General features: G+C 44.4%; 46 protein-coding genes and 1 other RNA gene. 12 read left to right on the forward strand and 35 right to left on the reverse strand.

What is annotated here, in order from left to right; genetic code table 11:
- Positions 1-235: 235 nt before the first annotated feature.
- Together ZYMOP_RS02055 and ZYMOP_RS02060 are read right to left on the reverse strand one after the other, a co-directional pair.
- Positions 236-1,186 carry a cation diffusion facilitator family transporter gene (locus tag ZYMOP_RS02055; protein WP_371851884.1) on the reverse strand — a complete coding sequence of 317 codons (951 nt, stop codon included), beginning with the start codon at positions 1,184-1,186 and terminating at the stop codon, positions 236-238.
- 90 nt (positions 1,187-1,276) lie between these two features.
- Entirely contained in the window at positions 1,277-2,800 is a 1,524-nt protein-coding gene (locus ZYMOP_RS02060; RefSeq protein WP_013933702.1) for a replicative DNA helicase, read from the reverse strand.
- 89 nt (positions 2,801-2,889) lie between these two features.
- On the opposite strand from ZYMOP_RS02060, the gene ZYMOP_RS02065 reads away from it, so the two are divergent.
- Entirely contained in the window at positions 2,890-3,381 is a 492-nt protein-coding gene (locus ZYMOP_RS02065) for a cytidine deaminase (RefSeq protein ID WP_013933703.1), read from the forward strand.
- A 48-nt stretch (positions 3,382-3,429) separates the two neighbouring features.
- On the forward strand, positions 3,430-3,984 hold the full coding sequence (gene dcd, locus ZYMOP_RS02070) for a dCTP deaminase (RefSeq protein WP_013933704.1): 555 nt from the start codon (positions 3,430-3,432) through the stop codon (positions 3,982-3,984).
- Between the two features lie 44 nt (positions 3,985-4,028).
- Here dcd and ZYMOP_RS02075 read toward each other — a convergent pair whose 3' ends face one another.
- The 5 genes from ZYMOP_RS02075 to ZYMOP_RS09190 form a co-directional block, all read right to left on the reverse strand.
- Positions 4,029-4,361, reverse strand: a complete 333-nt coding sequence (locus ZYMOP_RS02075) for a YbaB/EbfC family nucleoid-associated protein (RefSeq protein ID WP_013933705.1) — start codon at positions 4,359-4,361, stop codon at positions 4,029-4,031.
- Between the two features lie 78 nt (positions 4,362-4,439).
- Positions 4,440-6,323, reverse strand: coding sequence for a DNA polymerase III subunit gamma/tau (locus tag ZYMOP_RS02080; protein ID WP_013933706.1), 1,884 nt, complete (start codon positions 6,321-6,323; stop codon positions 4,440-4,442).
- 153 nt (positions 6,324-6,476) lie between these two features.
- Positions 6,477-6,574, reverse strand: an RNA gene (ffs, locus tag ZYMOP_RS09250) — signal recognition particle sRNA small type.
- 440 nt (positions 6,575-7,014) lie between these two features.
- Positions 7,015-8,136: a cysteine desulfurase family protein gene (locus ZYMOP_RS02090; protein WP_013933708.1), complete on the reverse strand. Its 1,122-nt coding sequence runs from the start codon at positions 8,134-8,136 to the stop codon at positions 7,015-7,017.
- A 103-nt stretch (positions 8,137-8,239) separates the two neighbouring features.
- Positions 8,240-8,716 carry a YbjN domain-containing protein gene (locus ZYMOP_RS09190; RefSeq protein WP_013933709.1) on the reverse strand — a complete coding sequence of 159 codons (477 nt, stop codon included), beginning with the start codon at positions 8,714-8,716 and terminating at the stop codon, positions 8,240-8,242.
- 329 nt (positions 8,717-9,045) lie between these two features.
- Here ZYMOP_RS09190 and ZYMOP_RS02100 point away from each other — a divergent pair, with 329 nt between their 5' ends.
- From ZYMOP_RS02100 to pdxH, 7 genes are all read left to right on the forward strand, one after another.
- Positions 9,046-9,735: a DUF1013 domain-containing protein gene (locus ZYMOP_RS02100; protein WP_013933710.1), complete on the forward strand. Its 690-nt coding sequence runs from the start codon at positions 9,046-9,048 to the stop codon at positions 9,733-9,735.
- 56 nt (positions 9,736-9,791) lie between these two features.
- The gene (locus ZYMOP_RS02105; RefSeq protein ID WP_013933711.1) at positions 9,792-10,037 is read left to right on the forward strand and encodes an exodeoxyribonuclease VII small subunit; all 246 of its coding nucleotides are present in this window, start codon (positions 9,792-9,794) and stop codon (positions 10,035-10,037) included.
- A 3-nt stretch (positions 10,038-10,040) separates the two neighbouring features.
- The gene (locus ZYMOP_RS02110) at positions 10,041-10,943 is read left to right on the forward strand and encodes a polyprenyl synthetase family protein (RefSeq protein WP_013933712.1); all 903 of its coding nucleotides are present in this window, start codon (positions 10,041-10,043) and stop codon (positions 10,941-10,943) included.
- A gap of 81 nt (positions 10,944-11,024) precedes the next feature.
- Complete coding sequence (gene coaD, locus ZYMOP_RS02115) at positions 11,025-11,573, forward strand: pantetheine-phosphate adenylyltransferase (protein WP_013933713.1); 549 nt, start codon at positions 11,025-11,027, stop codon at positions 11,571-11,573.
- A gap of 178 nt (positions 11,574-11,751) precedes the next feature.
- Positions 11,752-12,582 carry a peptidylprolyl isomerase gene (locus ZYMOP_RS02120; protein WP_013933714.1) on the forward strand — a complete coding sequence of 277 codons (831 nt, stop codon included), beginning with the start codon at positions 11,752-11,754 and terminating at the stop codon, positions 12,580-12,582.
- 63 nt (positions 12,583-12,645) lie between these two features.
- On the forward strand, positions 12,646-13,677 hold the full coding sequence (gene queA / locus ZYMOP_RS02125) for a tRNA preQ1(34) S-adenosylmethionine ribosyltransferase-isomerase QueA (protein WP_013933715.1): 1,032 nt from the start codon (positions 12,646-12,648) through the stop codon (positions 13,675-13,677).
- Between the two features lie 62 nt (positions 13,678-13,739).
- Positions 13,740-14,318 (forward strand): pyridoxamine 5'-phosphate oxidase, encoded by a 579-nt coding sequence (gene pdxH, locus ZYMOP_RS02130; RefSeq protein ID WP_013933716.1) that lies wholly within the window; start codon positions 13,740-13,742, stop codon positions 14,316-14,318.
- A 67-nt stretch (positions 14,319-14,385) separates the two neighbouring features.
- Here the strand turns inward: pdxH and ZYMOP_RS02135 are convergent, their stop codons facing one another.
- Positions 14,386-15,516: a sigma-54 interaction domain-containing protein gene (locus ZYMOP_RS02135; RefSeq protein ID WP_013933717.1), complete on the reverse strand. Its 1,131-nt coding sequence runs from the start codon at positions 15,514-15,516 to the stop codon at positions 14,386-14,388.
- Between the two features lie 398 nt (positions 15,517-15,914).
- Positions 15,915-16,514, reverse strand: coding sequence for an NAD(P)H:quinone oxidoreductase (wrbA, locus tag ZYMOP_RS02140; protein WP_013933718.1), 600 nt, complete (start codon positions 16,512-16,514; stop codon positions 15,915-15,917).
- Positions 16,515-16,751: 237 nt separating this feature from the next.
- Here wrbA and ZYMOP_RS02145 point away from each other — a divergent pair, with 237 nt between their 5' ends.
- Positions 16,752-18,269, forward strand: a complete 1,518-nt coding sequence (locus ZYMOP_RS02145) for a glycosyltransferase family protein (protein WP_013933719.1) — start codon at positions 16,752-16,754, stop codon at positions 18,267-18,269.
- Positions 18,270-18,369: 100 nt separating this feature from the next.
- Here the strand turns inward: ZYMOP_RS02145 and ZYMOP_RS02150 are convergent, their stop codons facing one another.
- Positions 18,370-20,184: a carbohydrate porin gene (locus ZYMOP_RS02150; protein ID WP_013933720.1), complete on the reverse strand. Its 1,815-nt coding sequence runs from the start codon at positions 20,182-20,184 to the stop codon at positions 18,370-18,372.
- Between the two features lie 706 nt (positions 20,185-20,890).
- Between ZYMOP_RS02150 and ZYMOP_RS02155 the strand changes: the two genes are divergently transcribed.
- On the forward strand, positions 20,891-22,669 hold the full coding sequence (locus ZYMOP_RS02155) for a cation:proton antiporter domain-containing protein (protein WP_013933721.1): 1,779 nt from the start codon (positions 20,891-20,893) through the stop codon (positions 22,667-22,669).
- 75 nt (positions 22,670-22,744) lie between these two features.
- Here ZYMOP_RS02155 and alaS read toward each other — a convergent pair whose 3' ends face one another.
- The 24 genes from alaS to ZYMOP_RS02275 all read right to left on the reverse strand — a co-directional run bounded on the left by alaS (position 22,745) and on the right by ZYMOP_RS02275 (position 53,777).
- Positions 22,745-25,417 (reverse strand): alanine--tRNA ligase, encoded by a 2,673-nt coding sequence (gene alaS / locus ZYMOP_RS02160; RefSeq protein ID WP_013933722.1) that lies wholly within the window; start codon positions 25,415-25,417, stop codon positions 22,745-22,747.
- 133 nt (positions 25,418-25,550) lie between these two features.
- The gene (locus ZYMOP_RS02165) at positions 25,551-26,711 is read right to left on the reverse strand and encodes an SPOR domain-containing protein (protein ID WP_013933723.1); all 1,161 of its coding nucleotides are present in this window, start codon (positions 26,709-26,711) and stop codon (positions 25,551-25,553) included.
- A gap of 3 nt (positions 26,712-26,714) precedes the next feature.
- Positions 26,715-28,439, reverse strand: coding sequence for an arginine--tRNA ligase (gene argS / locus ZYMOP_RS02170; RefSeq protein ID WP_013933724.1), 1,725 nt, complete (start codon positions 28,437-28,439; stop codon positions 26,715-26,717).
- 141 nt (positions 28,440-28,580) lie between these two features.
- Positions 28,581-29,753: a deoxyguanosinetriphosphate triphosphohydrolase gene (locus ZYMOP_RS02175; RefSeq protein ID WP_013933725.1), complete on the reverse strand. Its 1,173-nt coding sequence runs from the start codon at positions 29,751-29,753 to the stop codon at positions 28,581-28,583.
- Positions 29,754-29,796: 43 nt separating this feature from the next.
- A complete protein-coding gene (locus ZYMOP_RS02180; RefSeq protein ID WP_013933726.1) occupies positions 29,797-31,068 on the reverse strand; it encodes a chloride channel protein in 1,272 nt (423 codons plus the stop codon).
- On the reverse strand, positions 31,065-32,822 hold the full coding sequence (locus ZYMOP_RS02185) for an SPOR domain-containing protein (protein ID WP_252507433.1): 1,758 nt from the start codon (positions 32,820-32,822) through the stop codon (positions 31,065-31,067). Before ZYMOP_RS02185 ends, ZYMOP_RS02180 begins: the two co-directional genes overlap by 4 nt.
- Before the next feature lie 321 nt (positions 32,823-33,143).
- Complete coding sequence (ftsZ, locus tag ZYMOP_RS02190; protein ID WP_013933728.1) at positions 33,144-34,550, reverse strand: cell division protein FtsZ; 1,407 nt, start codon at positions 34,548-34,550, stop codon at positions 33,144-33,146.
- 233 nt (positions 34,551-34,783) lie between these two features.
- Positions 34,784-36,067 carry a cell division protein FtsA gene (gene ftsA / locus ZYMOP_RS02195; RefSeq protein ID WP_013933729.1) on the reverse strand — a complete coding sequence of 428 codons (1,284 nt, stop codon included), beginning with the start codon at positions 36,065-36,067 and terminating at the stop codon, positions 34,784-34,786.
- Positions 36,064-37,038, reverse strand: coding sequence for a cell division protein FtsQ/DivIB (locus ZYMOP_RS02200; RefSeq protein ID WP_252507434.1), 975 nt, complete (start codon positions 37,036-37,038; stop codon positions 36,064-36,066). The genes ftsA and ZYMOP_RS02200 overlap by 4 nt, the downstream gene beginning before the upstream one ends.
- Complete coding sequence (locus ZYMOP_RS02205; RefSeq protein ID WP_013933731.1) at positions 37,007-37,981, reverse strand: D-alanine--D-alanine ligase; 975 nt, start codon at positions 37,979-37,981, stop codon at positions 37,007-37,009. The genes ZYMOP_RS02200 and ZYMOP_RS02205 overlap by 32 nt, the downstream gene beginning before the upstream one ends.
- Entirely contained in the window at positions 37,978-38,904 is a 927-nt protein-coding gene (murB, locus tag ZYMOP_RS02210) for a UDP-N-acetylmuramate dehydrogenase (RefSeq protein ID WP_013933732.1), read from the reverse strand. Before murB ends, ZYMOP_RS02205 begins: the two co-directional genes overlap by 4 nt.
- Entirely contained in the window at positions 38,901-40,331 is a 1,431-nt protein-coding gene (murC, locus tag ZYMOP_RS02215) for a UDP-N-acetylmuramate--L-alanine ligase (protein WP_013933733.1), read from the reverse strand. Before murC ends, murB begins: the two co-directional genes overlap by 4 nt.
- The gene (murG, locus tag ZYMOP_RS02220) at positions 40,328-41,503 is read right to left on the reverse strand and encodes an undecaprenyldiphospho-muramoylpentapeptide beta-N-acetylglucosaminyltransferase (RefSeq protein ID WP_013933734.1); all 1,176 of its coding nucleotides are present in this window, start codon (positions 41,501-41,503) and stop codon (positions 40,328-40,330) included. Before murG ends, murC begins: the two co-directional genes overlap by 4 nt.
- Positions 41,500-42,735 (reverse strand): putative lipid II flippase FtsW, encoded by a 1,236-nt coding sequence (gene ftsW / locus ZYMOP_RS02225; protein WP_013933735.1) that lies wholly within the window; start codon positions 42,733-42,735, stop codon positions 41,500-41,502. The genes murG and ftsW overlap by 4 nt, the downstream gene beginning before the upstream one ends.
- Positions 42,735-44,060, reverse strand: coding sequence for a UDP-N-acetylmuramoyl-L-alanine--D-glutamate ligase (gene murD / locus ZYMOP_RS02230; RefSeq protein ID WP_013933736.1), 1,326 nt, complete (start codon positions 44,058-44,060; stop codon positions 42,735-42,737). The genes ftsW and murD overlap by 1 nt, the downstream gene beginning before the upstream one ends.
- Complete coding sequence (mraY, locus tag ZYMOP_RS02235) at positions 44,057-45,127, reverse strand: phospho-N-acetylmuramoyl-pentapeptide-transferase (RefSeq protein ID WP_013933737.1); 1,071 nt, start codon at positions 45,125-45,127, stop codon at positions 44,057-44,059. The genes murD and mraY overlap by 4 nt, the downstream gene beginning before the upstream one ends.
- Positions 45,115-46,506 carry a UDP-N-acetylmuramoyl-tripeptide--D-alanyl-D-alanine ligase gene (locus ZYMOP_RS02240; protein ID WP_013933738.1) on the reverse strand — a complete coding sequence of 464 codons (1,392 nt, stop codon included), beginning with the start codon at positions 46,504-46,506 and terminating at the stop codon, positions 45,115-45,117. Before ZYMOP_RS02240 ends, mraY begins: the two co-directional genes overlap by 13 nt.
- A complete protein-coding gene (locus ZYMOP_RS02245) occupies positions 46,503-47,963 on the reverse strand; it encodes a UDP-N-acetylmuramoyl-L-alanyl-D-glutamate--2,6-diaminopimelate ligase (protein ID WP_013933739.1) in 1,461 nt (486 codons plus the stop codon). The genes ZYMOP_RS02240 and ZYMOP_RS02245 overlap by 4 nt, the downstream gene beginning before the upstream one ends.
- Positions 47,960-49,663 (reverse strand): peptidoglycan D,D-transpeptidase FtsI family protein, encoded by a 1,704-nt coding sequence (locus tag ZYMOP_RS02250; RefSeq protein ID WP_013933740.1) that lies wholly within the window; start codon positions 49,661-49,663, stop codon positions 47,960-47,962. The genes ZYMOP_RS02245 and ZYMOP_RS02250 overlap by 4 nt, the downstream gene beginning before the upstream one ends.
- Entirely contained in the window at positions 49,664-50,314 is a 651-nt protein-coding gene (locus ZYMOP_RS02255) for a hypothetical protein (protein WP_013933741.1), read from the reverse strand.
- Positions 50,311-51,318 carry a 16S rRNA (cytosine(1402)-N(4))-methyltransferase RsmH gene (rsmH, locus tag ZYMOP_RS02260; protein WP_013933742.1) on the reverse strand — a complete coding sequence of 336 codons (1,008 nt, stop codon included), beginning with the start codon at positions 51,316-51,318 and terminating at the stop codon, positions 50,311-50,313. Before rsmH ends, ZYMOP_RS02255 begins: the two co-directional genes overlap by 4 nt.
- The gene (locus tag ZYMOP_RS02265) at positions 51,315-51,686 is read right to left on the reverse strand and encodes a hypothetical protein (RefSeq protein ID WP_041581638.1); all 372 of its coding nucleotides are present in this window, start codon (positions 51,684-51,686) and stop codon (positions 51,315-51,317) included. Before ZYMOP_RS02265 ends, rsmH begins: the two co-directional genes overlap by 4 nt.
- Before the next feature lie 602 nt (positions 51,687-52,288).
- Positions 52,289-52,660 carry a hypothetical protein gene (locus ZYMOP_RS02270; protein WP_013933744.1) on the reverse strand — a complete coding sequence of 124 codons (372 nt, stop codon included), beginning with the start codon at positions 52,658-52,660 and terminating at the stop codon, positions 52,289-52,291.
- Positions 52,661-52,754: 94 nt separating this feature from the next.
- Complete coding sequence (locus ZYMOP_RS02275; protein WP_013933745.1) at positions 52,755-53,777, reverse strand: cysteine synthase A; 1,023 nt, start codon at positions 53,775-53,777, stop codon at positions 52,755-52,757.
- A 146-nt stretch (positions 53,778-53,923) separates the two neighbouring features.
- Between ZYMOP_RS02275 and purL the strand changes: the two genes are divergently transcribed.
- Entirely contained in the window at positions 53,924-56,128 is a 2,205-nt protein-coding gene (gene purL, locus ZYMOP_RS02280; RefSeq protein ID WP_013933746.1) for a phosphoribosylformylglycinamidine synthase subunit PurL, read from the forward strand.
- Between the two features lie 68 nt (positions 56,129-56,196).
- Here purL and ZYMOP_RS02285 read toward each other — a convergent pair whose 3' ends face one another.
- Complete coding sequence (locus ZYMOP_RS02285; protein WP_013933747.1) at positions 56,197-57,528, reverse strand: UDP-glucose dehydrogenase family protein; 1,332 nt, start codon at positions 57,526-57,528, stop codon at positions 56,197-56,199.
- Between the last annotated feature and the right edge of the window lie 143 nt (positions 57,529-57,671).

Raw genomic sequence — 57,671 nt, forward strand, 5'->3', positions numbered from 1 at the left:
TACTGATTGGCTCAAAATACACAATCTTACAGTATCAGATCGCGTATACAGCCCTTCGGAGTATAAATTGCCGGACATTATGTCCGGTAAAGATAAGAGACCTTTATCACAACCGGAATAAATCCTACAAAGAGCATAGTTGCCTTATCTGTGACAAATTAGACACTAAAAAACAGTACCTTTTTTAATAAAAAGGCACTTTAAAATGTAGCTATCAAATTTGTCCGATCAAATATCAGACAGGCATACATAACGGTTCATGGTGACGGCTACCATGTTCAATTTGTAAGGTTACATGTCCGATATTGAATTCTTTTTTCAAGATGTCACTGACTTGATCGATAAAACCATCGTTATTCTCGATCTGGGATTTAACGATGTGCGCCGTCATGGCTGTCTCACTCGTACTTACCGGCCATACATGGATATGATGGACATCTGTAACATCTGGCAAGCTGCGCAAACGTGCAATAACAGCGTCGAGGTCTATCGACGGGGGAACCCCATTAAGGGCAAGAGAAAAAGACCGAACAACAAGCCCCCAACTACTCCACAGCAAGACGACAACAATCCCCAAGCTTAAGGTCGGATCTATCCAGTGCCATCCTGTTAATTTGATGATTAAGCCTGAAAGCACAACAACCGCTGAGACCAAGGCATCTAAGAGCATATGCAGAAAAGCTGCATGACGATTAAGCTCCTCCTGCCCATCTTTGAACAATAAAGCCGTAGCAAAATTGATAATAATACCGATCCCGGCAACTATCATAATAGTGCCACCTGGAACGGCGACAGGATCAGAAAAACGCCGAATAGCTTCCCATCCAATAGCCCCACAGGCAACAAATAAAAATAAGGCGTTAAAAAGAGCGGCTAAAATAGAAGAGGATCGGTAACCATAGGTAAATCGAGCTGTGGGACGTAATTTTTCAGCCAGAAGCGCCGCTAAAGATAAGGCTAATCCCAGTACATCAGAAAGATTATGCCCTGCATCAGCAATAAGGGACAAGGAACCCGAGGCAAGCCCATAACCTATTTCTACAAAGATAAAGGCTAAATTGATAATAATACCAATGCTAAAGCTACGGCTATTATGGGCATTGATTTCATGGTGGTGGTGATGCCCTGTTCCGTGACTGTGGTGATGGCTATGATCATGGTCATGATCGTGGTCTTTATCAGACATTGTACTAATAGCCTTATTCCCCATACATCTTACCCTATTCAGCTTGTAGTTTAGAAAGGACCTTTTAGAATTCGATATAAGTAAGTATCCTTACACTCTCTCTTCGGAAGGCATATAATTATCATCAACGGGATCTGAAAAACGGGTGATACGGCTTTCAAATCTTAAACGTACTTTACCTGTTGCCCCATGTCGCTGTTTGGCGACAATCAGTTCGGCCATATTATAGACTTGTTCCATCGACTGTTGCCATATTCGGTGTTCTTCATCAACACGGGCATCAATCGGACTATCGCTCTTTTCGGCTGCTCTTTTCGGTTCACGCGATTGGAGATAATATTCTTCACGATAGACGAACAAGACAATATCTGCATCCTGCTCAATAGAACCGGATTCTCGTAAATCAGAAAGCTGGGGGCGTTTATCCTCACGCTGTTCCACAGCACGGGACAGCTGGGACAAGGCTAGCACAGGAATATCGAGTTCTTTTGCTAAAGTTTTTAGTCCACGGCTGATTTCTGAAATTTCATTTACCCGATTATCATTTGCTTTACCCGAGCCATGCAAAAGTTGAAGATAGTCAACAACCAATAAACCAATATTATGTCGGCGTTTTAACCTTCTAGCACGGGTACGCAAACTGGCGATAGTCAAACCGGGGGTATCGTCAATATAAAGCGGTAACTCTTCCAATTCAGTGGCCGCGCGTGCAAGATTACGGAATTCTTCCTTGCGAATTTTCCCCATACGCAGGTCTTCAGAAGATAATTGCGATTGTTCCGCCAAAAGACGAGTTGCCAACTGATCAGCAGACATTTCTAGACTAAAAAATGCAACAGGCGCCCCTGCACTTTCTTCTGGCTTGAGGCCATTACGGATATCATACATATAACGCTGTGCCGCATTAAAGGCGACATTGGTTGCAAAGGCCGTTTTACCCATGCCAGGGCGACCCGCTAGAATCAGAAGATCAGAACGATGCAACCCGCCAATCTTGGCATTAACCGTATCCAGTCCTGTTGTAATACCAGAAAGATTGGCCCCTGAATAAAGCGCCATTTCGGCTGCTTTAACAGCAATATTGGCCGCCTGTGCAAAACTTTTAACGCCCCCTTCGGTAACACCGGATTCGGCAACACGATAAAGAGAAGCCTCCGCTTCTTCAATTTGAGATAGAGGATCAATGATGCCTTGAGTATCCATAGCATTATCGACCATCTCTCGCCCGACACTGATTAGTTCCCGTAAAAGGGCAAGATCATAAATCTGGGCAGCGAAATCCCGAACCCCCAACAAAGCAGCATGGTGTTGTGCAAGCTCTACAACATATTTTATGCCGCCCTTGGCCTGTAAACCGGGGTCTTTTTCAAGAAGAGGTTGCAGAATAACGGGTGTAACATGCTGATTACGATCAATCTGGCGCATAATAGTCTGATAAATCAGACCATGGGTAGGGTCGAAAAAATGTTCGGCACGAAGTTTAACCTGAACATCTTCTGCAAGGCGATTATCAATTAAAAGGGCACCTAGAAGCGCCGCTTCTGCTTGAATATTCGCAGGTACCCCGATGTCTTTTTCTTGCAAATTAGATGCCAATGTTAATACTTCTGCCATGCAGAATCTGTCCTTCGTCTTTTTTCTTCTAGGAGGGGTTTTGCGGGCTTTTGATAGGCTATCTTCAGGTTAAGCGGAGGATAACATGTATGACCGAATCCAATTATAAATATGAAGGACCTAAGGATAAAGCGCAATCACTTGTAGATAAAGCCCGTCAGGCTATGAAGCAATCTTATTCCCCTTATTCAGGTTTTTCTGTGGGTGCTGCAGTTTTATTACAAGATGGATCGATCATAACCGGTACTAATTTTGAAAATGCGAGCTATGGCCTTACCTTATGTGCTGAGACGGTTGCCGTAGCGATAGCTAATAATACGGGTAACCTTAAAAATATTGTTGCAATCGCCATTATAGGTGGGAAACGTCAAAAAGATGGTTTCCTTATCGGAAAAAATCCTGTTTATCCCTGTGGTCGATGCCGTCAGATATTGAACGAAGCTGCTCAGGTGAGCCAATGTGATTTAACTGTCTATTGTGCATCTGCCGAAGGTGACTTGATCAAAGAGCATAAATTATCAGAATTAATCCCTTTTAATTTTGGCCCCGATGATCTTGGCATTACGGCTACGGAATCCTGAATATCCAAAAATTAAATCCACAAAAGCTAATTAAAAAAGGAATTAAGAATGTCGATCATGTCTGACCGCTGGATTCGCGAGCAGGCCCAACAGCAAGCAATGATCGAACCATTTGTTGAAAGTCAACGGCGTGATGGCTGTATCAGCTATGGATTGTCTTCTTATGGGTATGATGCACGGGTAGCTGATGAATTTAAAATTTTTACAAATGTTGATTCCGCTACTGTTGATCCAAAGAATTTCGCCTCCAACAGTTTTGTTGATCGTAAAACAGAGGTTTGTATCATCCCGCCAAACAGCTTTGCCTTGGCCCGCACCGTTGAATATTTTCGTATCCCCAAAGATGTTCTGGTAATTTGTCTTGGCAAATCAACCTATGCCCGTTGCGGCATTATCGTCAATGTGACGCCTTTGGAGCCGGGTTGGGAAGGTCATGTGACCCTAGAATTTTCTAATACAACACCATTACCAGCTAAAATTTATGCAGGCGAAGGTGCGTGCCAGTTTTTGTTTTTGCAAGGCAATGAACCCTGTGAAATCAGTTATTCAGATCGTTCTGGAAAATATATGGGACAAAAAGGCGTCACCCTACCGCGTTTGTAAAACAGCCTTTATTCGGAAGGGGATATCCCCTTCCGAAAGTCGCTTTAAAGCGGTAAATTAAGACCGGGTGGTAAGGGCATACCTTGTGTCATCTTTGACATCTCACCGTTACTTGCTTCTTCCGCTTTGGCGCGAACATCATTGACAGCGGCAACAATTAAATCTTCTAACATTTGCTTTTCGGCAGGTACCAACAAACTGTCATCAATTTCAACGCCAGTAACACGGCCTTTTGCTGTGGCTTTAATTTTCACCAGTCCACCACCTGACGCGCCTTCAACGGGGATAGTATCCAGTTTAGCTTGAGCTTCACCCATCTGTGCCTGTAATTGTTGAGCAGCTTCTTGCGCTGCCTTCATCATTTTTTCGAGATCCATCACGAAACCTTTATACTATGAAGATTCATTTTAGCTTGGCGACAAAGCTTTAGAAAGAGCCTTATTCAAAAACAAAAGTTATTCTACTAACTGCGCATTTGGAAAAATTTCAAACACTGTTTTAATGATAGGCATATTAAGAAGCGCTTCTTTTTCAGCTTTCTTCTGTGCTAAATCCTGTTCTCTGAAACTTAAATTTCCTGTTTGTTCTTTTGAAAAAATAACTTCCCAAATCTCTCCTGTTAGATTTTTCAGGGCCTGCATTAATTTTTGATGGAATTCTCGGGTAAGACGAGGGTGCGCTTCGAGAACCAATTTAGGCGGATTATACGTAATCAATCGTCCATAATCTTCTAACCAATGACCAATAAGGGCATTACCAGAACCAAAAAGTGTTTCTGTTAAACTCTGGAAATCAGACGGAAAAGAGCTATTATTAATATCTATATCTTGATCAAAATTTTCTTTTGAGGAAGCGCATGATGAAGCTACGCTTTCTATCGGCTGAGATGTAGTTGGAGGTAAAATAACGGGTCCATCAGAGCTGTTATTATCCCATTCTTCTATAGGCGCAGAGGGGCTGTTCGCCCTACTGTCTTGGGATACTGTATGAGTAGGCTCCCGCTCATGAGGTAAAGATGGAGTGCTTTTGCTAGCTACCGCTTCAGTACCGTCTTCAAAAGTGTTTTTTTTTGAGATTTCAGATCCATCGCCCAAATTCTGATCAGATATTATAGGGTCCATTCCCCGTCTTTCATCAGAAGAAGGGGGTGAAACTACCGCTGATTGTTGTCCCGAGATCTTAAGATGATTGATAATGGCCACAGGATCAGGAAGTTGACTGGCATGAACGACCCGTAAAAGGGCCATTTCTGCCGCCTCTAAAGGTAACGTTGCCGTTTGCACTTCCTGATGGCCTTTTAATAAAAGTTGCCACAGCCGATGAAGAACAGGAAAGGACAACTTTTGTCCTAAATCAGAAAGCCATCTTTGTTCTTCAGTACTTCTTATAGATTGTTGTTCTGGTCGACCCATTTTACTACGCGTGACAGCATGGACAATCTGCAATAATCCTTGAATTAAAGCCTCTGGTTCTATTCCTAAATCATACTGGGCTTTAATATGATCGAGAACCTCTGCACCTTGCCCCTGCAGTAAGGCCGAAAACAAAGATCGGATAACGCTTCCATCCGATAAACCCAGCATATCGCGGACATCAGCAGCGATAACTTGCCCTGCACTATGAGCAATAGCTTGATCTAAAATAGAAAGACCATCACGAACGGAGCCCTCTGCGGCTTTGGCGATCAAGGCTAAAGCTTCATCTTCCGCTACGACCTGTTCTTGGTGGGCAATTTTCGTGAAGTATTCCGCTAGTAAAGAAGAAGATATTCGCCGTAGGTCAAAACGTTGACAACGGGATAAAACTGTAATTGGCACTTTATTTACTTCGGTCGTGGCAAAGATAAACTTCACATGTACAGGGGGTTCTTCTAATGTTTTTAACAAAGCGTTAAAAGCATTTTTGGAAAGCATATGTACTTCATCTATAATATAGACTTTAAATCGCGCTGAAACCGAAGCATATCTGACAGATTCAACAATTTCCCGAATATCATCGACCCCGGTGTGCGATGCGGCATCCATCTCAATGACATCAATATGTCGCCCTTCGGCAATAGCTCGACAGGGCTCACAGTTACCACAAGGATCTATGGTCATGCCCCCCTTTCCATCGGGGCCAATGCAGTTCAATGCTTTTGCAATCAATCGGGCAGTAGAGGTTTTACCGACACCGCGAACGCCCGTTAATAAAAAAGCATGGGCCAATCGATCCCGCGCGATCGCATTACCGAGCGTCCGCACCATAGCATCTTGACCAATAAGATCAGAAAAATGCTGTGGACGATATTTACGGGCTAAAACCCGATAAGGGGTAATCGAAGAGGAAGAATCAACCATAGAATAAAACTAATGCATGACACGTTGTAAGGGAACGACGGAAATCGAGGAAGAATGAAAACCAATTTTCAAAAACAAATTGAATACAAATTATTCAGAAAAAAGCTGAGAGAAAAATCTCAATCAGAAGGGAAAAAGCAGATTCATTGATAAAAGAGTGGAAGCCGAAACGACCCGACGCAAATTCGTTACGGCTGCTTCCTTCCGGATCTGACCGGGTTGGCGACAGCATCGTCCGCTCGACTTCCGTTGGTGCATATGTAGCATTCACCACCAATTATCAAGTCCATAGTGAAAAGAAAAATATCAAGATAATTCAGAAATCTGAGCAGGGTATTTTGTCATTTTTGGGTCAAATTGTAATTTTTATTGTTCAGGGAAGATAAACAGTGAAATTCTGACATTTCGGCAAGTGTTCCTGACAATCCACGCGTGAATTGGGTTCAAGATTGAAGGCAAGGTCTAGCATATTCTCTTCCATTTCGGTTACAGAAGGCACCTGACCAAAATTTTCGGGGCAATAATCACATGACAGGTCGCACAGGTTAAATCATTATCACAGGTGCCTTTAAATAGGTAAGCCCACCTTCAATGCCACATCTAGCACTCTGTCGCCTTGTGCGGCTATTACCATAATATTTTTTTCCATGGCGAAATGCACATGAATAGACATATTCTGCATCCCGCTCTTTTAAAGAGCTGACCAGCCTTGTTGTTGCTCAGCCGCCGCTTCCTGTATGGAATCCAAAGCAGTCATGAGCTCTGTGACTGTGGTGTAGCGCCCGAAACCAAGGCGAATACTGCCTCGCAGTGCCTTTTGAGAAAGGCCAATCGCTTTTAAAACATGGCTAGGACGGGCTGCGCCGCTAGAACAAGCGGAACCTGCAGAAAAAGCTACATTACGAGTAGTGGCAATCAGACGAGCAGAATCAATCCCTTCCTGATAAAGATTAAGATTACCTTTCCATCGCGGATTAACAGGGCCATTAAGAGTCCAATTGGCCATTTTTTCGCGTGCCAGCATAAATAACGCTGTTACATGCTTTAAATCATGGGATTGTTGCTTAGCGGCTACGACAGCGGCGGCCCCAAAACCGGCACAAAGCGCGGGGCTAAGCGTACCGGATCGTAGCCCTCCCTGTTGATGGCCCCCATGTAAAAGAGGCGTAAGTTTAAGGCCTTTTTTAATCCATAAAGCCCCGACACCTATCGGGCCATGGATTTTATGCGCAGAAAGCGCAATCATATCACAATTTTGAGGCACCGAAATGCGCCCATATCCTTGGACAGCATCTAATAAAAAAGGGGCACCTACTTTATGAGCTAAAATAATTAATTCGGAAATAGGCTGAATTACCCCGATTTCATTATTGACGAGCATAGCCGTAACAAGCGCAGTATCTTCATCAATAGCCGACGCTGCCGCTTCTAAATCGACAATACCATCAGCATCTACGGGAAGGGTTACGATTTCAGCACCCTGTCTTTTTAGGTATTGTACGCTATCTAAGGTCGCTGCATGTTCGGTTTCTAACGTAACAATTTTACGTTTATGGTTCGTTTCAGAAAACCACAAACCTTTTATAGCCAAATTAAGGGCTTCAGTTGCCCCTGATGTAAAAACAAGCTGACCGCTTCCAGCGTCTGGCAATAAGGTCAAGATTTGTTCTTCGGCAATAGCAATAGCGGCTGCCGCTTTTCGCCCCATTCTATGAGGAGAATGGGGATTGGCGGTTTCTTCCAGCCAAGGCAGCATAGCTATTTTGGCTTCTGGTGCCAAAGGGGTGGTGGCCTGATAATCAAGATAGATCATAATAAAACGTCTTTTGAAAGGCCTATAAAAAACAGAGATTGAGCTGCTTATTAAAATTGTTTTTAAATAAGAAAAAAGCCTTTTTTATGTTAAAAAAATAGGCTCAATTATGCTTAAAGTTAATAAATCGTGAGAAATCTTCAACCGAAGATCCGAATGAAGATATCATAACCAGAAACAGCTTGTCTGCTATGCCATCGGGTACGGTTGGAATATCATATTGAAGATAAGGATCCATGTCCGTATCCAGATATACTTTGGCCCAGCGATGCCCCCGCATCCAAAGATTGATACGATCAAAGCTAATACCGTTTGGAAGGTCGTATCCCGTACTTAATTGTAAAGATTGGCAGTTATGCCCACGGTTACATCCATAGAAAAGTATCTGGATAGACTTTTCTAAAAAATGAAAGCGTATCATCGGGTCACCATCGGCTACATGCGTTAAGCTGGCATCATAGCCGTGGTTGTGAAGAATATCGACAATACCTTGAGGTTCAGAGGCTGTTATATTTCCCCAAGCCGGTGAAATAATCGGATCACAAAACCAAAAGAGCAATAACCATGCAAATCTTCGCATTTTGCATCTTCTTTCCGAAGAAATTTTAAAAACTTTATACATTTTTAGAGCGTTTTCGTTTTGCCCTAATGCGATTTAGATTTTTTTATCATTGTAGCAATGTTAATTGCTCGTTCAGCCTCTCTATCTCCCACCCAAAGAGATATAATTGTCACAGCTTATCGGCTTAAAAAACGCACAGGATTTCGGCTTCCGCCTATATCCAGCTTGCTCTTAACCTCATGACAAGGTAAGGGTAAGAAAATACGCTAAGGCCATCCTTCAACGGGTGGCCCTTTTATTATGTAGGCCTCGCCGTAACGGGGTGCAATCTTCAGGAGAATTTTGCTGTGGCCCAGCCGCTCATGCCTCACGCGACAGCCTCCTGGCTTGTCGATAATACTTCGCTTAGTTTTGAACAGATTGCCATTTTTTGTGGCTTGCACATTTTAGAAGTGCAGGCCATCGCCGATGACACAGCTGCTACCAAATTAGCGGGTCGAGATCCGGTTCGTGCCGGTGAACTGACTTTGGAAGAAATCGAAAAAGGTCAGAAAGATCCTAACTACCGTCTGGCTATTCAGATTACCCCTGAACAGCATCGTCGCCCAAAAGGGCCGCGTTATACGCCTATTTCACGGCGTCAAAACAAACCAGATGGTATTGCATGGATTATTGCTAATCATCCCAAAATATCCGATGGGCAGATTTCTAAACTGATCGGAACAACCCGTGAAACGATTGCCAAAATTCGCAATCGTACCCATTTCAACATGATCAACATTGTACCAAAAGATCCGGTAACACTGGGGTTGACCTCACAGCGTGAATTAGACGCTGTAGTAGCCAAATTGGACAAAGATAAAGAAAAAGAGGAACCCTCACCCTTTGATGCAACGCTTGCAGGTGAACGGGAAGCTATGATCCGTTACCTTCATCGCAAACGTGAAAATCAGGAACGCACAGCTGAAGAAATTCACGCCAGTGAACAGGAAAGCCAATATAAAGGCTTTGTTGATCCTTTTAGCAAAAAAAAATAAGGAAATGACCGGCTGATAGAGGATTTATCTTTCTTGAAAACCGGTCAAACCACGCTATGAGCCAAGAAAAACCAATATCTGATTTGAGCTTTGAGGAAGCTTTAAAAAAGCTGGAAGAAATCGTTCATCGCCTTGAAAGCGGGGATACAACCCTTGATGACTCTATCCGGATGTATAGCCAAGGTGATGCCCTAAAAAAACAGTGTGAAGCCAGGTTAAAAGCAGCACAGGCAAAAATTGAACAGATCAGCCTGGATCAGGACGGCAAACCCCAAAATGTCCGTCCTTTTGATGCGGAGTAAATAATGGATACAGTGCATAATCTTAAGACGGCGATGGAACAGGTTGCTCAGGATATTGATGAATTATTCGACAAGCAATTATCTATACCGGAAGATCCCCGTACCCGCTTAATCGAAGCCATGCGTTATGCAGCTATTGGAGGCGGTAAACGTTTACGTCCCCTCTTGGTGGTTGCCACTTGTGCTTTATTTAATGTGGATCGTAAAGCAGCCTTACGCGTAGGATTGGCTATTGAATGTATCCATGTTTATTCGCTTATTCATGATGATATGCCCTGCATGGATAACGACGATTTACGGCGTGGTAAGCCAACCGTCCATAAGGCATTTGATGACGCCTCTGCGGTTTTGTCCGGTGACGCTTTGCAAGCTTTGGCTTTTGAAATTTTAGCTGATGAGCAGATACATGCTGATCCCAATGTCCGGCTTGAATTAGTCAAGGCTTTGGCTATTGCCTCGGGTAAAGATGGCATGGTGGGTGGACAGGCCATTGACCTTGCAGCCGAAACCTCTGCCGAACCTTTTGATCTGCCGACTATTACGCGCTTACAACAGCTTAAGACGGGGGCTTTGTTTGGCTTTTGTCTGGAAGCGGGTGCCATTATGGGACGGCAGAATAAAGATGTCCGCGATCGCCTGAAAGCGTATGCTCGGGATATAGGGTTAGCTTTCCAGATTGCCGATGATCTTATCGATGCTGAAGGAGATGAGGCTATTGCCGGCAAAGCCGTCGGTAAAGATGCCGCGGCAGGTAAAGCTACTTTCCTATCCTTGTTAGGGCTTGAAAAAGCCCGTTCACAAGCTACCGCTTTAGTGGATCAAGCAATTGCACATCTCTCCATTTTTGGAGAAGAAGCCGATTTCTTACGCGGTATTGCGCGTTATATTGTAGCCCGTGATCATTAAATTTTATTATTCGCTTAAATCTTAAACGGCAAAATAGGCTGAAATATTTTGCCGTTTAAGAGGTGAAGGAATTTTCAGGGTATGACCATCGGGCATAAAGCACAAAAACGCATTGCTATATATCCCGGCACGTTTGATCCCATCACCTTGGGACATGTTGATATTATTCGACGGGGCGCCCGTATTTTTGATCATTTGATTGTCGCCATCGCCGATAACCCGGGGAAATCTCCTCTTTTTTCTTCTGATGAAAGAGCCGCGATGGTCAGGCATGAGATAGAAATTTTAGAGACATCGCCCGATAGTCAAATCGAAGTGATCACCTATGATTCTTTGCTTATGCATTGTGTGCAAGCGCAAGGCGCTTCTGTCATTTTACGTGGGTTAAGAGCTGTTGCCGATTTCGAATATGAATATCAGATGGCAGGTATGAACCAACAAATAGATAACACAATCGAAACGATGTTTTTGATGGCAGACTGCGTTTTGCAGCCGATAGCTTCACGATTAGTAAAAGAAGTTGCCTTTTACGAAGGAAACATCACGCCCTTCGTTTCCCCCCATGTCGCTCAGAAATTGCAACAACGCATGCGGGAAAAACGGCGGGAAGCTATGATACCATCATCATAATCTTGGAAAAACCTGTTTTCTATTCTGATTTTAGTCTGTAATTTTATATTTTCGTCGTTTGAATAAGCTATAATTAACATTGCATACAGCCTAGAATGACGACAATAGCCTTTATAATAGCGATATTAGGCATAATAGGAGCGATCGTAGGATAGCGGCCTAGGAGGATTTTAATAGCATGCTCTTTAAAAATATATTTAAAAGCATCCCTGCTATTCTAGTGTTTTTTTTGATAGTATCGCCGCTTTCAGCGCAAAAACACGGTAAGGAAAAAGAACAAGAATTAACGGCCGATCCTCAGGAAATAAGAAAAATCGTTCGAAAAACCCAGCAACAAGCCTTGCCGGATATAGCGCCTATACCTGAATTGACGCCAGATAATACGCTTAATCTTGATTTATCAACCGGCGGTCGTGTCGTTATTCAGTTGAGACCGGATAAAGCGCCCAAAAGTGTAGAGCGTATTAAGATTTTGGTACGCCAAGGTTTCTATAATGGTTTAAAATTTCATCGTGTAATTGATGATTTTATGGCTCAAACAGGTGATCCTAAAGGCGACGGATCAGGAGGATCCACACTTCCCAATTTACCGGCAGAATTCAATGATATGCCGCATGTAAGAGGCGAAGTTTCCATGGCCAGAGCCCAAGAACGGGACAGTGCTAACAGCCAATTTTTTATCGTCTATCAGCCTAATTTTTCGCTTGATGGAGAATATACGGCCATAGGGCGCGTCGTTTCTGGCATGGAATATGTCGATGCGGTCGAAAAAGGCGAACCTCCGGCGCATCCATCGCTTATTATAAGAGCCTCAATTGGATCTGATAAAATTCATCCACCAAGTGATGAAGAAGTAAAAGCAGCCGTCGAAAAGCAAGAACTGGCTAATATTGAAGCCCAGCGACAGCAAGAAGAAGCTTTGAAAAAAAGGTATCTGATGAATTTCATGGGAGGCAATTCGCATCCAGCCCCAGCCCCTTCGGTGCCGCCCCCTTCACAGAATAAATAATGAAAACGCAATAATCTGATTGATTATTCCTATTTTAAATCGAGGATGGAATGAGTTTACGGTATGCGGGTTGATCTTTTTGACTTTAATCTTCCATCGGAATCGATTGCTTTACGGCCTGCAACACCGCGTGAATCCGCGCGTTTATTGCAGGTAAATGATACGAAAATTGGCGATTATCACATCGGAGATTTGCCAGATTTATTGAAAGCAGGTGATCTCTTACTTTTTAATGATACGCGCGTAATTCCGGCCTATTTGGAAGGTAAAAAGAATAACGCTCGCATCAGTGCCAATATGATTAAGCGAGAAGGGCTGCGTCAGTGGCGCGCCTTTGTTCGCAATGCCAAGCGATTAAAAGCCGAAGATATTGTTGATTTTGGACAAGAGGCTTCTGCGCGTGTGATCAATCGTGATGAAGACGGATCGGTTCTGTTTGAATTTTTAGGCAATGAGCCTGTTGAAATATTATTAGACCGTGTCGGTCAAATGCCGTTACCGCCTTATATCGCCAATAAACGGCCAGCTGACTATCAAGATCGGCAAGATTATCAAACTATTTTCGCTGAGAAACAAGGCGCTGTTGCAGCCCCAACGGCTTCCTTACATTTTACTGAAAACTTACTGGAACGTTTAAAGCAAGCGCATATTGATCATGCTATGCTCACTTTACATGTAGGGGCTGGCACCTTCTTACCTGTCAAGGTAGAAGATAGTCGTGACCATGTGATGCATAGTGAATGGGGTCATATTGATGCTGTGACAGCGAATAAAATCAATGCGACCAAAGCCCAAGGCGGTCGCATTATTGCCGTGGGAACGACTAGCCTTCGTTTGGTCGAAAGTGCAGCGGATGAACAAGGCATCGTTCATCCTTTCTGTGATGAAACGGATATTTTCATAACGCCCGGCTATCGTTTTCGTGTGATTGACGGGTTGATGACCAATTTTCATCTCCCTAAATCCACTTTGTTTATGTTAGTTTCAGCGTTAATGGGGCGTGAAACGATGATGTCTGCCTATCAACATGCCATTGATACGGGTTATCGTTTTTATTCTTATGGGGATTCAAGTCTTCTGTTGCCCAATAAATAACCCTGATAGAGAGATTTTGTAACTGACTTTTCTTGTCCGATTAATTGGTTTAGGTCGATTATATGACTCAAGATCCTCACAAAATTTTCGACGACTGGATGGATGAAGCTAAAAAAGCTGAAACAGAAGATCCAACAGCCATGGCCCTCGCAACCGCAAGCAAGGAAGGCTTTCCTTGTGTACGTATGATGTTATTGAAAGGACATGATGAAAGGGGTTTTGTCTTTTATACCAATCTTGGTAGCCGTAAAGGCCATGAACTATTAGAAAATCCTGTTGCTACCTTACTATTTTACTGGAAAAATCTGCGTCGCCAGCTGCGTGTTGAAGGACCTGTTACCCTTATTTCTGATGCTGAAGCGGATGCTTATTTTGCCTCTCGTGCGCGCAAATCCCAATTAGGTGCATGGGCTTCCGAACAATCTCGCCCGCTACCTGCTCGTGATGTTTTTGAAAAACGCATAGAAGACATTACCGCACGATATGAAGGTAAGCCCGTTCCGCGCCCCCCATACTGGACGGGTTTCCGTTTGGCACCTGTACGTATGGAATTCTGGAATGACCGCGAATTCAGATTGCATGAACGTGAATTATTCACATTAAACGATGGTCGCTGGCAGAGCGAGTTCTTATATCCATAATCTCCTTTAATCGTATTTCCGACAGATCTGTTTTGAGTAACGATCCTTTAAAAAGATCTGTCGGAATTTAAGATCGACTTATTTTATATTTATTCATTTTCTCAATAAGCGTTGTTCTGTGTAGCCCTAAAAGGCGTGCTGCATCAGAAACCGTGTTATTGGCCGCTTTTAGAGCTGCCTCAATATAGCGACATTCTAATTCTGAAACTAAATCTTTAAGCTTAGTAGGCTCACCCGGTGATGGAAAATCAGAAAAGATAATTTCATTATTGAACTGTGACGATGTTGATTTCAATTTGCTTTCTGTTGGGGAAAGCGAAACTTCTGAATCGTCAGATGTCTGCGCCAATGAAGACGGCGGGCTACTCAGATCCCATAATGTCTCCCGTTCGATAGGCTGACTAACGATAGCTAAATTCAGTAGTTTTTGGGTCTGCTCAACATCAACCGTCTGACCTGCATAGAGAATAGAGGTCCGTTCGATTAAATTACGTAATTCGCGTATATTACCCGGCCATGTATATTGAATCAGATAGTCCAGAGCATCCAAAGTAAAGTGAAATTGGTGTTTTTCAGGTAATCGGTCACAGAAATAATCAGCCAATAAGGGCACATCCTCGGCTCTCTCTGCTAAGGAGGGTAGGTGAATAGGAAAGACAGCTAATCGATAAAACAAATCTTCCCGAAAGCCGTTATTTTGGATCGCTGTATGAATGTCCCGATGGGTCGCTGAAATAATCCGTGTATCCACGCGGATTGGATTTCGCCCCCCTACCCGCGTTATGATGCTGTCTTCTAAAACACGTAATAATTTTACTTGCATATCAAAGGGCATATCTCCGATTTCATCCAGAAATAACGTACCCCCATCGGCTTCTTCAAAACGCCCACGCATTTGTCCGACAGCCCCTGTGAAAGCGCCCTTTTCATGGCCAAATAACTCAGATTCAAGTAAATCTCGCGGAATAGCGCCACAGTTAACAGGGATAAAATTGCCCTCTTTGCGGGTGCTAGATACATGTATAGAAGACGCAACCATTTCTTTCCCACTACCAGAAGGTCCCGTAATCAAGACCGATGCAGCAGTAGGGGCAACTTGTTTAATTAAGTATCGTATTTCCTGCATGATGGCGCTTTCGCCAATCAATGAAGTAGATGCTACGATAGAAGCGCTCCTAAGAGAAGAAAAAGGCGCCATAAGAAATTAAAAATTACTATTTTGATAAAGTCTGATATAGTTGTTCATAGATTTGAAGTTCACCCTTGTTATAGCTACTTTTGTAGTCTTAAACTTATAGTTGAATTTTTTTTGGTAAAAAGCAAACTATCTTTTGATAAAAATCATACCATAACCCTATAGAAATATTATTATAAATACTTATAAATTTGTTAATTTATTTAAAGATAACGCTATATCCTAAAATATACTTCATTATAGAATAATAAAAATTATATATTACGTTAATATATTTGTTACAGTTATTTTATAAATAAATCACTATCGTAAAAAATCTTCGTCATTCGAAATAAAATTCAGGTCAAAAATTTTATTTCTGACCTGATAGAAAATAATAAAATATACTTTTTAATATTTAATTAATGGTTCATTCTTTTGACAAGTGTAGCGACATGAGCACCTAGAAAATGTGCCCCTTGCTTTTCATTTTCACTAACCGAGCGAGAGCCATCACTACCCGCAATAGTTGTCGCTCCATAAGGCGACCCACCCGTAACTTCATCAATTCGGGATTGTCCGGCAAAGGAATAAGGTAAACCTGTTATAACCATACCATGGTGCAATAGGCTGACGAGCAAGGAAAAGAGCGTCTGTTCTTGTCCACCATGTTGCGTTGCAGTCGAGGTAAAGGCCGCACCAATTTTACCAATCAAGGCACCTTTAGTCCATAATCCGCCTGTCTTTTCCCAAAAGGATGCCATTTGAGAAGGTAAACGTCCAAAACGGGTCGGCGCTCCTACAATAATGGCATCGTAATCGGGTAGCTCTTCAACCGTAGCAATTTCACCAATTTGATCTGTTTTGAAATTATTACGACGAATACTTTCTTCTGAAATAGTTTCAGGAACACGCTTAATAACAGCCTCTATACCGATAGATTGAACACCTTCCGCAATAGATTTAGCCATTGTCTCAATATGACCATAAGAAGAATAATAGACAATGAGTACTTTTTTCATAAAAAATATCCTATAAATACAGGTAAAAATAAAATTATTTTTTTTGAAGATATATTAAAAATAATATATCAATTTGTTTAATTGAAACAATATCCAGAAATAGAATGCATTATTCTTATTTTGTATCCATTTAGAGTGCAAATGAGCTTAATAAAAATATATATTTAGTGTTAATAAAAGAAGTTCTTTTTTTTTGAATAAAAAAATAAATATTTTCCTAGAAATGGAACCATAATAATGGCGGATGATAATAAGCGCGCTATTACATTTCATATTTTTACGAATAAACGAAAAATTTTTGCTATTTATTTTATTTTTATATTAGCTTTTCTATTAAGAATGAGTGCAATTTGGCCTTTAGGCATTTATCATCCTGATGAAATTTTTCAGTATCTGGAACAAGCCCATCGTTTGACTTTCGGATATGGTGTTATACCTTGGGAATATCGCTATGGAATGCGAGGGGGTTTGGTTTCTGTTCTCTTAGGCGCAGCCATGAAAGTCGGTGATTTTATAGCGCCTAATAGCTTTTTATATTGGCAACTGCCTCATATTTTGGGGGCTATTTTATCTTTAGGCGTGATTTGGGCGGCCTATAATCTAGGACGTCAGTTTTCCTTTTTTGTTGCTTTGTTATCCGCTTTCGTAGCGGCTACGTGGTATGAAATTGTCTTATTTGCAGCCCATCCGCTAACGGAATCTCTTTCTTTTTCAGCGTTTATGCCTGCAGCTTATTTATTATTATCTAATAATAAAAACAAAAATCATATAATAATATCTGGTTTTTTGCTTGGACTTTCAGCTTTATTAAGATTTCAATACTTACCAGCTATTACTTTTTTAACATTATTTATTCTAAAAAATAAATGGAAGAGTTGGTTATTTCTGATTATTGGCGCTGCTATAGCCTTATTTTTAAGCTGTATCGCAGACCTTGCCATAGGACAAATACCATTACTTTGGTTTTTTGAGAATATACAACAAAATCTTATTTATCATCGTTCAGATGATTATGGGATTTCTCCTCTTTATACATATTTTTCAGATATTCATAATAATTGGAAAATATTATTTATTATTTTACCTTGGCCTATATTAAAAGCAACTCGTTATTATCCATCATTATTAGGTACTGCTCTCGTCAATATTATTTTTCATATGCTAATTGCTCACAAAGAATATCGTTTTGTTTTCTTAAGTAGTGGTATATTGATTATACTAGGTGCTATCGGTAGCGCACTTCTTGTAGAAGAATTCACAAAATACTGGTCTATTTTACCTAAAAAATTATTAAAAATATCAATTTTTATTTTTTGGGGAGGTGCTTCACTATTATGTTCTACCCCTAATGTTATACATTGGTATCAATATAACGGTATATTACTATCAGAAAAAGATGCAAAAACTATTCCTAACCTATGTGGTCTTATTTTCTTTCATATTCCTTACTGGAAAACTGGTGGATATAGTTTGCTACACAAGAATATACCAATTTATATTTTATCGTCTTCTATATCATCCACGCCTATATCCCAAACGATGGAAAGCCTTTCACCCGCTGTTAATGCAGTAATTACGCCTATTACGTTTCGTGAAAAACTACCTGCCGAATATCGGATTTTCCATTGTCATAATCAAAAAAATGAAAAAACACTGGAAAATATTTGTATATTTGTGCGGCATGGAAAATGCACTATAAGAAAAAATGCGAACAATTTAGAAATTAATGAAGTATTAAAAAATATGGATCAATAGAATATTTAATAAATCATTATATTTTTATTTAAAAATTATCATTTTAATCCGGTTATTAAAGAAAGCGTCTAATAACCGGATCAAATCAGCCTCTATCAGATTAGAACACCCAACCACTCTTGAGACCAATAAGAACAATATTTTTAGAGTTATAATTATAAGGCGTGTTTACAGGCCCATTGGCATAGTACCCACCCGGATGAACCACATATTGGAAGTTAGGCCGTAAGAAGACGGCAGGTGACACCTGAACATTATAGAAAATTTCTGAATAATATTCTTGATGACGATTAACAGATGATAAAGCCTGACTTCTTAGGAAACTGTTACTTAACCATGTTGTACCACTACCGATACCGACCCAATCGTCAGGACGCGCTTTAGAAACGCCAAACAGAATGGCATAGGCCGAAACCTGAGCTGTTTCTTTGTTCGTTCTAGCGTCCGCTTTCAAAGCACGGAAAGCGACAGTTAATTGGCGATGATCGTCAAAGCGTAATACCTGCTGTTCCGCCGTTACATAGGCACCATAACGCCCGCGAACTTCGGGTCCTCCGCTAGTATAACCACCGGTTGAGGTGGCAATATCCTGATAATAACGCAGGTTATAAGATTTATCGTCAGTATACCAACCATCAAATTTGAAGAGACCGTCTAAGTTATTTTCTCTACCAAATTTAGGTGCCCATTTAACTTCACCGATATATAAACCGGCTTCTGGATGAAATGGATTATCCATATAAAAGTTTTCGTGAAGCACTCTACCGGTAATATTCTTTCGATTTACATCGAAAGCACCGGCCCCAATCGAGACTTCTTTTGAAATTTGATAGAAAACACGGCCTGCCCAGTTTGAAACTGGCCAGTTATACCAGTAATCCCCGACAAGGTTACCCGCTTGGTTACCGCAGAAGCCCAAGCTCATGAATGAACATCCCGTCAAGGCCATACCAAATTCGTTATTTTCAGTCAGACGACCTACTTTGATATTGAATCGGCCAATCTGTTGTTCATAGGAACCTTCAATCAAGCGCCAAATATTACCACGACCATAAACTTCTTGCATTTCGGTAAGGGTTGTTGCGTTGATAGCTTGTTCCAGCTGTCCACCACCACGCTTGGTCATCATGAAGTTAAATTTACCGCCTTTAACAACCCCCAAACGTTCCATGTCAAAGCTTGCCTGGACTAACCATTGGTAAGCCGTTCGTATTGACTGTCGGTCGCCACCACGCGCATTAAATGCGGTTTCAACACCGCCCATTGAGGACTGAATATCAATACCTTTATCTCGTAACCAAGGTTTAATACCAAGCCATGTTCCAAAGATACCACGGTCTTTGGGATCACGGGCTAGCATAACACTGTTATCACCGACACCGATCCAACCCAATGCATTATGTCTGCCGCGTGCCGCGCCGACAATACTATCGACTAAACCTTTATTTTCGATACCTTCTTCAACTGTACCGCCTTGACTGACTGACTGACGATGCTCTTCGGGATGTAATTCACTGCTACCAACCGTCAACGCAGCCCAAGGGAAAGGCGCTGGAGAAACATGTTGATGTGGAATAGAAACTGTTTCTTTGGGTTCTTCTTGCCCCTGATCATCATTTTCATCAGAAGATTGGCTGATGCTGTCAGTATCCGTTTGAGGGATAGCTTGACGCTTTTCAGTCGTAGCCTCCGGCTGAGCGGCTTGTGTTTGGGAGGTCTGAGCAGAAGGGATAGGTTCGTCCGCCTGCTCGGCTGGTTCCACTTGTTCTGTTGCGGCTGCTTTTGATTTGTGATGGTTATTAACTTTAGCCAGCCAATTCCCTAAGGGATCAGCCCATGCCTCGGCAGAAGAGGTCGCTATCGATAAGGCCAAGGCCCATTGCGCAGCCTTTGTTACTTTTAAATGCTTTTTCATCTTATCCTCTCCATAAGGATTTTTTATATTTTATTTTTATAATATTATTTTTTAGTAAAAATCATCTGTCTTAGCGGCCCCTTACGCTGACGATCAATAATACAGAATCATTTAACCATTTTGTTGTTTCTTATCTGGCCGAAAAACAGTTATTCGACAAGCATAAGACACCAGATAAAGCAATTAGAAAAGGTTTGAAACAAGATAGCGCCTATCCTCTGTTATATGTTTTTACACTATCGCTTTAGCAGGTGAAATCAAAGCGGCTCTTATCGCAGTATAGTGCATTTGTCAGCTATTTCTGTGCCTAATTTTATACATTCTTGTTCTATTCAAGGAAAAATGTTTAACGCCTCGGATGCGAGCTCCAACCCTTATTTTGAATTGGAGGAAACAATAACCTTTATGCATGGTATTTTTGCATCAAAAGTTAAGATGATCGATTTTTATAAGATACGGATAATAAGTATTTTTTAGGCTTCACCACGTAAAAAACCAATTATTTTTTAAATTTATCAGTATAAAAAAAGCCTATATTTATATTTATATGACATTATATAAAAATTAAATTTCCCATTTTTAACAAAAAAAATTTTCTATAAAAAGAAGGAAGGCAGAGGATTTTTATTCTATTTACTATTATAAAAACGTTAATGTTATTTTTCCTAGAAGGATAGTGGGCCTTAATTATGGATAATGCATTCTTATGCAGATGAACTCTTCACTCTTCAGTGACTCTCTTGTGATTTTAGGCGCTGCAGGTCTTATCATTCCGGCGTTCGCACGCTTTAGAGTATCACCGGTAATCGGCTTTATTTTAGCGGGTATACTTTTAGGGCCTAAAGGGCTGGGTTCTCTTGCTGCAGATTATCCTTGGCTAAAACATATTACAATTTCCGAACCTGATGGCTTAGAGCCCTTTGCCGACTTCGGTATCGTTTTAATGCTGTTTTCTATCGGGCTTGAGTTATCTTTCAAACGCCTGTGGGCTATGCGTCGATCTGTTTTTGGTCTGGGTACGGGGAAACTCTTGGGCTGTGGCCTCTTGATCGGAACTGGTCTCTATATTTTGGGTGAAAACTGGGCTGGCGCGATCGGTATGGGCCTAGCGCTCAGCGTATCTTCAACAGCCTTGGTTCTACCAATGGTAGGAACAACAGGTCCGGTTGGCAAAAATGCTTTTGCTATCCTACTTTTTGAAGATCTAGCCTTAGTGCCTATTATCTTTGCGTTAGGAGCGATGGCCCCTTATGCGCAAGATAATCGATGGGACGGCCTGATTTCTACCTTATGGCAAGGTGGGGCGACCGTTATTGCGATTCTTGTACTAGGACGTTTTGCCTTACCTACATTGTTTGCCCAAGCGGCACGTACAAAAAGCTCAGAAGTCTTTCTATCTATCAGTTTATTAGTAGTTATTTTAGCCTCTGTCGCCACTAGTGCTGTTGGTCTTTCTCCTATTGTCGGGGCGCTGACCGCTGGCCTTTTAATCGCAGAAACCGATTATCATGTTGAAGTTGAAATTGTGGTTTTACCTTTTCAGCGGCTTGCCTTGGGTGTCTTTTTGTTAACTGTCGGTATGAGCCTTGATCTACGGCTTATTATGGCTAACTGGCAATCTCTGGCCTTAGGCGTCGCAGGGGTTGTTATCGTAAAAACAATTGTAACCGCCGGTCTTTTACGTTTGACGCATGTGCGTTTAGCAACCGCTACAGAATCCGGCCTCCTTATGTCGGCGCCGTCTGAAACGACCTTGGTTATTTTAGCAACAGCACGGCAAGCCCAGTTAGTTATGCCCTCAACGGCGGCTTTTTGGGAAATCGTAACCGCTATTGGGCTAACGATTACGCCTTTATTAGCCAAAATTGGGCATATGATTTCGCTGCGCCTTGCCTTACGAGAACATGAAGTGGCTACACCTTCCAATGAAGAACCAGACGACGATATAGATAATCGGACTATTATCGCTGGTATTGGTCGCGTTGGTCGAACGATTGCAGATGTTTTGATCGCAGAGAAAAAGCCCTATCTGGCAATCGATTCTGACATTGATTTGGTAATCAATGCTAAACGGGACGGTTATCAGGCCATGTTCGGCGATATTGGTAATCCAGCCTTAATTATGCGCCTGGGCAGTCATATCCAAGCTGTTGTTTTGGCCATTAATGATCCGGTATCTATGGTCAATGTCGTCCATCGTATTCATACAATTTACCCTGATTTGATTATCATTGCGCGTGCCAGTGACTCTCGCCATGCCGCCCAGCTTTTTCAGGCGGGGGCGACCGATATTGTTGCAGAGACTTTAGAAAGCTCTCTCCGCTTGGCAGAGGCTACCTTAATTTCTCTTGGCGTTTCAACAGGTCATGCCGTTGCCGCTATTCATGAAAAACGCTCATCAATGCGGGAAAATGTTTTAAAAGCAGCGCGAGAAGGTAATGTGCATGCGATACGGCACACGCCTAATATTATGCCGGAAGTCTGAAATCTGAGAATTCTATAAATATAAAGGCTCTGATTTTACTCAGAGCCTTTATTATCCCTAATAATTCAGATTAGATTAGGCGTTTTCTAAAAGCTGACGAATAGCCTCTAAAGCCTTAGGGGCTTCATTACCATCAGGACCGCCACCCTGCGCCATATCAGGTCGGCCACCGCCGCCTTTACCGCCTAACAGCTCAACGGCTTTACGAACGAGATCAACGGCACTCAGCTTATCTTTAAGATCATCCGTGATCCCAATGGCAACGGAAGCGCGACCTTCATTGATCGTAATCAGCGCAACGATGCCAGATCCAAGGACTTTCTTGTTCTCATCAATCAGTCCCCGTAAGGCTTTAGGATCAAGTCCTTCCATAACCTGACCGATAAACTGATAAGAGCCGACTTTTTCTGGTTTAGCTTCTTGTCCTACTTGGCCCCCATTAGCACTCGCTAAAGCCAACGCCTTTTTAGCATCCGATAAAGCGCGCTCTGATTTCCGGCGTTCTTCTATAAGCGCCGCAGTCCGAAGGGGCACGTCTTCTGGAACAACCCGCAATATAGAAGCGGCTTCACGTAAGAGGCGATCACGATCAACCAACCATACTCTTGCCGCTTCGCCTGTAACCGCCTCAATGCGCCGGATACCCGAAGAAACCGCCGTTTCGCTGATGATATGGAACAGACCAATCTTCCCTAAATCAGAAACATGGGTTCCACCGCATAATTCTACCGACCATGCAATTTCGTCACTATCCTGCGTAATGGTTTTACCCATAGAGAGCACACGAACTTCATCACCATATTTCTCGCCGAATAAAGCCATAGCGCCTGCTTCAACGGCAGCTTCTGGCGTCATTAATCGTGTAGAGACAGGCGCATTTCCAAGAATTTGTCGGTTAACTTCTGCTTCAATAGTAGCAATTTCTTGGTCTGATAACGCTTTCTGATGGGAAAAATCGAAGCGTAGCCGATCAGCAGAAACCATGCTGCCTTTTTGGGAAACATGTTGACCTAATGTATCGCGTAGAGCTGCATGAAGCAGATGCGTAGCAGAGTGATTAGCTCTTAAACGATTACGATGTTCAATATCGACGGCCATTTGGAGGTCATCGCCGATTTTGATCTGTCCTTTTTCGATTTTACCCATATGGGCATGAAGTCGACCCAAAGGTTTTTGAGTATCGGTAATAAGGACTTTTAAATCCTTACTGTCGGTAATCACTCCCGTATCACCCTTTTGGCCACCACTTTCACCATAAAAAGGCGTTTGATTGGTAATGATCGTTACTTCATCGCCTTGAGACGCGACTTCAACACGCTTACCATCTTTGATTAAGGCAACGACCTGCCCGCTACCTTTTTCGCTTGTGTAGCCTGTGAATTCGGTACTTCCTGATTGATCGGCAATATCAAACCAGATTTCATCCGATGCTTTTTCGCCGGAACCTTTCCATGCCGCGCGCGCCGCACGGCGTTGTTCTGCCATAGCCTTGTCAAAGCCAGCCTGATCAACCGTTAAATCGCGGGCTCGCAAAGCATCAGCGGTTAAATCATAAGGGAAGCCATAGGTATCATAAAGACGGAAGGCGACTTCACCGGCCAAGGTATCTCCGGTCTTTAAATGTGCCGTTTCCTCTTCCAGAATCTTTAGACCATTCGCTAAAGTCTGACGAAAACGCGTTTCTTCCAATTTTAACGTTTCTTCAATCAGGGCTTTTGCTCTTACCAACTCAGGATAAGCGACCCCCATTTCAGAAAGAAGCGCTGGAACCAAACGATACATCAACGGCTCTTTTGCGCCTACCAAATGCGCATGCCGCATGGCACGGCGCATAATACGCCGTAATACATAACCGCGCCCTTCATTGGCAGGCAGAACACCATCTGCGACCAAAAAGCCAGAAGCCCTCAAATGGTCGGCGATAACACGATGGGATGCTTTGAATTGGCCATCCGTAGCCGTGCCACTTAATTCCCCAGACGCCGCTATTAAGGCTTTGAAAGTATCGGTATCATAATTGTCGTGAACGCCTTGTAACACCGAAGCAATGCGCTCAAGCCCCATCCCTGTATCGATGGAAGGTCGCGGTAAATCTAAACGGGTTTCTGCGTCAACCTGCTCATATTGCATGAAGACCAGATTCCATATTTCGACGAAACGATCGCCATCTTCATCAGGTGAACCAGGAGGGCCCCCAGGGATTTCAGGGCCGTGATCATAAAATATCTCGGAGCAAGGACCACAAGGGCCGGTATCGCCCATTGACCAGAAATTATCAGATGTCGCAATCCGAATAATACGATCTTCAGGAAGACCTGCAATCTTACGCCACAGTTGAAAGGCCTCTTCATCAGTATGATAGACGGTAACGCAAAGACGATTAGGATCAAGACCCCATTCTTTGGTAATAAGGCCCCAAGCCAGCTCAATGACCCGTTCTTTGAAATAATCGCCAAAGGAAAAATTGCCGAGCATTTCAAAAAAGGTATGATGGCGTGCTGTATAGCCAACATTATCCAAATCGTTGTGTTTACCGCCCGCTCTTACACATTTTTGAGAGGAAGTTGCGGTTTTATAAGGTCGGCTCTCTAAACCTGTGAAGGTATTTTTAAAAGGCACCATCCCTGCATTAACAAACATCAAGGTTGGATCGTTTTGCGGCACTAAAGGTGCAGAGGGAACGATACGGTGGCCATTTTTAGCAAAATACTCAAGAAAAGAGCGGCGAATTTCATTGGTCGTTATCATAACGAAGCCCCCACAGCTGATCGGAACGGGTTATTGTCAGAGGCAATAGCATCCGCTGGGCATAAAAACAGTATAAAGAATACAAGATTAAGGGCATAAAATAGATATTTATGCCCTTAATCTCCCTAATCAATTATTTACCGATATGAGCACAGGTCTCACCAGCCGCCTGTAGCTTACTACAGAAATCATTGGCTTGCCCACCTGCAGTGGCCCGTAACCGATAAAAGGTTTTCTCCCCTAATTTTACTGTTAAAATTTGGTGAGGGAGAGGTTTTAACCAACCAAAGCGCTCTGTTAAATGGGCCCATACTTGGTTAGCTTTCGCTTCACTTCCAAAAGCCCCCAATTGAATAACGCCCCCTGATACCGCCGTCGTTTTATGGTCATCACTTTGTCCTGCTTCATTGTGCAGATTACTCATGACACCTGCGATTGCAGAAGGTTCATTGTTTTTGGGTGACGTCTTATGCTCAACAGGATGAGCAGGTTCAGTGGCATGTTCAACTTTTGCCGGTTTAGGGGCTGGAAGCCCTTTTTCAGAATTGAGCGCCACCGAGGCATGATCCACCATTTTTTGACGGGGCTCAGTCTCATGTTTGGGTGCTACCTCATGTTTAGGGGCCACTACAGGCGTAGCCGCTATCGGACGAGAGGCTGTAGCATTGACAGGTGAATGACGCGTGTCACCTGTCATATCAGACATTTCAATGTCGTTATTAGCGACATCTGGGCGGGTTTTTACCGAAGGCGCAACAGGCACGACAGAAGCTTTAGGCGTTTCTATCGGTTGGGAAGGAATGGTCATCGGCTGCTCAGGTTGGGCCGAGGTATCAATTGAAGAATTAATATCTTTACCTTCGCTGGCCGCATAAGCGGATTCCCCCTCTCCTTCGATTTTCATCCCGCCTGGATCACGGGGCTTCGTTTTGTAAGGTCCCGGTTCAGCCGTAATAAGAGATGCATTTCCACTGACGGCTGGAGGACGATGAAACCACCAGTAAAGAGCAACGCCAAATAAAGCTAAGGTAACCAGCCCCACAAGTGTGACAATGATTATCTGAAAAATATTGCCGCTATGGCCACCATCGTCATCCTCGACAGGTTCTAACCAAGGCAAGCGATCTTCCTCGGAATCGTCCGTATTATCTGAATGACGGTCGTAAAAGTCATCATTATTATCATCATGCGACGAACCCTGCGCATTTGACCTTCCGAAAGCACGATTATGTGCATTGTCACGGGGCCTGCCATGGGGATCCATGGCGTTGTGCTCCTGATCGTGATCATCCATTCCCTACATCTCCTCCGCGGCACTTACCCCAAGTACGCCAAGTCCGTTTCTTATTACCTGACCGATAGCATCCGCTAGAGCTAGCCTTGCTGCTGTTTTTTCAGGCTGATCTGGTAATAAAAAACGCCGGTCGGGGTTATCATTACCTTTATTCCACAAGCTGTGAAAATCTGCTGACAGCGTGAAAAGATAAAAAGCAATACGATGGGGCTCATGCGCCACAGCGGCTGCTTCAATTAAACGAGGGAATTGTGCGGCTTGCTGTACCAAGGCCAATTCATCTTTATCCAATAAAGTGAGATCAGCCTTCACCGGAAGCGTCAAACTTTCAGCCTCTGCACGACGATGTAAAGAATGAATCCGTGCATGGGCATATTGCACATAAAAGACTGGGTTGTCTTTGGAGGCTTCAACAACCTTTTCAAAATCAAAATCCATTTGAGCATCGGCTTTACGCGTCAACATAGAAAACCGGACAACGTCACGCCCCACTTCCGAAACCACATCAGCCAAAGTGACGAAGTTTCCAGAACGTTTTGACATCTTGACCGGCTCACCACCGCGCAGCAAATGCACCATCTGCACTAACTTTACGTCAAGGGGGACTTTGTTTTGCGTAAGCGCGGCGACGGCAGCTTTAATGCGCTTGACAGTGCCAGCGTGATCGGCACCCCAAATATCTACTAACTGATCTGCTGTAGCGGCTTTTTCTGCATGATAAGCGAGATCAGCCCCGAAATAAGTATAGCTGCCATCCGATTTTTGCACGGGACGATCGCTATCATCACCGAATTTTGTCGCGCGGAACAAAGTAAGTTCTACCGGCTCCCAGTCATCAGGCGTTTCCCCCTTGGGGGCCTCTAGGATACCCTTATAAATCAGGCCCTCTTTTTCAAGTTTATCAAGGGCTTTTTGGACGATACCCGCTTTATGAAGTGCGGCCTCTGACGTGAATTTATCGTGATGGATACCCAATAAAGCAAGATCCGCGCGAATCATATCCATCATCGCATCGACGGCTGTTTCCCGAAATAAAACAAGCCATTCTGATTCCGGCGCATCGACATAGCGGTCACCATATTTTTCTGCGAGTTTTTTGCCGACTGCTATCAAATATTCACCGGGATATAACCCTTCAGGAATCGTGATATTTTCGCCCAACGCTTCCCGATAGCGAAGATGCGCTGAACGCGCGAGGGTTTGCACCTGTTGGCCCGCATCATTGATATAATATTCGCGCGTAACCTGATAGCCAGCGAATCCTAGTAGAGAAGCCAAGGCATCCCCGACGACGGCTCCCCGACAATGCCCCATATGCATCGGTCCCGTTGGATTAGCCGAGACATATTCAACATTTACGCGGATATCTTTTCCAGTATCGGAACGGCCATAAGCATTGCCTTGAGCCAAAATATTTTGGAGTTCTTGCCGCCAGCAATCATCTGTCAAACGCAAATTGATAAAACCAGGGCCTGCGATCTCAACCGAGGCGACCCCTTCAAGCGCAGAAAGGGGCGCTACAAGCATTTCAGCTAAGGCGCGAGGGGCTTTTTTAGCAGCCTTTGCCAAGACCATAGCCGCATTGATTGCCAGATCGCCATGTGTAGGATCACGCGGTGGTTCAACAGCAACCCGACTGCGATCCATACCGGCAGGAAGCTGGCCTTTGGATTCCAAGGCATCAAGAATAGAAGAAAGCTGCTCGGCAAAATGGCGATAAAGGGTCACGGTTAAAAAAATCCATTAGGCAAGTGAAACAGAATTGAAAAAACGCCTGATCCATTAAGATATTAACTCTTAATTGGCGATTACTGAACTTCCTCTAATCTATTTTTTGAAACAAGCAAATCCTACCATTTATCTCTTTCCTTAATGAAGCGCTATATCGATCGCGCCTATATCCTGTTGATAGCGCTTTAAAGCATAGCTATCCGTCATACCGGCAATAAAATCAGCGATATGACGCTGTCGTTCAATAGGATTTTCTGGAAGCGTCTCCCGCCAATCAGAAGGCAAAAGGCTAGGATCAACATTATAGGCTTCAATTAAGTCCGTAACAATACGGCCTGCTTTATCTGCCATGTCTAATAAAATAGGATGATGATAAAGTTTTGCATACATAAAACGTTTAAAATCACGTTCATCTACGGCCATTTTTTCTGAAAAACTAACAATAGCCTGCCCCATATGGCGGACATCATCAATAGTTTCCGGTTTTAAAGCGGCAAGCCGATAGCGCGTTTCGACTATCGTATCATTGACCATGCGTCCAATTTGTTCCCGAATAAGTTCCGGTCGCAACCGTTTTTCAGGTAAATCAGGATAACGATTTCTAACCGCTTGCCATGCAGGTGCAATCAAAGGTTGTTCGATAACCTCTTCAAAATCAATTAATCCCGCCCGTAGCCCGTCGTCTAAATCGTGATTATCATAAGCTATATCATCAGAATGAGCCGCAACTTGTGCTTCTAAAGAAGGCCAACTTTCTAAATCGAGAGGAAAAGCCTGATTTATTTCAGCCAAAGCCCAACCGGGATGTTTTACAGGCCCGTTATGTTTGGCTAATCCCTCTTGCATATCCCAAGTAAGATTAAGCCCGCGCCAGCGCGGATAAGGGGATTCCAGATGTGTCAGAATACGTAAACTATGCGCATTATGATCGAATCCGCCTACTTTTTCCAAAGCGCGCTTCAGGGCAAATTCTCCGACATGCCCAAAAGGAGGATGACCAATATCATGCGCCAGACAAAGCGCTTCTGTCAGATCTTCATTCAGACCTAACACCCGCGCTATAGTACGTCCAATTTGGGCAACTTCTAAACTATGTGTCAGACGCACCCGAAAATGGTCGCTTTCTGGGGCAATAAATACCTGTGTCTTATGACGCAACCGACGAAATGCCATAGAATGGATGATGCGATCCCGATCACGCTGGAAAGCATTTCTGGGACCTCGGGTCTCGCCCTGCCCTTCATTATGAAGTCTCCCCCGTGTCAAATCAGGGTGGGCTGCATAAGGGGCAAGCTCTATAAAAGCGCTCATCAAAGTATCATGACCTAAGCCCGTTTATATGTCGAGACAAGGATCAGCCAAGACGGCTGATAACATTGGCAGTCTGTCGTATATGCCTTCTTTTATCCAAGCTATAGCTAACGGCAACAGAGCCGGCGACGCTAAGGAGCATAGGTATTAAAAAATCATGACTGGGACGTGCAAATTCCAATACCAACATCATAGCTGTTATAGGCATTTTCATGGAACTTGCTAAAAAGGCAGCGCCGCCAATAATAGCAAAAGCGCCTATAGAAATGGGAGGAAGCCAAAGATTCCAGACGTGGCCTATGACAACGGCGAATAAAGCCCCAAGACTAATACCAGGTGTTAAAAGACCACCATAAGCCCCAGCCCATAAGGCAAGAAAAAGGGCGACTATTTTTAAAATAAAGAGCTGCCCTGCTGTGCTTGCTGTCAAACTATCGTTAAATGCTAAACTAACGGGGCCTTTGCCATTGCCCAACACCTCAGGATAATACATCGAAATCAGGCCAATGATCGAAAACGCCCCGATAGCGACCAATGCCAACCAACGGTTATCTTTCAATTTAGAAGCGCTTATTTTTTGTGCCCAAAAACTAAAATTGTTGGCGATCAGACCGAAAACAGGCCCCATGACGAAAGCAAGAAATAGTAACGCATTATCAATTGGCCAAGGCGGAACATGATAAACAATACTGTTACCCAGAGCTATCCACGCAATACGCGCAGCCAGAGCAGAGGTTAATAAGGCCACGATTATGATGGGTCGTGACCAAGTCATAAGTAACGCTTCCAAGGCGAATAAGGCACCACTAAGCGGGACATTATAGACTGACGCTAAACCCGCGCCTGCCCCACAAGCGACAACAATGCGGCGTTGCTCTTCCGACAATTTTCCCCAAAAAGCCAGTCTTTCTCCAATCAGACTACCCAGTTCGCGAGGGGCTACCTCTCGTCCAAGAGGTGAGCCTAAAGCTACGGTAATGATCTGGAGTAGTACATGTAGAACCGTTTTCAGAACCGGCATAATAGGTTTGTCAGCCGCAACAGCTTTGGGAATAGGGACAAGGGGACGACCAAAATGCCGCAAAGCGCCCCAACCAATGCCCGCAATAGCGCCGCAACTAATCAACACGATTAAGCGTCTTTTGGGAGAAGCAGCAAGACTGCCTTGCAAAAAACTTTCTTCACTGATGACATGGGATAGACTGTATCCGTAAGCCATATGCTGAATGGCATGGAGTAAACAGGATAAAACCATGCCACCAAGACCCGTCAATAGACCCACTGCCAGACATGTTAGAAGATAACGAATTTTCATTTGGCGGCTAATCTTTCGACAACGATGCCTTTTCGAGAGGTAAACTGAATCGTTGAGAAGCCGCTTTTTCTCAATTTATTGACAAAGTCTTGCGCTTTTTCTTCAGAAGAAAAAGGTCCTGCCAAGAGACGGTTAGAGGCATGCCAAGGTGTTGTCCAAGGTTGCGTTGTTTTCAATAAAGGATAGCGCGTTAATAATTTTTGCCATACAGCAAGAAGGTTGGCTTTATTCTCACCACTAGCGACCTGCACCCAATAACGAATAGATGTATTGGTAGGGCTATTCTTTTCGTTACTTTTCTCAGCTGCTATTCTATCCGCAGCGATTTTCTCTTGAAGATCAGGTTTTGATAACCCTTTTATTTTGCTATCAGTAACAAGCTTTGAGGACAGTGTTTTTGTTTCTGGAATGCTTTTTTCTGATACGACTTTGTTATCTATCTTATTTGCCTTTGAGGCATTTCTTTTCTGGGTTGCAAGACATTGATCTATTTTCAGCATCTGCTGCTTATTGAGTATTTTTAAAGACTGAGCTGTCGCCTGTCTTGTCTTTTTGCCCTTGCTATTCTTAGGTACCTCAAGGGTTGTTTTACAATAAGCGCGCATTTCTGCCTCAGTTCTAACCTTATTATTTTTATCTTTTATAGCCACATTTTCGGCTGTCTTTACCGACAGAGTGTCTTTATCTTCTTTCTGTGTCTTTGGGAGGGATGATTTTTCTATCGTGGAGGATAGCGGAGCTTTTCCAATTGTTGAGAAATTATCCCCCGATTTTGAAGGAAGTTTACGAACGTTTTTAGAGATTGCCTTTGGCGTATTAAGTTCATCATCATCCTTAACCGTTAGAGGGCTAATAGGATCTTCCCCGACTTCTGTTGAGGGGTTCTGAACTTCTGCTGGTCGATAAGATTTTTCATTACTCATAGTATCGAAATTAAGATCCAAAACAGCTTCCTGTGTATCGGGGCCTTCACTGTCATTCCCTGTCCAAAGAGGTTGTGAAGATTTACCATCCTTTGTTTTCATATCGCCAAAATGAACCGCAGCGGCCTTTTCCTGCAGCGACAGACTAGGCAATCGATTGAGAAAAGGAAGCATGGCCTCAGCCGAACCGGCTGGCATCGTCGATCTAATAATACCTGTTGCCCCTGTGACATCGCCATTTAAGGCAAGAATTAAAGCCCGCGTACGCCATGCGGCGCGATTTTGTTGCCGAAGTTGGCGGTCTATAAGCGTAAGGGCATTATTAGTATGGCCCGCTATGGCTTGAGATAAAGCAAAACGTCTTTCTGTTTCATCATCGGGATGGCTCGTCAAAGCCATTTCATAAGCCGATGTAGCCTTTCCATTATTCCCCATCAGATCATAAGCAAGCCCTGTGTCGCTGGCTAATGTTGCGGGCGGTATTCCGTTTGAAATCGCTTCATGAAAATATTTAAGGGCTTGTTGAGGTTTTTCTTGCTGAATAAAAATAGATCCCAAAGCCGCTTTTACTTTACCATCATGGGGTGCCATATTTTCTGCACGGGTTAAAAAGCCAAGAGCCGCATGCATATCCCCTGCTCGATAAGAAGCGAGGCCCGCTCCGATCAAGGCATTTATGTCATGGGGTTGCGCTGCCAGTCGGCGCAAATAAACAGTAAGATCGGGTTTATCTGTTTGATTTTCAGCAGTTTGGGCATGTAGGGCAGTACAAGGGGCAATAGAGGTTGAAACTAATAAGCTGGCAATGACCGCTTTGAAAATATATCGCATCTTAAGGGATGCTATTTTTTCTGTGATCCCTGAAAACGGATGAAACCGAAATCCCGTTTTTATAATTGAACAGGAAAAAGTATCATGTGTAAATTTTTTCGTATCAATAGCCATGAAGGCTAGAAAGCCAACTGTTTTACCGAACGCAAGCATAAAGCGACAAAGAATAGCTGATATCCGATAAAATGCCTTTTTTATTAAAGATCTTATCGGTTTATACTCTAATCCCAGCTTTGAAGTAATAAAATGGCTGTTTTTGTTATCCTTAGATATAAGGTAACAAAAACAGCCTGAAAAATTAACTTAAAATATAGTCTTCAGTTAGTTACCCTGACGGTTAAGAAACTGTGGAATATCAACACGTCCACGCGTTTCTGTTGCATTATCTTTGCGATCCGTCCCCCGGGCAATATTGGACATCCGTTCAAATAAAGTGCTGCCTTCCCGTACCAAGCGAGGCGCTGGACGATTGGGTTCATTTGACCAACCTGAAGGCTGGGATTCTTCAGTCTGCTTTGGTGAAGCAACAGAAGAGGGCATTTCGTTTTTAACGGAAGGTGTTAAAGTCTCTTTCCCCAGCAAGAGTTCCTCTTCAACAGGATGGGATTGCGGCGCTGCCATTCTGGGAGAAGAATGCTGGGACGCAACAGATTGCTGCGCGTTAGATAAAGGTGCAGAGGATGCCGTATTATGACCTGAAAGCGGTGTATTCAGGTTTGTATACTCTTTATTCTCTTCCACTGATTCCTTTTGATTGGAATCAATCCCTGTTGCCACAACGGACACACGGATGCGTCCATCCAAATCTTCGTTAAAAGCTGATCCGAAGATGATATTGGCATCTTCATCGACCAATTCACGAATATGATTAGCGGCTTCATCCATTTCCATAAGCGTCATATCATCGCCACCGATAATCGACACGATAACACCGCGTGCACCATTCATGGAAACGCCATCAAGCAACGGATTGGCAATGGCTTTTTCTGCTGCTTCAATGGCACGGTTATCACCCGAGGCTTCTCCGGTTCCCATCATCGCTTTACCCATTTCACTCATTACAGAACGGATATCAGCAAAATCGAGATTGATAAGACCAGGACGAACCATCAAATCTGTAATACCCCGAACACCCTGTTGTAATACTTCATCCGCCATTTCAAAGGCTTGTTTGAAGGTTGTATTTGGGTTCGCAATCAAGAACAGATTCTGGTTCGGAATAACGATCAGGGTATCAACATGTTTTTGTAATTCTTCAATACCCGTTTCAGCCGCCCGCGCGCGCCGTTTCCCCTCAAAGTTAAATGGCTTAGTAACAACCCCAACCGTCAGAATACCACGATCACGTGCTACTTTTGCGATGACAGGCGCAGCCCCCGTGCCCGTACCGCCGCCCATACCGGCAGCAATAAAGCACATTCTAGCCCCTTCTAACGCTTCTTGAATCTGCTCGATAGTTTCTTCAGCAGCAGCTTTCCCTACTTCGGGACGTGACCCTGCCCCCAAACCTTGCGTTGTCGTTGGGCCAAGCTGAATACGTTGCGCGGCCGGAGAGATATTTAAGGCCTGTGCATCCGTATTAGCTACAATAAAGTCTACACCCTGTACATCGGATGCAATCATATTAGCAACAGCATTTCCGCCGCCGCCACCGACGCCAATCACGCTAATCCGGGGCAGTTCACTTACTTCGCCGCTATCACTGGACCGCATGAATTCGATGGTCATTTACGCTCTCCGTCCCAAATACATTTCTGTCAGGCTTACCCTAGGCTACAATGTTATAAAATCGGATTTTTGCAAATTACGATTTTGTTATCGATTTGTTGTAAAGAAGATTACCGGCTCTAATCAAATAACCTATTTCATCATATACCCTGATGACTAAATCTTATCTTGCCTGAAGATACCATTAAAAGCACGAGAAAATATGAGCCAAAACTTTAATTTTTAATATATTTTCAATATTCGCGCCGAAACATCTGAAAAAGACGTTTAAAAGAACCGACAAAAGAAGATTTCCCACCTGACATATTACTATAAGAAAGTGGCCTTAAGTCAAAAGGTTCCGAAGCCGCATGTAAAATTAGACCGGTGAGTGTTGCAAAAGCGGGACCACTATGGGCATCTGGTAAACCAATAAGCCCGTGAGGCCGACCGATTCTAACTGATCGGCCTAAAACACCCTGAGCATAATCCGCAATTCCCTTCAGCTCTGCCCCACCTCCTGTTAAAACGACCTGACGACCAACAGGGCCATTATAGCCTAAGGATTTAAGCGCTTCTGCAATATGCCCCATCCAGTGATCCAACCGTTTTCGGATTACCCCGATTAATTGCGCCCGACTAATCCGTTGTGGATCAATTACATCTTCGACATTGGCAATAGGAGCAACATCTATCATCTCATGATTATCGCGCGGTGAACTTTGTGCAGAACCATAAAAACACTTCAATCGTTCTGCATCGGAACGTCTGGTGCCAAAGGCCGCAGCAATATCATCTGTAATATCAGAAGCCCCCATGGGAAGAGACGCCAGCCCGACCAGTAATCCCCCTGCAAAAAGGGAAACATTCGTAACCCCAGCCCCCAATTCAACCAAAGCCACACCCAACTCGCGTTCTTCTTCAAACAGACAAGACATACCTGCGGCAATTGGCGCAGCAACAATCGCTTGAACTTCAAGATGGGATGAACGCACGGCTAGTTCAAGATTTCTAACCGGTGAAGGTTCGGCAGCAATAACGTGAATATCTACCCCCAAACGATCAGCATAAAGACCGATCGGGCTTTTGACGCCTTTTAACCCATCTAAAGTATAAAGTGCCGGTTGGGCGTGAAGCACCATATGCCCGTTTGGCTCAATTGAATCCCGCCCTGTTGCCAGTAACGTCTCCATATGAATTTCTTCAATACGCTGACCATTAAGTGCCACTTCAATAGAGGTTAAATCTGAAAGAAGCCCCCCCGCTGAAAAAGATACCCAGACAGATTCTATATTAATACCAGCGATACGTTCAGCTTGTTCGACCGCTTCACGGACAGCTTTTTCGGTTTTTTCCATGTCGAACAGGTAGCCCCGACGCACCCCCAGACTTTCTCGCTGACCACTTCCCAACACCTGTAAAACATTATCGGCATGTTTTTCGACAATCAGCGCTGAAATCTTGGAAGAGCCGATATCAAGCGCAGTAATGAGATTACCGTCTTTGACAGGGGTCATGGTGCGATGTCGATCCTTCATATTCTATCGCCGACTGGTGGCGGAGCAGGTTTAGCAGATTTAACGGGTTTAGTCGGCATATCATGCGCAATTCTGGCTGTAATCGGTGCCGTAGGAATCCGCATGTCGAACCGGACATAACCTCGTTCTAGTAGGTGATGTTCACGATTAGCATGCGAAAAACGCGTCAAAGCAACCTCAGCCTCACTGCCTTCTGGAAGTGCAAGGGTTTCACCAGAGGCGAAATGCAGATCCCAACGTCGATTGCCTATCCAACTGGCCGCATCTACCCTTGATTTCAAATCGGGAGAATTTTCTAAAAGTCGTGTTAAATCTTCCAGATGAAGATTAGCCCCTGCCCCGATAACCAAAGGCAGTTCAGGCACTGCGTGAGGATCAACATCAGCAATAAGGATGCCGCTGTTATCGACCAGTTTTAAGGCCCCATGATATTGCCAAACAGCGGCTGGTTTACGCTCGATAATATCAACAACCAACGTATCAGGCCAACGGCGGGATACCCTTGCATCTTCAATCCAGCCAAAGCGTAACAGACGATCACGAATAATATTCAGGTCAACTAACGGCATAGCCAGACTCTGCTGAGTAGAGGCTATTTCATAGATAGCTTGTCGATCCATATGATGGAGACCAACAATTTCAACATGTTGAACCGAGAATCCTTTGCGCCCCAAATATTCTCCGCTTTTTGTTGCCAGCATCTGCGGCCAATGTGCTATCCATAATCCAACACATAAAGCCGAAATTATAAGAATAACTAAAAGATAGCGTAATGCCTGTTTCAAAGCCGGATGATAAAGGAAACCTAACCAAGAAGGTAATGCAGATAGGGATATCTCTTTGGTAGGGCGCTTAGGACGGCGATTAGCCGAACCAGACTGACGGGATTGATGGCGCGCAGGCCGTCTGGCGGGGGGTGCTTTTGATTTACGCGCCGCCTTAGCCACTTTGGCCTGCCATTTCCGCTTCATTGAAGCAATTATCGGAAGAAAGTATAAGCGCTTCTTCAATAATCATGCAGCAAAGTGTCTGATAGCTAATTCCAAGCTGTTTTGCCTGCTCAGGCACCAGACTTAAAGGTGTCATACCGGGTTGTGTATTAACTTCCAATAAAAACAAGCCTTCTAAGCCGGCCTCATCGTCCCAACGAAAATCAGAACGAGAAGGCCCCTTGCAACCCAAAATTTGATGGGCTTTACAAGCAAGTGTCATCGCTTTTTCTGCTATATCAAGCGGAATATCAGCAGGGCATATATGGGTTGTCAGGCCATCCGTATATTTCGCTTCATAGTCATAAAAACCATGACTAGGTCGTAATTCAGTAACCCCTAAAGCTTTATCGCCCATGACAGCGACCGTTAATTCTTTTCCCTTGATAAAAGATTCGGCTAAAAGATGTTCAAATTTTTGCCATGGCCCGATTTGATCTTCCCGAATAGGCTGACCGTCATTAAAATTTTTATCAATAATAGCGACACCAACAGATGAGCCTTCATTGACCGGTTTTAATACATAAGGACGGGGCAACGGGTCTCTTTGATAAAGGCTATCGCTTGAGACGATTACCCCCTCAGGCATTGGGATATTTTCAGGGGTTAATATTTTTTTAGTAAGGACTTTATCAATAGCAATAGCCGAGGTCGCCATACCGGAATGGGTATAACAGATCCCCATCAAATCCATCATGCCTTGAATGCTGCCATCTTCACCCGGTGTGCCATGCAAGGCATTAAATACAACATCAGGATTAATTTCTTTTAATCGGAAAGCAACATCGCGATCCATATCAAGCGAGGTAACATGATAACCCGCTTCTTTAAGAGCTTGCGCTACATTCTGACCAGAAAGAAGAGATATTTCTCTTTCAGAAGACCATCCCCCCATCAAAACAGCAACATGTTTTTTCATAATCATGATGCAGACTCCTGCTCAGCCTTGAAACCAATCCGTTTTATCTCCCATTCGAGCGTAATACCGGATTTAGCCTTTACACGAGCCCGAACCTCTTCGCCTAAATTTTCAACATCAGCGGCACTGGCCTCACCCAGATTAAGAAGAAAATTGGCATGTTTCTCGGACACTTGGGCATCACCTATACGCAGCCCCCGACAGCCGGCTTCATCAATAAGTTGCCATGCCTTGTGACCTTCGGGATTTTTGAATGTAGAGCCCCCTGTGCGGCTACGCAAAGGTTGACTCATTTCCCGTTCGGCAACAATCCGCGCCATTTTTGCTTCAATAGCAGCCTTATCGCCCGTTTGCCCTTGAAAAAGGGCTTCGGTGATAATGGCATCTTCGGGAAGCGCTGAATAGCGATAGGCAAATTCTAATTTTTCAGCGGGCCAAATTTCGATCTCACCAGAACGTCGAACTAAGGTAGCTTCTATTAATATTTTTGAAATATCGCCTTCATAAGCGCCCGCATTCATGCGTATCATGCCCCCAAGAGAACCGGGGATACCACGCAAAAATTCAAGACCCGTTAAAGCGGCATCACAGGCCGCTTTTGATACGACCAACCCTAAGGTTGCCCCGCCACAGCGAATACGATTACCAGCTTCCAGTTTTGTCCATGAAAAGCGGCGTGATAGACGGATAATAACCCCTTTTACCCCGCCATCTCGAATAATGACATTCGAGCCAATACCCAACACCATGACGGGAATAGCGGGATCAAGCGCCTTTAAAAACTCTGATAAATCTTCGGTATCAGCAGGGCGAACCAACCATTCTGCCTTGCCACCGACCCGAAACCATGTGAGCGGTGCTAAAGAGGCATTGGCTTCAATTTCACCCCGAATGGCAGGCAAAGTGTTTATTTTAGACGATGTATTCATGCGTAATGTGCCTCCCTGATAGCTGTAACATCAGAAGCAAGACCGGCGGCCCATTTCGTAATGTCGCCTGCCCCAAGGCAGATAATAATATCATCCGCTCTAAGAATGTCAGCCAAGGCAATAGCTAAAGAACGGGGTGAATCGACTGCCTGCACAAATCGGTGACCATGCTGTTTCAAGCCAGAAACCAATGTTTGGGCATCTACGCCGACTATCGGATCTTCACCTGCGGCATAAACAGGGGTAACAAAAACCATATCGGCATCATTAAAAGCGCTTTGGAATTCTATCATCAAGTCATGTAGGCGTGTAAACCGATGTGGCTGAACAACGGCAATAACGCGTTGTTGCGCCCCTTCGCGGGCAGCAGATAAAACAGCCTTAATTTCAACAGGATGATGGCCATAGTCGTCAATGACTAAGACAGATCCCCCATCCACAGATATTTCACCAACGCGGGAAAAACGACGCTTTACGCCGCCAAAACGCGAAAAGCCATCCAAAATTGCCGTATCAGGAATAGCAAACTCTAAAGCAACACCAATAGCTGACAACGCATTTTGGATATTATGCCGACCCGGCATAGGTAAGAAAATATTTTCAATGCGACGATTTTCGCCTTCGCGACTACGAATAATCGCTGTGAAGCGATTGCCTCCCATAACAGGCGTAATATCAGTTGCCCGAATGTCTGATTGCGCTGAAAAACCGTATGTTATAATCCGCCGATCTCGAATACGGGGCATGATCGATTGTACAATGGGGTGATCAATGCAGAGGAAGGCCGCGCCATAGAAAGGGACATTCGAAATAAATTCAACGAAGGCATCCTGCACTTTTTCAAAAGAGCCATAATGATCAAGATGTTCTGGATCGATATTGGTAACGATTGCCAACGTTCCATCCAAACGTAAGAAGCTGCCGTCGCTTTCGTCCGCTTCAACAACCATCCAATCAGAATCACCTAACCGTGCATTTGATCCATAGCTGTTGATAATACCGCCATTGATAACTGTCGGATCAATGCCGCCCGCATCTAATAAAGCAGCGACCATAGAAGTCGTGGTGGTTTTCCCATGCGTTCCTGCAATAGCTACCGTTGATTTCAAACGCATAAGTTCGGCTAGCATTTCAGCACGGCGAACGACAGGAATACGCTGTTCCAAGGCGGCTTCTACTTCTGGATTACCCCGATGAATAGCGCTGGAAACGACGACAACCGCGACCCCTTTTACGTTGTCGGCATGATGGCCAATCAGAACCTTAATGCCCAGATTTCGTAGGGCTTCAACGCTATAGCCTTCTGAAATGTCAGAGCCTTGCACCTGATATCCAAGATTGTGCATTACCTCAGCAATGCCGGACATCCCGATACCACCGATTCCGACAAAATGAATTCGGCCGATATCTATGCCGACACCTTTCATGCCACTGCTCCTTGCTTGTTTTCGTTAGAGGTCATATCGGCTGATGCACCGTTCTTTGATAAAATGGCCGCGGGATCATCTCCGCCTACACGTTCGACAAGATCTGCCAATTTTTCCGCGGCATCAGGATAGCCGACCTGTCTTGCCCGCATAGCGGCATTCTTTAACCCAGTCGGTTCCAGTGCCATTTTCTGAATCTGTTTAGCCAGCTCGAAAGGATTAAAATACCGTTGATCTATAAGTCTAGCTCCACCTGATGCGACTAATTCTCGCGCATTGGCATATTGATGATTATCCATCGCTGCCGGATAAGGAATAAGAATAGCAGGTCGTCCCGCAACGCTTAGTTCGGCCACCGTTGAAGCTCCAGCGCGTGAAATTACCAAATGTGACCAGCCCAGTCGCTGGGGAAGATCTGTCATATAGGTAGAAAGATCCGCCGGAATGCCTAATTTAGCGTATTGTGCACGGGTCTTTTCAAGGTCTTCAGGGCGACATTGTTGTGTTACCTGAAGTCGGCGGCGTAAATGTAAAGGGAGCAAACCGAGCCCTTCTGGCACAACTTCAGAAAGAATACCTGCACCTTGACTACCGCCGACAACCAGTATTCGGAAAATACCATCATCGCTTAGGGGGGGATAAGGCAAGTCCCTGAGAAATAAGACTTCATCGCGCACCGGATTACCAACCACTTCGGTTTTTCGACGATAACGCCGCTTCAGCCGGTCAACTTGTTGATAAGCTGTCGCGATCGCATTAACTTTTCGCGCTAAAAAACGATTGGTGCGTCCCATGACAGCATTTTGTTCGTGGATAATCGTCGGTATTTTTGCTTTAAAGGCGGCAAGAATAGCAGGTAGCGCTGGATAACCTCCAAAACCAACGACGGCAGAAGGATTAAAATTTTCATAAAGGGCTAAAGCGCGTTCCCGCCCTGTCCAGATATTCCGTAAGGCCTGAATCATCCCTTTGGGCCCACCCATTAACCGTCCGGCGGGAAGTTGATGTAATTGAACCCCTTCGAAAAGACCCGGAAAACGCAACCCCCGCTCATCCGTAATCAATGCGACATGGTGCCCACGACGCATTAACTCGGCAGCTAAGGCATGGGCGGGGATCATGTGACCGCCCGTACCACCGGCGGCTAGAATATATTGTCGGCTGCCATTCATTTACGCTGCCATTTCAGAAGATAAGTGGATCGGGCGAGATAAGGATTACGGCGGGTGAAGGCCAGCAATAAGCCAAAACCAATGGACATTGCCACCAGAGAAGACCCACCATAGCTGATAAAGGGCAATGTCATCCCTTTAGAAGGAAGTATTTGTACATTCACCGCCATATTAATTAAAGCCTGTAAACCGAATTGTGTAGCAAGCCCCGCAGAGGCTAACAATAAAAAGCTATCATCTTCATTAAGTAACCGACTAAAAACCCTGATAATGACGGCACCATAAATAAAGGCAATAAGAATACAGGCTAAAAGACCAAATTCTTCGCCAATAACGGAGAATATATAGTCATTATGCGCCTCTGGTAATCTAAATTTTTCAATGCCACTCCCTGGCCCTACACCCACGAAACCACCATTAGTCAAGGTCGCCATCGCCCGATCGACATGATAATGGTCACCGGTTCCATTTAAAAAAGCATCAATGCGTTCATGTGCCACAGAATAAAACTGATAAGCGAGAAATACACCCGCCATAGCACCAAGCCCCAAGCCTATCATCAAATAGAGTGAAACACCGGATAAAAGCAGTAAGACTAACCACACAGAACTAAAAATTACGGTTTGACCAAAGTCTGGCTGTTTCATCAGCAACAGGCCGACGAGTGCTACAAAAAACATTGAAATTGGAATGACCGGTAAGGAACGATCTTTAAAACGAAAAGAAAGCAGCCAGGCCATGGTTACCACAAATAGCGGTTTCAAAAATTCGGAAGGCTGTATGCGCAAGAGCCCTACGCCAAGCCATCGTTTGGCTCCATTAACCTCGACTCCTAAAAAAGGCACCAGCGCCAAAAGGCATAAAAAGAAGATCGCACCGATCACCGAGGCACGCCTTGCAATATCTTTAGGGGCCATCGAAATCAGGATCATAACGGGCATCCCCAAACTGCACCAGAAAAGCTGGCGGGTAAAATAATAAAAAGGGGGTTTACCTTCTTGTGCTGAAATCGCAGGGGATGCCGCCGCAACGGCAACCAGTCCAATAGAAACCAAAAGAGAAATCAAAAACAGTTGAAAGTGATCAATTTCCCAAAACCATCGACCCAAGGCTGAACGATCAGATCGACCAAGGCGGCTGGAACGCTTGGATTGCTTTTGCAATGATCTTTTGGCTATTTTTGGCCTAGCGATAGGCTTGGATTTAGATAGTTTGGGGGGCACTGAATTCATTAATCAAGTGCCTCTACAAATTGCTGAAAGGCCTGCCCTCGTGCTTCATAATCGCTGAATTGATCAAAAGATGCACAAGCCGGCGTCAACATAACCACTTCATCATTGCGGGCGGCCTGAGCCGCCATTGTTACGGCTTTCTCGAGAGTTTCACATTCCACGACGGCAACACCCGATTCACGCAATAAAGCCGCATAGACAGGGCCAGCCTGTCCTATGGTATAAGCCTGTTTGACGTGATTATAATAAGGCTTACAAGGATCTAAATCTTCGGTTTTGGGTACTCCCCCCAAAATCCAATGAATAGCCGGAAAGGCCGCAAGGGCTGGTGCCGTAGCCGTTGCATTGGTTGCTTTGGAATCATTGATAAATAATACGCCATTGCGTTCAGCAACGCGTTGCATCCGATGGGGCAAACCCGGATAATTAGCCAGTGCTTTACTGATAATAGTTTCATCAATACCGATCAAACGCATAACAGCAATCGCAATAACGGCATTTTGGGCGTTATGGGGTCCCTGCAGCGCAGGCCAATCTATTTGTTCTTCAGCGGTAATATTATCGGCATGCACTGTGACGACACGCGCCGGACATTTTTTTGAAATAACGCGGGATGGAATATCATCGGTTGCGATAACAGCATAATGGGTTGAAGACTGCATTCCAAACAGTCTCGCTTTGGCTTTCATATAGCCATCAAAGCCGCCATGTCGATCAAGATGGTCCGGCGTAATATTGGTTAAAACAGCAATATCGCAATCAAGACTGAAGGTCAGGTCGATCTGATAGCTCGATAATTCCAACACATAGATACCCCCATCAGGAAGAGGGGTAGCCGCCAATAAGGGAAGGCCGATATTGCCCCCCATAACCGTAGCCCGACCCGCTTCTTTCAAGATGTGATGGATAAGCGCTGTTGTTGTGGATTTACCATTAGTGCCGGTGATACCGATAACAGGGCAATGTTTACCGCTTTTTTGCCAAAAATTTCTAGCTTGAGCAAATAATTCAATATCGCCAATGATAGGAATACCGGCTTCTTTTGCAAATATAGTTATAGGATGCCGATTAAGCGGAATACCTGGGGAAACCACGAAGGCCGTCAAACCGAAAACATCAGACACCATCGGATCACTGATCAAGAGATCGCCCCGCGCAATAGCGAGCGCATATCTGGTTTGAAGCGCCATACGGGCTTCGGAGCGGTTATCCCATGCCATAACCTTTGCCTTGGACGCCAACAAGGCATCAATCGTGGCTAGTCCTGAGCGTGCCAGCCCTAAAACAGCATAGAATTTACCGGAGAAGACTGGACTAATGATCATCTGAGTTTCAACGTTGCTAGACCAAGCAGGGCAAGAGCAAAACTGATGATCCAAAAACGGATAACTACAGTCGGTTCTGACCAGCCGAGTTGTTCAAAATGATGGTGGAGTGGTGCCATACGGAACACACGCCGCTTAAAACGCTTATAAAAGCCAACCTGAATGATAACTGATAAGGCCTCAGCTACAAATAATCCTCCAACAATACCGAGTACGACTTCATGATGCGTCGAGACAGCAATTGTCCCAAGGCACCCGCCAAGAGCCAAACTACCGGTATCACCCATAAAAATAGCAGCAGGGGGCGCATTAAACCATAAAAAGGCAAAACCGGCACCGATGATAGCCCCTGTAAGAATAGTGAGTTCACCTGCCCCCAGCACATGAGGAATTCCCAAATAATGGGCAAAGACCGCATTGCCGACCACATAGCTGATAACAAAAAAAGCCAGACTGGCAATGATAACAGGCATGGTTGCAAGGCCGTCAAGACCATCGGTAAGATTGACTGAATTACCTGTGCCGACAATAACAAAGGCCGCAAAAAGATAGTAAAACCACCCCAGATCAATGACGGGCCCGTTATAAAAAGGGAGATATAATTCAGTGCTATTGCCTTTTAAAATCAGATAACAGGCAAAAAAGGCAATCACAAATTCCCATAACAATCTGACTTTGCCCGAAACCCCGCGTGTCGAATTATGGGTGACCTTGTCATAATCATCGAGAAAGCCGATTAACCCGAAACCAAGCGTGACGATAAGACAAGCCCAGACATAGCGGTCATGAAAATCCATCCATAAAAACAAAGAAACCGAGACCGCAATCAGGATCATCAGCCCGCCCATAGTCGGGGTTCCGGCCTTAGCAAAATGGGTTTTGGGCCCGTCACTGCGGATAGGCTGCCCTTTATGCTGATGAACTCGCATCCAGCCGATGAAGCGCGGCCCGAAAATCAGTCCAATAAGTAAAGCGGTGATAGCGGCAGCCCCAGCCCGAAATGTAATATAACGGACGAGATTAAATAAACCGGAAAAACCTGCCTCAGAAGCGATCAGATAGAACACGCATGGCCCCTTTTCGCAAGAGACGAGACAACATTAGAAAGTCCCAAAGAATTAGACCCTTTAATCAGCACCACATCATCTGCTTTTAATAAGTTTAAAATTTTTGCTTCGGCTTCATTAGCATCGGGAACCCAGTCGCAAGCAATTTTGCCCGTTAAAGCCTTTGCCAAAGCTTTCATTTCTTCGCCTACTAAAATTGCATGACTGACATTAGCGCGTGATAATGGGTCCGCTAAGGCCGTATGATATTGTGGCGAATTTTCACCCAATTCGCGCATATCCCCTAGGAGCGCAATACGTTGCCCCGATTTTTTTTCATTTCCCAAGACAGCAATAGTAGCGGCCATGGAGGCAGGGTTAGCATTATAGCTTTCATCAATAATGGTAGCCTGCCCTTCCCCAATGGGTATAAAAAAACGCTGACCTCTTCCTGCCAGTCCCTTTATTTCTCCAAGGGCTAAACTGGCCAAGGTTATATCGGCCTCCAAGGCATCCACAACAGCAAGTACTGCCATAGCATTGGAAACCCAATGATGGCCGCTCATCGAAAGAGGAAAAATGATTTCCCGATTGGGAAGAGAGGCTCTTACTAAAATTCGACCATCAGCTTCTTGGATAACATCCTGCGCCCGTATCGTAGCCCCTTCGCCAAAACCAAAGCTACGAATTTCGGCGCCCTGTTTTTTAGCCTTGGCCATTAACTGATCACGATAGGGTGAATCATAAGGAATAATGGCGATGCCACTGGGTTGCAGGCCTTCAAAAATTTCGCCCTTCGCCTCTGCAATAGCAGCTTCATCACGGAAAAAAGCAGCATGAGCAGGCGCGATCGAAGTAACAAGCGCTATATCAGGACGTACCCACTGCGTGAGCTGTGATAACTCACCCGCATGATTCATACCCATTTCAAAAATGCCAAAACGACTATCTTTGGGCATACGGGCAAGACTAAGCGGAACGCCGACATGATTATTATAACTTTTTAAAGAGCTATGCACTTTATCCGGTGCAATAGCTTTTAAAGCTAAGCGCAAGGCCTCTTTTACACTGGTTTTGCCTACAGAACCGGTAATACCGATAATTTTACCATGATTCCGTCGTCGTCCAGCTTGGCCTAAGGCCTCTAAGGCCCGATGCGTATCCTCTACCAAAACATGGGGATAAGCGGTTGGCTGCATCGTTAAAACGCCACTGGCCCCTTTTTCAAAGGCGGCCTTAATATAGTTATGACCATCCGCTTGCTCACCCTTTAAAGCGAGGAATAGATCATTTTTCTTTATTTCGCGGGAATCAAAAGCGACGCCTTCGACAGAGAAAGAAGCCGAGGCTATACCGTTTACAGCGTCGGCTATTTCTTCTGATTGCCATAATGCCTTCATGCTACGGCCTCTTTGGCTACCGTCACATCATCGAAAGGTAAAATCCGCATATTTTCTCCGCGGCCTATAATCTGTCCTTGCTCATGTCCTTTACCGGCTATCAGAATAATATCACCTTTATTCGCCTGTTGAACGGCAGAAAAAATAGCGGCTTTCCGACCTTCGATCTCTTGCGCCCCATCGGCTCCAGCCAAAATCTCTTGCCGAATATCGGCTGCGACCTCGCCCCGTGGGTTATCATCCGTTACAATCACATGGTCAGCTAATGTAACAGCAATTCTACCCATTTCCGGCCTTTTCCCCCGATCACGATCACCGCCTGCACCGAAAACGACAAAAAGCTTACCTTTTGTGTGGGGCCTTAAAGCATCAATCGCAGCCCGCAGCCCCTCTGGGGTATGGGCATAATCAACATAGATTGCTGCGCCCTTAACAGTATCGGCGGCGCGTTCCAACCGTCCTCTGACGGGTTTCAATCGAGATAGATTGGATAATGTTTTTTCAACATCTCCGCCTGTCGCTATAACAAGACCTGCCGCCACCAAAGCATTAGCCACTTGATAGCTACCAATAAGAGGCAATCTTACTTTGTACGATTTTCCTTGGGCTGAAAGAGAAAGATGTTGTCCTTGACTATCGGCTTTTTTATCAAGAAGTCGAAGCGCACCCCCCTTTTCCCCGACATCTATCAGTTTTAGGCCCCTCTTTTGCACATGGGCAATCACTGAGGCCGAGACAGGATCATCAGCCCACACCACTGCCGTTCCATCAGAAGCCACTCTCTCATCAAACAATCGAAGTTTTGCAGCAAGATAAGCGTCCATTGTGCCGTGATAATCGAGATGATCCCGCGAAAAACTAGTAAATCCACCAGCCATAACCCGAGGACCATCGCTCCGATACTGTGCCAGACCGTGGCTTGAAGCTTCAAAAATAAGATGAGAAACATTTTCTTTCGCCAATTTTGAAGCCGAAGAAAGAAATGTTATAATGTCCGGCGTCGTCATCCCCGTATTAAGATGTTCTTGTGGGGAGATAATACCAAATGTGCCGATAGAGGCCGCATTATAGCCTGCCATTTGCCATAGTTGTCGACATAGTTCGGCGACAGACGTTTTGCCATTCGTCCCTGTGACAGCAGCGATTACCGACGGAAAAGGCGCAAAAAAACGTGCCGCTATTTCAGCAAAAGTTTTTCTGGGTTCATCACTTACAAGATGAATAGCCCCTTTTATCCGAGCCTCGGGACGGGCAACGACCGCCACCGCGCCAGCAGCGATGGCTTGAGGAATAAAATCCTCACCGTTGACTTTGACGCCGGGAAACGCGCCAAAAATATAACCTTGTTGAATCTGACGATTATCAACGGCACACCCTCTGACAAGGCTGTTTTGTTCGGCTTCTGTAAGCCCGAAATCAGGGGCTAAATCCCCAAGTTTTTTTTCTAAGCGGCTCATGGTGTTTTCGCCGGTGGTTTCCATAGTAAAGCCCGCAAATCAGTAAGATCAAGATCCCGTTTTGGGTCAGGAATAATGCCGAGTAAAGGGCCGATATGCTGCACGATGTCATTAACAATCGGTGCTGTCACCATACCCGCTGTAGCGTAACCACCAGTATCAGCTGTCCCTTGGGGATTATCAAGCATTGCAACGACCGCATAACGCGGCGTATCCATTGGGAAAACAGCAGCAAAAGTAGAAACACGGGCACCATGATTATAACGGCCTTTTTCTGCCTTATCCGCGGTGCCTGTTTTTCCACCTACCCGAAAACCGGGCGCATCCGCCCTACGCCCTGTACCATCTGTAACAATAAGACGTAATAAACGCCGCATCGTAGCACTATTCTGACTAGAAATAACTTGCCTGCCATCTGGTCTGTAATCTGCATCCCGTTTTAATAAAGTTGCAGGTCGCCAGATCCCTCCATTGACCAGAGCGGCATAAGCGCTGGTTAAATGCAATGGCGTAACGGCAATACCATGACCATATCCTGTCGTCATCACGGTACTTCTAGCCCAAAAAGCCGGCCAAATTGGCCGACCTCTGGCGGTCAGTTCGATAGCCGGTCGATGATCGAAATTTAAATTACGGAACATAGCTTGCATGCGTTCCGGCCCTAATTCGTCTGCAATACGCGCCGTTACAATATTTGATGAGTGAACCAGTGTTTCGGGAACATCAAGCCAACGTTTTTGAGCATGTTCATCATGAATATGAAATCGACCAACAGCCAGAGGCTCGGTGGCATCATAACGCTTAGCCAAAGAGGTCACGACCCCATCTTGGATAGCCGTTGCCATAGTGATGGGCTTAAAGGTAGAGCCTAATTCATAAACGGATAAAGTGGCTTTGTTATCAAAAGCGGTAGGATCAGAACTACTCCGATCATTGGGATTAAAATTCGGCAAAGAAACCATGGCCAGAACTTCACCAGAATCTACATCCAATACAATCGCCGTCGCCCCTACCGCGCTATATTTAAGCATCGCTGTTGATAAGGCTTTTTCGACAGCGGCCTGCACTCTAACATCAATAGACAGCATAAAAGGCGCAGATTGCCGTTTGGGATCCGTCAGTTCTTTATCAAGGCTAAATTCCATGCCGGACTGACCATGGCCATCTTCGCCTATCCAACCGATAACATGCGCCGCCAGTGTTCCTTCTGGATAAAGACGGGACGGCTCATGCAGAAAATCAATGGCAGGCTCTCCCAGCATATTAAGGGAACGCACTAATTCAGGCGAGGCATGACGCCTTAGATAAACAAAATTACGATTGGAATGAACGATTTTGCGATATTCATCGACCGTGCGTTCCGGCATCAAAACCGCGAGATTGGCCGCTAACACATCTGGATCGCTGATATGATTGATATGTAAGGTTCTTGGATGAATTCCAACCGACCAAACATCAATAGTGCGCGCCAAGGTGCGACCATTTCGATCGACAATATCGGCACGCGCTAAAAGCGGGGGTGTTGGATGACGACGTTCTTCTACGCCCCAACCTGTGATAAAAATAAGCCATATAATTTTGGCAATAACCAAGCCGATCCCACCGCAAAAAAGAATAAGCAGTATCATCAGCCGGACATGGCTTGCCGTAAGAATATCAGTGCTGGATAATGTTTTCTTAGACGTTAATCGGGTGATCATTCATCGGGCTGCCTGAATTTTACTGTGGCTAAGCTCTCTAAATTGAGAAGCCGATACCCGATGCATCATGGTTTCATCATTTCGGGTATTAAGCGTGTGAGGAAGGGATAAAGAAGCCACTTCAAAACCTGCCGCCGAAGGAGCGGCCACAGCTTCTGATGGCTGAGCAATCACTGAAGAAGCGGCTGTTGAAGAAGCTTTATACTGCAGCTTATGGGCTGAAACCATTTTGGGTTCCAAAGGCTGAATATTGGATGGCTGATAAGGGTGGCTATTGGACGAAACAACATAGCTTGCCTGACGAAAACTTGAGGAGTCTTGATTGGCATTGCTGGCCGAATTTTCAGCCTCCGATGGGGCATTATCCAATACTGCTAATTCCGTATCGCTGGAGATAAATTGTTTTATAGTGGGTGAAGTTAACGCAAAGGATTCCATATTCCAACGATCAATCTGGCCTGAACGTGCTAAGGTATCCCCTTCCGTCTGCAAATGCCGAATCGTTTGGCGTAATTTTAGAATATCCCGTTCTACATGAATTAATTCACGTCTTTCGGAGGCGACACGCTGTGTTATCATATAGCAAATCAGGGCCGCGATGCAGCATAAGCCAACTAAGCAAATAGCGCGAAAATGCCTTGTAATGATCATGCTGATTTCCTCCGTGAATGGCGGTGGCTATCCATCTCATTCTGTGAAATACCGGATTCATCCCAAGCGGGCGCTGCTGTCCGCCGCGCAGCCCGCAATGTTGCTGAACGGGCTCTGGGATTACGTGCCAATTCAGAATCCCCTGCTTTTATCGGGCGTATAGGTTTTGAAAAGCTGGCCATAGGACTGTTAGAAATAAAAGGTTGATGGCGCGACCCTTGACCCGACTGTCCTGCATGGTCTTTCAAAAAATGTTTAACAATACGATCTTCCAGACTGTGGAAAGTGACGATTGCCAAGCATCCATCCGGTTTTAATAAGGTTTCGGCAGCTGTCAGCCCTTGCTTTAACTCTTCAAGCTCACGATTGAGGTGAATACGGATAGCTTGAAAACAATGCACGGCCGGATCTTTTTTATCGTGGGCGCGATAGCCTAAAGCTTGTCGAATAACACGAGCAAGCTCACTGGTTTTTGTTAGCGGACGTGCGGCGACAATAGCTCTTGCCACGCGTCTCGACTGTCTTTCCTCTCCATAAAGATAAAGCACATCTGCGATAGCTTTTTCATCGGCAGTATTGAGGAAGTCCGCCGCAGATTGGCCTTCTTGCGCCATTCTCATATCCAGCGGGCCATCCGCTTGGATGGAAAAACCACGTTCTGGGCGATCAATCTGCATCGAAGAAACGCCAATATCTAAGACGACGCCATCGACCTTATCGATACCAATATTCTGCAAACACCGCGTCATATTGGAGAAGCAATCATTGACAAGCTGTAATCGGCCGCCACTGGCCTTCACTAGATCCGCACCTTCCCGAATAGCATCGGGGTCACGATCAAAGGCAATGACACGTGTTTCCGGTTGGGCAAGTAAAGCACGAGTATAACCACCGGCCCCAAAAGTGCCATCTACATAGAGCCCGCCTTCTACAGGAGAAAGTGTCTCGATAACCTCTTCCAAAAGGACAGGAATATGAGGGGGATCAGCAGGGGATAAAGTCATGCCCCTATTCCTTGCATGACAGAGCAAAAGATAAGTGGTGTACAATCTTCTCGACTTATACAGTCAATTTTTTGAAAAATTGATTTGCTCTTCTTTAAGTTGTTTTTATTACTGTTCTTTTGCAAAGATATTATAAATTTTTTAAGTAAAATTTTAGTTTTATATAAAATTTCCATACTACTATGATGGCATTTTTTCTCATATTTGATAATAAGAGAAGAAAAAATTCCTATAAATAAGCCAAAATAATAGCCCGAATGCTTAGTATATTCAGCAAAACCATGATGAACAGACATAAAAACGTAAAGCTTTGTGCCAATTACAGGATAGTTTTTATGGTTTCCCAAATAGAAATCAAAAACCGCCAATGCTCTACCCTATCTGATCAGTATGATTATTTAGTGAAAGGAAAAATTAACTATTATGAAGGGGTATCATAGCGCTACCACACCGACAAGTAGGATTAAAACCACTTTCCTAAAAAAAGAGATATTTTTTTAACTTTCTTATATATCTATTTGAAATGTAATGATTTTTTAAAAAAATAAGATTTATTATAAAAGGATAAAATAACTTTATATTAGTGTAGCATTATGGGGATAAATACTACCTTAACCACAATAAATTATTTTTAATTAATATTAAAATTCAATTTTTTATATAAAAAAGAAATAAAATAATTAATTTTACATTAATTAAAGTTAATAATTATAATTTATAATCAAAAATCCTATCACAGTTATTTAGTTTTACTAAGATGAAACGGTTTTCAATAGTTATTCCATTCAGGATTGAATGGGTTAGAAACCTCACACAAAATATGAAAAACAATCCTGTTACGGCTGAAAATACATAGAATTTTAAGAATGAAGATATAGGCTAATGGGCACTTAACACTGAATTAATCAAAAATAGCCTAGCGCAAGAAAGCGTAGAGATCAAAATTTTATATAAACAGGTTAGCCTGTTTTCATTGGCTGTTATCCGGAAGGGTATTATCTTCGTTATCACTATACGGTATTTTATTTTGAGTGGAGGCTGTGGGAAGGCTAGAAAGATCGGGTAAGGGTGGTTTTATATTACCTCCTGGCAAAACGCCTAACTCCGCCAGAGGATCATGAGGGGGTTCTTTTTCCAAGGCGTCAAGATTAACACGCCCGTTTACCGTTGCCGCTATATCACCATTGAGCGCCACGCTAGTCTGATTATCTTCTTTAGGGGCCAGCGTTAATAAGACTGCGGCAAACGCTACCAAAAGTATAACCCCAGCCAAACCGGTAAGGCCAACCTTTATTCGATGACCACTTTGTATATCTAAAAACTTGGGTGGTTTTTCTGGCATGATAATGAAAGCACTATCCCGAAATAAAATAGGACAAAAATCATTTCATCCCTAACAATCCTATAATGACTTTTAGTTTTTTTATAACAAAAATTTAAGCAAGCAGCCATTCAGGCACAGTAAGATCATGATCAACAAGCCAATGACGATTATAAAGCGTTGAAAGATAACGTAGGCCAGAATCAGCTAAAATAGTCACGATCGTTTTTCCCGGCCCTAACTCTTTGGCTAACCGTACAGCACCGGCTACATTAATGCCCGAGGATAATCCGATGGATAGCCCTTCTTTTTGAAGAAGCTGATAAATCTGATGGAGCCCTTCATCATCACTAATCTGGAATTGAGTATCCACCGGAGCCCCATCCAAATTAGCCGTTATCCGGCTTTGTCCGATGCCTTCTGCTATGGAATGCCCTTCGGCGCGTAATTCTCCCATAGTGTAGTAATTATATAAAGCTGCTCCATAAGGGTCAGCCAAGGCAATAACAATGTTAGGATTATGTTCTTTTAATCCAAGACCTGTTCCAGCAAAGGTGCCGCCTGTCCCAGCAGCGCAGACAAAACCGTCAACGCGCCCTTCCGTTTGCGTCCATATTTCTTGTGCCGTCGTTCGGATATGCGCCATTCGATTGGCCAGATTATCAAACTGATTGGCCCAGATCGCGTTGTCGGTCTCTTGCGCTAATCGACGAGACATATGAACATAATGGGCCGCATTAGAATAGCTGGTCTCCGGGACTAAAACTAACTCTGCCCCTAAAGCTTGAAGTGTCGCAATCTTTTCCTGACTTTGCGTTTCTGGCATAACAATAATCGTATGATAACCCTTTGCAGCCCCTACAAGGGTCAGACCGATGCCTGTATTTCCAGTAGTGCCTTCTACAATCACGCCACCGGGATAGATTTGTCCTTGTTGCTCGGCATCTTCGATTATAGAAAGGGCAGCTCTATCCTTAATTGACCCACCGGGATTGAGAAATTCGCATTTCGCATAAATATCGCATCCGGTAAGGGCGCTGGGGCCTTTTAGCCGGATAAGCGGTGTATTCCCGATTAAATCAAGAATATTTTTAGCCTTGGCAGGCATAAAAAGAGCGGGTGAGGATGCAGTCTTCATAGGGTCTTCTCATAACGAAGCTTACCTCTGACGCCAAGTAAGCTTTGATGAAGTGGTCTATAGAATATCTCTATAATACATATAATTTTCATTTAAGATCGGTTGGGTGCTGACATAGGCCTTACACTTCGCTATCGGCTGAGATTATGACCGATCAAAACAGTAGCATCACCGCCGAGACTGTGGCCAGTCATGGCTTATCCCCTGAAGAATATGACACCATTAAAAAGGCGCTTGGAAGAACGCCCAATCTGGTGGAATTAGGCATTTTTTCTGCCATGTGGTCAGAGCATTGCTCTTACAAGAGTTCGCGTCGCCATTTAAAAGGGCTACCGACCACAGGTCCACAGGTTATTTGTGGCCCCGGAGAAAACGCCGGTGTTGTCGATATTGGGGATGGACAGGCCGCCATTTTTAAAATGGAAAGCCATAATCACCCCAGTTATATCGAACCTTATCAAGGCGCTGCCACCGGCGTTGGTGGTATTTTACGTGATGTCTTTACCATGGGTGCAAGACCTGTTGCCAATTTAAATGCGTTACGCTTTGGTAGCCCCGATCATGCCAAGACTGCCCATTTAGTCTCTGGTGTTGTTGCCGGTATTGGCGGTTATGGTAATTGCGTCGGTGTGCCGACTGTTGGGGGGGAAGTCAATTTTCACCCCGCTTATGATGGGAATATTCTCGTTAATGCGATGACGGTAGGGGTCGCTGAAACCAATAAGATTTTTTATTCTGCTGCTTCGGGGGCAGGTAATTCAATTGTTTATGTAGGTTCAAAAACAGGTCGGGATGGCATCCATGGTGCCACTATGGCATCGGCTGAATTTGCAAAAGATGCTGAAGAAAAACGTCCAACGGTACAGGTTGGCGATCCTTTTTCTGAAAAACTACTGATTGAAGCTTGTCTTGAACTGATGGAATCCGATGCCATCGTTGCTATTCAGGATATGGGGGCCGCAGGCCTTACTTCCTCAGCGGTAGAAATGGCTTCCAAGGGTGAAGTTGGCATTGAATTGAATATGGATGCCGTCCCTTGCCGTGAAGAAGCGATGACACCCTATGAAATGATGCTTTCTGAGTCACAAGAACGCATGTTGATGGTGTTAAAGCCCGGACGTGAGGCAGAAGCGGAAGCCGTTTTTAAAAAATGGGAATTGGACTTTGCTATTATCGGGCGTGTTACCGATACCAAACATATGGTGCTGACATGGAAGGGTGAAACGGTCTGCGATATTCCGTTAGCACCTTTAGCCGATAATGCGCCTTCCTATGACCGTCCATGGATACCAACAGCCGCAGCAAAACCATTGGCGCCTGTGGCGGCTATAGGCAGCCTTACCGAAAATCTTGTAACATTGGTGGGGTCTCCCGATCTTGCCAGCCGTCGTTGGATTTGGGAACAATATGACCATATGGTCGGTGCGGATACCGTCCAGCGCCCCGGTGGTGATGCGGCTCTTGTTCGTGTACATGGCACGAAAAAAGGATTGGCGATGAGCACGGATGTAACGCCGCGCTATTGTTTGGCGGATCCGGTCGAAGGCGGAAAACAAGCTGTAGCGGAATGTTATCGCAATATAACAGCCGTAGGCGCCCTTCCCCTTGCCAGCACAGATTGCCTTAACTTCGGAAATCCTGAACGTCCCGAAATTATGGGGCAGATTGTGGGGGCGATTAAAGGTATTGGCGAAGCCTGTCTGGCGCTTAATATGCCGATCGTTTCTGGCAATGTTTCCCTTTATAATGAAACCCGTCGTGACGATGGAAGCAGCCTTGCAATCTTGCCGACGCCGACTATCGGCGGTGTCGGGTTAATTGAAGATTGGGAAGACAGTGCTACCATCGCCTTCAATCAAGCCGGAGAAGAAATCTACCTCATTGGCAATAGCGGTGAAGGTCATCTGGGACAGTCCTTATGGTTACGTGAAATAGCGGGCCGTGAAGAAGGCCCCGTCCCTCCTGTCGATTTAGAGCAGGAAAAGAACACGGGTGATTTTGTTCGGACGATGATCCAAGGCAAAATGGTCGGGGCTGTTCATGATATTAGTGATGGTGGTTTGGCTGTCGCTCTTACGGAAATGGCCCTTGCGGGTAATCTGGGTGTCACCGTGGAAGCCCATAATAAAGACATCCCATTACATGCCTACTATTTTGGAGAAGACCAGGGCCGTTATTTGGTCGCAACTTCAAACGCCGTGGCTTTGGTATCGGCTGCTGAAAAAGCGAATGTCTCCATTTTCCGTTTAGGTGTAACGGGCGGTTCCGATATTGTCTTAGATGGACAAACGGTTTCTTTGGATCGTTTAAGAACAGCGCATGAAGCGTTTTTCCCTGAACTGATGAAATAAATTTGGAGTTATATTATTCAAAAGAGGCTTACCCAAAAATGGTAAGCCTCTTTTTTAAGTCTCAAATTTTAGAAAAAAGCAGGTTTATCAGAAATATTCGGGCGACCGATACCATGATAAACAAGGCCTGCCCGTGCCGCTTCTTCTGGTGTATAGATATTCCGCAAATCAAGGAGCAAGGGGTTACTTAATGATTGAGCAATACGTTTCAAATCCAAGGCCCTAAACGCATCCCATTCGGTAATAATAACTAAAGCAACTGCATCTTCGGCCACTTTGTAAGGATCATCAACAAAAGTGACATGAGGCAGTAAAGGCCGAGCTTGTTCTATACCTTCGGGATCATACGCATGAATCAAGGCACCGGCATCTTCCAATCCTTGAATTAAGGCCAAGGAAGGTGCATCCCGCATATCATCGGTATTCGGCTTAAAAGTTAATCCCAGCACCCCAATCTTACAACCGCGGACATCTTTTCCGATAGCCCGTAGAACTTTACGTGCCATGGCTCTTTTTCGACTATCATTAGCGGTAACGACAGATTCTACTATTCTAAGAGGAGTCGAAAAATTTTCGGCAGTCTTCAAAAGAGCCAGCGTATCTTTAGGAAAACAGGAACCACCATATCCTGGGCCTGCATGTAAAAATTTAGGGCCGATTCTATTGTCTGCACCGATGCCCCGAGCAACATCTTGCACATCACCGCCCACCACTTCACAAAGATCCGCTAATTCATTGATAAATGTAATTTTTGTCGCCAAAAAAGCATTAGCCGCATATTTAATTAATTCGGCTGAACGACGGCTAGTAAATAAAATCGGGGACTGATTGAGATAAAGCGGACGATAAATCTCCTGCATAATCTCACGAGCTTCTTTTTGCTCCGTCCCGATAACAATACGATCAGGCCGCTTAAAGTCTCCGATAGCGGCCCCTTCACGTAAAAATTCAGGATTAGAGGCAACCCATATTTTACGATTAGGGGCGACTTCGCGGATAATGCGCTCTACTTCATCGCCTGTCCCGACAGGCACGGTGGATTTATCAACGACGACGGTATTATCCGAAACAGAGGCTGCAATTTCTCGTGCTGCTGCAAAAACATAGGTTAAATCAGCATGACCATCACCGCGTCTGGACGGGGTACCAACCGCGATAAAAACCGCATCCACATCTTTTACTGAAGATGTAAGGTCACTGGAAAAGGATAGCCTTCCTGCTTTAACATTCCCTTCTACCATATTGGCAAGACCGGGTTCATAGATTGGCATGACCCCTTTTTGGAGGAGGTCTATTTTTTTCTGATCATGATCAACACAGATTACTTGATGACCGAAATCAGAGAAGCAAGCGCCAGAAACCAGCCCGACATAGCCCGAACCGATCATTGCAATGCGCATAAAACCAAAATCCTTTTTTATCCTGAGTATTTGAGCTCAGACTATAGTGATAGGGGTTTGCCGATTTATGAATTTGTCTAGCAAAGCCAATAATGATTAAAACGAAATATTTCAGAAATTATTACTGATCTTCTTAAGATAGG

It is taken from the genome of Zymomonas mobilis subsp. pomaceae ATCC 29192, from assembly GCF_000218875.1.
Lineage (GTDB): Bacteria > Pseudomonadota > Alphaproteobacteria > Sphingomonadales > Sphingomonadaceae > Zymomonas > Zymomonas pomaceae.

Coding starts and splice junctions, on each gene's coding strand:
- ZYMOP_RS02055 (WP_371851884.1), bottom strand. CDS start 1,186: ATGTCTGATAAAGACCACGATCATGACCATGATCATAGCCATCACCAC.
- ZYMOP_RS02060 (WP_013933702.1), bottom strand. CDS start 2,800: ATGGCAGAAGTATTAACATTGGCATCTAATTTGCAAGAAAAAGACATC.
- ZYMOP_RS02065 (WP_013933703.1), top strand. CDS start 2,890: ATGACCGAATCCAATTATAAATATGAAGGACCTAAGGATAAAGCGCAA.
- dcd (WP_013933704.1), top strand. CDS start 3,430: ATGTCGATCATGTCTGACCGCTGGATTCGCGAGCAGGCCCAACAGCAA.
- ZYMOP_RS02075 (WP_013933705.1), bottom strand. CDS start 4,361: ATGGATCTCGAAAAAATGATGAAGGCAGCGCAAGAAGCTGCTCAACAA.
- ZYMOP_RS02080 (WP_013933706.1), bottom strand. CDS start 6,323: ATGGTTGATTCTTCCTCTTCGATTACCCCTTATCGGGTTTTAGCCCGT.
- ZYMOP_RS02090 (WP_013933708.1), bottom strand. CDS start 8,136: ATGATCTATCTTGATTATCAGGCCACCACCCCTTTGGCACCAGAAGCC.
- ZYMOP_RS09190 (WP_013933709.1), bottom strand. CDS start 8,716: ATGCGAAGATTTGCATGGTTATTGCTCTTTTGGTTTTGTGATCCGATT.
- ZYMOP_RS02105 (WP_013933711.1), top strand. CDS start 9,792: ATGAGCCAAGAAAAACCAATATCTGATTTGAGCTTTGAGGAAGCTTTA.
- ZYMOP_RS02110 (WP_013933712.1), top strand. CDS start 10,041: ATGGATACAGTGCATAATCTTAAGACGGCGATGGAACAGGTTGCTCAG.
- coaD (WP_013933713.1), top strand. CDS start 11,025: ATGACCATCGGGCATAAAGCACAAAAACGCATTGCTATATATCCCGGC.
- ZYMOP_RS02120 (WP_013933714.1), top strand. CDS start 11,752: ATGCTCTTTAAAAATATATTTAAAAGCATCCCTGCTATTCTAGTGTTT.
- queA (WP_013933715.1), top strand. CDS start 12,646: ATGCGGGTTGATCTTTTTGACTTTAATCTTCCATCGGAATCGATTGCT.
- pdxH (WP_013933716.1), top strand. CDS start 13,740: ATGACTCAAGATCCTCACAAAATTTTCGACGACTGGATGGATGAAGCT.
- ZYMOP_RS02135 (WP_013933717.1), bottom strand. CDS start 15,516: ATGGCGCCTTTTTCTTCTCTTAGGAGCGCTTCTATCGTAGCATCTACT.
- wrbA (WP_013933718.1), bottom strand. CDS start 16,514: ATGAAAAAAGTACTCATTGTCTATTATTCTTCTTATGGTCATATTGAG.
- ZYMOP_RS02145 (WP_013933719.1), top strand. CDS start 16,752: ATGGCGGATGATAATAAGCGCGCTATTACATTTCATATTTTTACGAAT.
- ZYMOP_RS02150 (WP_013933720.1), bottom strand. CDS start 20,184: ATGAAAAAGCATTTAAAAGTAACAAAGGCTGCGCAATGGGCCTTGGCC.
- ZYMOP_RS02155 (WP_013933721.1), top strand. CDS start 20,891: ATGCAGATGAACTCTTCACTCTTCAGTGACTCTCTTGTGATTTTAGGC.
- alaS (WP_013933722.1), bottom strand. CDS start 25,417: ATGATAACGACCAATGAAATTCGCCGCTCTTTTCTTGAGTATTTTGCT.
- ZYMOP_RS02165 (WP_013933723.1), bottom strand. CDS start 26,711: ATGGATGATCACGATCAGGAGCACAACGCCATGGATCCCCATGGCAGG.
- ZYMOP_RS02175 (WP_013933725.1), bottom strand. CDS start 29,753: ATGAGCGCTTTTATAGAGCTTGCCCCTTATGCAGCCCACCCTGATTTG.
- ZYMOP_RS02180 (WP_013933726.1), bottom strand. CDS start 31,068: ATGAAAATTCGTTATCTTCTAACATGTCTGGCAGTGGGTCTATTGACG.
- ZYMOP_RS02185 (WP_252507433.1), bottom strand. CDS start 32,822: ATGCGATATATTTTCAAAGCGGTCATTGCCAGCTTATTAGTTTCAACC.
- ftsZ (WP_013933728.1), bottom strand. CDS start 34,550: ATGACCATCGAATTCATGCGGTCCAGTGATAGCGGCGAAGTAAGTGAA.
- ftsA (WP_013933729.1), bottom strand. CDS start 36,067: ATGAAGGATCGACATCGCACCATGACCCCTGTCAAAGACGGTAATCTC.
- ZYMOP_RS02200 (WP_252507434.1), bottom strand. CDS start 37,038: ATGAAGCGGAAATGGCAGGCCAAAGTGGCTAAGGCGGCGCGTAAATCA.
- ZYMOP_RS02205 (WP_013933731.1), bottom strand. CDS start 37,981: ATGATTATGAAAAAACATGTTGCTGTTTTGATGGGGGGATGGTCTTCT.
- murB (WP_013933732.1), bottom strand. CDS start 38,904: ATGAATACATCGTCTAAAATAAACACTTTGCCTGCCATTCGGGGTGAA.
- murC (WP_013933733.1), bottom strand. CDS start 40,331: ATGAAAGGTGTCGGCATAGATATCGGCCGAATTCATTTTGTCGGAATC.
- murG (WP_013933734.1), bottom strand. CDS start 41,503: ATGAATGGCAGCCGACAATATATTCTAGCCGCCGGTGGTACGGGCGGT.
- ftsW (WP_013933735.1), bottom strand. CDS start 42,735: ATGAATTCAGTGCCCCCCAAACTATCTAAATCCAAGCCTATCGCTAGG.
- murD (WP_013933736.1), bottom strand. CDS start 44,060: ATGATCATTAGTCCAGTCTTCTCCGGTAAATTCTATGCTGTTTTAGGG.
- ZYMOP_RS02240 (WP_013933738.1), bottom strand. CDS start 46,506: ATGAAGGCATTATGGCAATCAGAAGAAATAGCCGACGCTGTAAACGGT.
- ZYMOP_RS02245 (WP_013933739.1), bottom strand. CDS start 47,963: ATGAGCCGCTTAGAAAAAAAACTTGGGGATTTAGCCCCTGATTTCGGG.
- ZYMOP_RS02250 (WP_013933740.1), bottom strand. CDS start 49,663: ATGATCACCCGATTAACGTCTAAGAAAACATTATCCAGCACTGATATT.
- ZYMOP_RS02255 (WP_013933741.1), bottom strand. CDS start 50,314: ATGATCATTACAAGGCATTTTCGCGCTATTTGCTTAGTTGGCTTATGC.
- rsmH (WP_013933742.1), bottom strand. CDS start 51,318: ATGACTTTATCCCCTGCTGATCCCCCTCATATTCCTGTCCTTTTGGAA.
- ZYMOP_RS02270 (WP_013933744.1), bottom strand. CDS start 52,660: ATGCCAGAAAAACCACCCAAGTTTTTAGATATACAAAGTGGTCATCGA.
- ZYMOP_RS02275 (WP_013933745.1), bottom strand. CDS start 53,777: ATGAAGACTGCATCCTCACCCGCTCTTTTTATGCCTGCCAAGGCTAAA.
- purL (WP_013933746.1), top strand. CDS start 53,924: ATGACCGATCAAAACAGTAGCATCACCGCCGAGACTGTGGCCAGTCAT.
- ZYMOP_RS02285 (WP_013933747.1), bottom strand. CDS start 57,528: ATGCGCATTGCAATGATCGGTTCGGGCTATGTCGGGCTGGTTTCTGGC.